At 36.2% G+C, this 57,671-nt stretch carries 51 protein-coding genes and 4 pseudogenes (1 of these 55 running past the window's edge); 36 read left to right on the plus strand and 19 right to left on the minus strand.

Going from position 1 to position 57,671, the window contains the following annotated elements:
- Positions 1-346: 346 nt before the first annotated feature.
- Positions 347-2,017, minus strand: a pseudogene (locus tag AC6HVZ_RS12065) (IS1634 family transposase).
- 149 nt (positions 2,018-2,166) lie between these two features.
- Here AC6HVZ_RS12065 and AC6HVZ_RS12070 point away from each other — a divergent pair.
- Positions 2,167-2,640, plus strand: coding sequence for a hypothetical protein (locus AC6HVZ_RS12070; RefSeq protein ID WP_497558419.1), 474 nt, complete (start codon positions 2,167-2,169; stop codon positions 2,638-2,640).
- A gap of 740 nt (positions 2,641-3,380) precedes the next feature.
- On the opposite strand, the gene AC6HVZ_RS12075 is transcribed toward AC6HVZ_RS12070, so the two are convergent.
- On the minus strand, positions 3,381-3,548 hold the full coding sequence (locus tag AC6HVZ_RS12075; RefSeq protein ID WP_497558420.1) for a hypothetical protein: 168 nt from the start codon (positions 3,546-3,548) through the stop codon (positions 3,381-3,383).
- Positions 3,549-4,102: 554 nt separating this feature from the next.
- Here AC6HVZ_RS12075 and AC6HVZ_RS12080 point away from each other — a divergent pair.
- The 11 genes from AC6HVZ_RS12080 (at position 4,103) to AC6HVZ_RS12130 (ending at position 16,758) form a co-directional block, all read left to right on the plus strand.
- Entirely contained in the window at positions 4,103-4,825 is a 723-nt protein-coding gene (locus tag AC6HVZ_RS12080; RefSeq protein WP_497558421.1) for a hypothetical protein, read from the plus strand.
- Between the two features lie 8 nt (positions 4,826-4,833).
- Entirely contained in the window at positions 4,834-5,157 is a 324-nt protein-coding gene (locus AC6HVZ_RS12085) for a hypothetical protein (protein WP_497558422.1), read from the plus strand.
- 63 nt (positions 5,158-5,220) lie between these two features.
- On the plus strand, positions 5,221-5,865 hold the full coding sequence (locus AC6HVZ_RS12090; RefSeq protein ID WP_497558423.1) for a transposase: 645 nt from the start codon (positions 5,221-5,223) through the stop codon (positions 5,863-5,865).
- 240 nt (positions 5,866-6,105) lie between these two features.
- The gene (locus AC6HVZ_RS12095) at positions 6,106-6,618 is read left to right on the plus strand and encodes a dihydrofolate reductase family protein (protein ID WP_497558424.1); all 513 of its coding nucleotides are present in this window, start codon (positions 6,106-6,108) and stop codon (positions 6,616-6,618) included.
- A 541-nt stretch (positions 6,619-7,159) separates the two neighbouring features.
- The gene (gene merA, locus AC6HVZ_RS12100; protein WP_497558425.1) at positions 7,160-8,800 is read left to right on the plus strand and encodes a mercury(II) reductase; all 1,641 of its coding nucleotides are present in this window, start codon (positions 7,160-7,162) and stop codon (positions 8,798-8,800) included.
- 105 nt (positions 8,801-8,905) lie between these two features.
- Entirely contained in the window at positions 8,906-9,484 is a 579-nt protein-coding gene (locus tag AC6HVZ_RS12105; RefSeq protein WP_497558426.1) for a hypothetical protein, read from the plus strand.
- 408 nt (positions 9,485-9,892) lie between these two features.
- Positions 9,893-10,144: a hypothetical protein gene (locus tag AC6HVZ_RS12110; protein ID WP_497558427.1), complete on the plus strand. Its 252-nt coding sequence runs from the start codon at positions 9,893-9,895 to the stop codon at positions 10,142-10,144.
- Complete coding sequence (locus tag AC6HVZ_RS12115) at positions 10,096-11,352, plus strand: polysaccharide deacetylase family protein (RefSeq protein WP_497558428.1); 1,257 nt, start codon at positions 10,096-10,098, stop codon at positions 11,350-11,352. The genes AC6HVZ_RS12110 and AC6HVZ_RS12115 overlap by 49 nt, the downstream gene beginning before the upstream one ends.
- A 643-nt stretch (positions 11,353-11,995) precedes the next feature.
- The gene (locus AC6HVZ_RS12120; protein ID WP_497558429.1) at positions 11,996-14,017 is read left to right on the plus strand and encodes a class I SAM-dependent methyltransferase; all 2,022 of its coding nucleotides are present in this window, start codon (positions 11,996-11,998) and stop codon (positions 14,015-14,017) included.
- 633 nt (positions 14,018-14,650) lie between these two features.
- Positions 14,651-16,048 carry a hypothetical protein gene (locus AC6HVZ_RS12125; RefSeq protein ID WP_497558430.1) on the plus strand — a complete coding sequence of 466 codons (1,398 nt, stop codon included), beginning with the start codon at positions 14,651-14,653 and terminating at the stop codon, positions 16,046-16,048.
- 248 nt (positions 16,049-16,296) lie between these two features.
- The gene (locus AC6HVZ_RS12130; protein WP_497558431.1) at positions 16,297-16,758 is read left to right on the plus strand and encodes a CBS domain-containing protein; all 462 of its coding nucleotides are present in this window, start codon (positions 16,297-16,299) and stop codon (positions 16,756-16,758) included.
- Between the two features lie 197 nt (positions 16,759-16,955).
- On the opposite strand, the gene AC6HVZ_RS12135 is transcribed toward AC6HVZ_RS12130, so the two are convergent.
- Entirely contained in the window at positions 16,956-18,146 is a 1,191-nt protein-coding gene (locus tag AC6HVZ_RS12135) for an MFS transporter (RefSeq protein WP_497558432.1), read from the minus strand.
- A gap of 1,426 nt (positions 18,147-19,572) precedes the next feature.
- Between AC6HVZ_RS12135 and AC6HVZ_RS12140 the strand changes: the two genes are divergently transcribed.
- From AC6HVZ_RS12140 to AC6HVZ_RS12180, 9 genes and pseudogenes are all read left to right on the plus strand, one after another.
- Entirely contained in the window at positions 19,573-20,535 is a 963-nt protein-coding gene (locus tag AC6HVZ_RS12140; RefSeq protein WP_497558433.1) for a tRNA dihydrouridine synthase, read from the plus strand.
- Between the two features lie 262 nt (positions 20,536-20,797).
- Positions 20,798-21,076 (plus strand): type II toxin-antitoxin system Phd/YefM family antitoxin, encoded by a 279-nt coding sequence (locus AC6HVZ_RS12145; RefSeq protein ID WP_497558434.1) that lies wholly within the window; start codon positions 20,798-20,800, stop codon positions 21,074-21,076.
- A complete protein-coding gene (locus tag AC6HVZ_RS12150; protein WP_497558435.1) occupies positions 21,073-21,384 on the plus strand; it encodes a type II toxin-antitoxin system RelE/ParE family toxin in 312 nt (103 codons plus the stop codon). The genes AC6HVZ_RS12145 and AC6HVZ_RS12150 overlap by 4 nt, the downstream gene beginning before the upstream one ends.
- Before the next feature lie 307 nt (positions 21,385-21,691).
- Entirely contained in the window at positions 21,692-22,132 is a 441-nt protein-coding gene (locus AC6HVZ_RS12155; protein ID WP_497558436.1) for a cell wall hydrolase, read from the plus strand.
- Between the two features lie 379 nt (positions 22,133-22,511).
- Positions 22,512-22,787 (plus strand): CD3324 family protein, encoded by a 276-nt coding sequence (locus tag AC6HVZ_RS12160; RefSeq protein ID WP_497558437.1) that lies wholly within the window; start codon positions 22,512-22,514, stop codon positions 22,785-22,787.
- 455 nt (positions 22,788-23,242) lie between these two features.
- On the plus strand, positions 23,243-23,416 hold the full coding sequence (locus tag AC6HVZ_RS12165; protein ID WP_497558438.1) for a hypothetical protein: 174 nt from the start codon (positions 23,243-23,245) through the stop codon (positions 23,414-23,416).
- Between the two features lie 268 nt (positions 23,417-23,684).
- Entirely contained in the window at positions 23,685-24,605 is a 921-nt protein-coding gene (locus AC6HVZ_RS12170; RefSeq protein WP_497558439.1) for a VOC family protein, read from the plus strand.
- Between the two features lie 367 nt (positions 24,606-24,972).
- Positions 24,973-25,646 (plus strand): annotated as a pseudogene (locus tag AC6HVZ_RS12175) (serine/threonine protein kinase).
- A gap of 227 nt (positions 25,647-25,873) precedes the next feature.
- Positions 25,874-26,074, plus strand: a complete 201-nt coding sequence (locus AC6HVZ_RS12180; protein ID WP_497558440.1) for a hypothetical protein — start codon at positions 25,874-25,876, stop codon at positions 26,072-26,074.
- Between the two features lie 21 nt (positions 26,075-26,095).
- Here the strand turns inward: AC6HVZ_RS12180 and AC6HVZ_RS12185 are convergent.
- Positions 26,096-27,143: pseudogene (locus AC6HVZ_RS12185) on the minus strand (IS4 family transposase); the annotation flags it as partial.
- Positions 27,144-27,389: 246 nt separating this feature from the next.
- On the opposite strand from AC6HVZ_RS12185, the gene AC6HVZ_RS12190 reads away from it, so the two are divergent.
- Complete coding sequence (locus AC6HVZ_RS12190; protein ID WP_497558441.1) at positions 27,390-28,541, plus strand: Rpn family recombination-promoting nuclease/putative transposase; 1,152 nt, start codon at positions 27,390-27,392, stop codon at positions 28,539-28,541.
- Between the two features lie 77 nt (positions 28,542-28,618).
- Positions 28,619-29,494 carry a spermine/spermidine synthase domain-containing protein gene (locus tag AC6HVZ_RS12195; RefSeq protein ID WP_497558442.1) on the plus strand — a complete coding sequence of 292 codons (876 nt, stop codon included), beginning with the start codon at positions 28,619-28,621 and terminating at the stop codon, positions 29,492-29,494.
- Between the two features lie 414 nt (positions 29,495-29,908).
- Here the strand turns inward: AC6HVZ_RS12195 and AC6HVZ_RS12200 are convergent.
- Positions 29,909-30,208, minus strand: a pseudogene (locus AC6HVZ_RS12200) (phosphosulfolactate synthase); the annotation flags it as partial.
- 129 nt (positions 30,209-30,337) lie between these two features.
- On the opposite strand from AC6HVZ_RS12200, the gene AC6HVZ_RS12205 reads away from it, so the two are divergent.
- The gene (locus tag AC6HVZ_RS12205) at positions 30,338-31,519 is read left to right on the plus strand and encodes a PQQ-dependent sugar dehydrogenase (RefSeq protein ID WP_497558443.1); all 1,182 of its coding nucleotides are present in this window, start codon (positions 30,338-30,340) and stop codon (positions 31,517-31,519) included.
- Positions 31,520-31,549: 30 nt separating this feature from the next.
- On the opposite strand, the gene AC6HVZ_RS12210 is transcribed toward AC6HVZ_RS12205, so the two are convergent.
- Both AC6HVZ_RS12210 and AC6HVZ_RS12215 read right to left on the minus strand, forming a co-directional pair.
- Positions 31,550-33,784 (minus strand): outer membrane protein assembly factor BamB family protein, encoded by a 2,235-nt coding sequence (locus AC6HVZ_RS12210; protein ID WP_497558444.1) that lies wholly within the window; start codon positions 33,782-33,784, stop codon positions 31,550-31,552.
- A gap of 206 nt (positions 33,785-33,990) precedes the next feature.
- The gene (locus tag AC6HVZ_RS12215) at positions 33,991-34,470 is read right to left on the minus strand and encodes a YusW family protein (RefSeq protein ID WP_497558445.1); all 480 of its coding nucleotides are present in this window, start codon (positions 34,468-34,470) and stop codon (positions 33,991-33,993) included.
- Positions 34,471-34,678: 208 nt separating this feature from the next.
- On the opposite strand from AC6HVZ_RS12215, the gene AC6HVZ_RS12220 reads away from it, so the two are divergent.
- From AC6HVZ_RS12220 to AC6HVZ_RS12245, 6 genes are all read left to right on the plus strand, one after another.
- Positions 34,679-35,059 (plus strand): VOC family protein, encoded by a 381-nt coding sequence (locus AC6HVZ_RS12220; RefSeq protein WP_497558446.1) that lies wholly within the window; start codon positions 34,679-34,681, stop codon positions 35,057-35,059.
- 425 nt (positions 35,060-35,484) lie between these two features.
- Positions 35,485-35,775, plus strand: a complete 291-nt coding sequence (locus AC6HVZ_RS12225) for a spermine/spermidine synthase domain-containing protein (RefSeq protein WP_497558447.1) — start codon at positions 35,485-35,487, stop codon at positions 35,773-35,775.
- A 475-nt stretch (positions 35,776-36,250) separates the two neighbouring features.
- Positions 36,251-36,802 carry a CueP family metal-binding protein gene (locus AC6HVZ_RS12230; protein ID WP_497558448.1) on the plus strand — a complete coding sequence of 184 codons (552 nt, stop codon included), beginning with the start codon at positions 36,251-36,253 and terminating at the stop codon, positions 36,800-36,802.
- A gap of 360 nt (positions 36,803-37,162) precedes the next feature.
- The gene (locus AC6HVZ_RS12235) at positions 37,163-38,116 is read left to right on the plus strand and encodes a WD40/YVTN/BNR-like repeat-containing protein (RefSeq protein ID WP_497558449.1); all 954 of its coding nucleotides are present in this window, start codon (positions 37,163-37,165) and stop codon (positions 38,114-38,116) included.
- Positions 38,103-38,966: a hypothetical protein gene (locus tag AC6HVZ_RS12240; protein WP_497558450.1), complete on the plus strand. Its 864-nt coding sequence runs from the start codon at positions 38,103-38,105 to the stop codon at positions 38,964-38,966. The genes AC6HVZ_RS12235 and AC6HVZ_RS12240 overlap by 14 nt, the downstream gene beginning before the upstream one ends.
- A 190-nt stretch (positions 38,967-39,156) precedes the next feature.
- A complete protein-coding gene (locus tag AC6HVZ_RS12245; protein WP_497558451.1) occupies positions 39,157-39,447 on the plus strand; it encodes a TIGR04104 family putative zinc finger protein in 291 nt (96 codons plus the stop codon).
- A 157-nt stretch (positions 39,448-39,604) separates the two neighbouring features.
- Here the strand turns inward: AC6HVZ_RS12245 and AC6HVZ_RS12250 are convergent, their stop codons facing one another.
- The 5 genes from AC6HVZ_RS12250 to ectA all read right to left on the minus strand — a co-directional run bounded on the left by AC6HVZ_RS12250 (position 39,605) and on the right by ectA (position 44,718).
- The gene (locus tag AC6HVZ_RS12250; protein ID WP_497558452.1) at positions 39,605-40,705 is read right to left on the minus strand and encodes a M24 family metallopeptidase; all 1,101 of its coding nucleotides are present in this window, start codon (positions 40,703-40,705) and stop codon (positions 39,605-39,607) included.
- Positions 40,706-40,725: 20 nt separating this feature from the next.
- On the minus strand, positions 40,726-42,114 hold the full coding sequence (locus AC6HVZ_RS12255; RefSeq protein ID WP_497558453.1) for a sodium:solute symporter family protein: 1,389 nt from the start codon (positions 42,112-42,114) through the stop codon (positions 40,726-40,728).
- A 313-nt stretch (positions 42,115-42,427) separates the two neighbouring features.
- Positions 42,428-42,814, minus strand: a complete 387-nt coding sequence (locus tag AC6HVZ_RS12260) for an ectoine synthase (protein WP_497558454.1) — start codon at positions 42,812-42,814, stop codon at positions 42,428-42,430.
- A 45-nt stretch (positions 42,815-42,859) separates the two neighbouring features.
- Positions 42,860-44,137, minus strand: coding sequence for a diaminobutyrate--2-oxoglutarate transaminase (gene ectB, locus AC6HVZ_RS12265; protein WP_497558455.1), 1,278 nt, complete (start codon positions 44,135-44,137; stop codon positions 42,860-42,862).
- 20 nt (positions 44,138-44,157) lie between these two features.
- Entirely contained in the window at positions 44,158-44,718 is a 561-nt protein-coding gene (ectA, locus tag AC6HVZ_RS12270; protein ID WP_497558456.1) for a diaminobutyrate acetyltransferase, read from the minus strand.
- 476 nt (positions 44,719-45,194) lie between these two features.
- Between ectA and AC6HVZ_RS12275 the strand changes: the two genes are divergently transcribed.
- From AC6HVZ_RS12275 to AC6HVZ_RS12285, 3 genes are all read left to right on the plus strand, one after another.
- Complete coding sequence (locus AC6HVZ_RS12275) at positions 45,195-46,133, plus strand: ring-cleaving dioxygenase (protein ID WP_497558457.1); 939 nt, start codon at positions 45,195-45,197, stop codon at positions 46,131-46,133.
- Between the two features lie 12 nt (positions 46,134-46,145).
- On the plus strand, positions 46,146-46,754 hold the full coding sequence (locus tag AC6HVZ_RS12280) for a flavin reductase family protein (protein WP_497558458.1): 609 nt from the start codon (positions 46,146-46,148) through the stop codon (positions 46,752-46,754).
- 367 nt (positions 46,755-47,121) lie between these two features.
- Positions 47,122-47,382: a hypothetical protein gene (locus AC6HVZ_RS12285; RefSeq protein ID WP_497558459.1), complete on the plus strand. Its 261-nt coding sequence runs from the start codon at positions 47,122-47,124 to the stop codon at positions 47,380-47,382.
- A 285-nt stretch (positions 47,383-47,667) separates the two neighbouring features.
- Here AC6HVZ_RS12285 and AC6HVZ_RS12290 read toward each other — a convergent pair whose 3' ends face one another.
- The 6 genes from AC6HVZ_RS12290 to AC6HVZ_RS12315 all read right to left on the minus strand — a co-directional run bounded on the left by AC6HVZ_RS12290 (position 47,668) and on the right by AC6HVZ_RS12315 (position 54,271).
- Positions 47,668-48,840 carry a mannitol-1-phosphate 5-dehydrogenase gene (locus AC6HVZ_RS12290; RefSeq protein WP_497558460.1) on the minus strand — a complete coding sequence of 391 codons (1,173 nt, stop codon included), beginning with the start codon at positions 48,838-48,840 and terminating at the stop codon, positions 47,668-47,670.
- 1 nt (position 48,841) lies between these two features.
- On the minus strand, positions 48,842-49,279 hold the full coding sequence (locus AC6HVZ_RS12295) for a PTS mannitol transporter subunit IIA (RefSeq protein WP_497558461.1): 438 nt from the start codon (positions 49,277-49,279) through the stop codon (positions 48,842-48,844).
- Positions 49,280-49,293: 14 nt separating this feature from the next.
- Complete coding sequence (locus tag AC6HVZ_RS12300) at positions 49,294-51,399, minus strand: BglG family transcription antiterminator (protein ID WP_497558462.1); 2,106 nt, start codon at positions 51,397-51,399, stop codon at positions 49,294-49,296.
- Positions 51,400-51,592: 193 nt separating this feature from the next.
- On the minus strand, positions 51,593-53,005 hold the full coding sequence (locus AC6HVZ_RS12305; protein ID WP_497558463.1) for a PTS mannitol transporter subunit IIBC: 1,413 nt from the start codon (positions 53,003-53,005) through the stop codon (positions 51,593-51,595).
- Between the two features lie 394 nt (positions 53,006-53,399).
- Positions 53,400-53,852 carry a YndM family protein gene (locus AC6HVZ_RS12310; RefSeq protein ID WP_497558464.1) on the minus strand — a complete coding sequence of 151 codons (453 nt, stop codon included), beginning with the start codon at positions 53,850-53,852 and terminating at the stop codon, positions 53,400-53,402.
- A gap of 149 nt (positions 53,853-54,001) precedes the next feature.
- Complete coding sequence (locus tag AC6HVZ_RS12315) at positions 54,002-54,271, minus strand: DUF1292 domain-containing protein (RefSeq protein ID WP_497558465.1); 270 nt, start codon at positions 54,269-54,271, stop codon at positions 54,002-54,004.
- Positions 54,272-55,364: 1,093 nt separating this feature from the next.
- On the opposite strand from AC6HVZ_RS12315, the gene AC6HVZ_RS12320 reads away from it, so the two are divergent.
- A complete protein-coding gene (locus AC6HVZ_RS12320; RefSeq protein WP_497558466.1) occupies positions 55,365-55,700 on the plus strand; it encodes a hypothetical protein in 336 nt (111 codons plus the stop codon).
- Here AC6HVZ_RS12320 and AC6HVZ_RS12325 read toward each other — a convergent pair.
- Positions 55,615-56,688, minus strand: a complete 1,074-nt coding sequence (locus AC6HVZ_RS12325; RefSeq protein WP_497558467.1) for an IS4 family transposase — start codon at positions 56,686-56,688, stop codon at positions 55,615-55,617. The genes AC6HVZ_RS12320 and AC6HVZ_RS12325 overlap by 86 nt on opposite strands.
- A gap of 152 nt (positions 56,689-56,840) precedes the next feature.
- Here AC6HVZ_RS12325 and AC6HVZ_RS12330 point away from each other — a divergent pair, with 152 nt between their 5' ends.
- Entirely contained in the window at positions 56,841-57,482 is a 642-nt protein-coding gene (locus tag AC6HVZ_RS12330) for a hypothetical protein (protein ID WP_497558468.1), read from the plus strand.
- Positions 57,483-57,590: 108 nt separating this feature from the next.
- Positions 57,591-57,671: the 5' end (the start) of a hypothetical protein gene (locus AC6HVZ_RS12335; RefSeq protein WP_497558469.1), read on the plus strand. It continues 333 nt past the right edge of the window; 81 of the gene's 414 nt are visible here — the first part of the coding sequence; its start codon is at positions 57,591-57,593; its stop codon lies off the right edge, out of view.

Below are 57,671 nucleotides of genomic sequence, written 5' to 3' on the forward strand. Positions count from 1 at the left end.
AAACCTTGATTTAATAGGGTTCTTGGGGTTTCTATACCTGAAGACTTTTAATTGTCCCGAGTCCTGTTTTAATATCCTTTTTTCTTATTTCTTGTTTCGAAGGTGTTCGCTTTTTCCAACTGTAATATCCCGATGTAGAAACGCCCAATATTTTGAGCACACTGTTAACAGAAATCTTGCGTTTCTTTGTCATTTCATTCGTTATTTTGTAGATTATTCCTGTTAATTACTCAGTATGCCCACAGCCTTTTTTAAGATTTCTAGCGTGAGTTTCCTACTTCAAACCCAAAAAATAGCCTATATCCCTTGATATAAAAGGAATCACAAGCACCCCGGCGTGTATAAACTAAGAGTCCTTTTTCGCCAGGGTATGATATAACGTTTCCAATTCTGAATCCATAACTTCCAGCTGCTCTTTTTTTTTCGGCTTTTCTTTTAAACCGTGAATCGTATAGATTTCGGCTAAGCGAACTTCACCCAACCGATCCAGTAATGTCTCCACGTTCATCCGGTATCCAGCTTCTTTTGCCTTCTTCCATAATAACTGGGAAAGTAATAGACCAACGAGACAAATAAAGGTATGTACTTTAATTTTCTGATCGGTCCAGTGAAACTGCGGAGTCACGGCATGATGAAAAGGATTCTTCAAATGTTTGAATACTTGTTCTACATGGTTCTGTCCTTGATATGCTGCTATGATTTCCGCATTCGACCATTCATGTCTACTGGTGGCAATGATGCGTTTACCAAAGTAAACTTCTGTTATCCATTCGTATGCTGATGTATCGATCGTCCAGTCAAGATCAAACTTTCCATTTCCTTTTTCATGCAGGATCACCTTCAAGATACGATTACATTGTTCTCCTTTTAGAATGCGCTCGATATCTCGTTCAAGTGTTTCTTTCTTTCGTTTGCGAGCCCGTGGATTGGTCAATTTATCCTTGAGTTCCTGTAATTGTCCTTGTTTTTTGATCAGCGCTTGATGTAGACCGCGAATCTGTCCCTCACGCAATCGATTACTAACATAAAGAACCAGAGATCGCTCTTTGCCCCACACTTCTTTTTGCGTACGATAACAGGTTACTTCCTTTCCTTCAACGTCAACCGGTTTATATTTCGAGAAAGGGATGTTTACCAAATCCTCATGATACGCTGGAGACAATGATGCCACATAAGGAACTTCAGAGGCATCCAGGTTTGCGAAGTTCTTTTTTGTATTGCTTCCCTTGTCAAAGACGACCGTAAACTCCTCCACAGCCAACTGCAATTCAGTCAGTTTATTTCGCAGTTTATTTAAAAACGGAATAAACAACTTACTGTCTGACTGATTTCCCTCATAGATATCTGACAGTACCGGAATAAGAAACTCCTTTGTGACCACCTGAGCCAACCCGAATTGCTTCAAATCATTGTGTTTTTGTTTATTCCTCCCCCTTTCGGCCAAATCCGATTTTTCATTTGTTGCGGCAATGTGAGTCGCAAAATTGGTCAAATCGTAAAATAATAAACGGGAAGACAACAATTCTTGGTCCACCATGTGACGTGTGAGAGCTTTTTCTACTTTGTCTAATTGTTCATCAGTGATCGTATCCATCTGATCCCAAAAATGACGACTGTCCAATTTTTCCGGATTGAACCCGGCCAAATCCGGTAATGTCGTTTGTTTGGCCCAACCTGAAAAACCCCTTTTGCTTCCAGGCTGCAGAGCTCGATAAACGGAAGCTAATAATAAAGATTGGCCAACCGTCTGTCCAGCCCGCTTTTGACTCGGAAAGTGCTGTTCGAAAATGTCAAGGATATTCAGCTCTTCAGCCATTTGCCATAAAAGTTCAACCGATCCTTAAGAGCGGGAACGAACCTTTTTAATCAGCGAACCATTTCTTAGTTTATACAGCAAATTTTCAGCTGTACCTAAATGCTTTAAAACGATTGGGCGAGGCTTCCCATTAACCCGCCTGGTTTCAATGATTTGCCAGTATGTGTTTTTGCCAACTTTTTGTTTTCTAATAGTAGCCATAATTAGTTTAAACAACATCTTTAAACAGTTGTCAATAAAGAAGTATCGAGTATATTTTTTAGTCTATATAATAAAATACCTATAAAGCCTGTCCTAGCAGCATATTGAGGGAGAGTGTAGGAAACTCATGCTAGTAGGAGGTTTCTATTATGAAAAATATGAAAAAGAGATTGTTTCCAGTTTTTGTCGTGTTCCTTTGTTTTGGGATGTTCTTTTCAACGGTTGGACCTGTATACGCAGAAACAGCGAGAAATTACGAAAATCTTCAAAACTCCAAAGTACATACATCAACGAGTAATACTTATAGTCTGCAACAACAAAGAGTTTTAACGAATCAAGCCCAGAATATCGAAATACAACCGCAAGGTATTAAGACCAAAGCTCTTTCATTTGCTATGAGACAAGGTGGCTTTGTCCTAAAGAATCTCATAAACAAAATACCTTTTAAGTGGGCTGACAAACTTGGAAATGTCATTGGCAAATGGGGAAATACTGCTGCAAACGTAGTTGATGATTTGACTGGTTTTGGAGAGACTGCTGTCACAGCTGCTCTTGTACAAGCGGGAATTCCACCATCTGATGCACTTTTAATTGCTAAATTTATAGTCTTCTTTTTAGGGTGACAAACTGTTTTTTATATCTTACAATAAAGACCTAAAAGCACTCATGGTTCTGTTAACGAGTTCATTAGGAGAAATACATATATTGTATCGGTTGTTTAAAACTACTTGGTTTCTTTTATTCCAGATTGATAAAAATCATAATCAATTTGATAGGTTTAGGCAATTAATTTCTACGCATAATTTTATAATTCAAAAAGTCATTATAAAATTATGCTACAATGTTAGAAAAGATTGTGAAAGGTTATTCTTTTACACGGTATCCAATTATAGGAGGGGTTTGCGATTAAAAATGACAAAGACAACAAAGATAGTAGCTCGTTAAAAATTATTTCGTATTGGTTTTCTATCCCAAGAGTTTTTCGTCAAAGTCTGTTTTGGCTAATATTGTTAACAATTGCGATAATTGGGTGGATGAAATTAGTAAAAGGTTTTTTATAAGTTTAAATGATCACGCTATAAAAAGTTAAATCTAAAATGCATATTGCAATTTCATATTTATATTAAGGGATGGATAGTGTATGACTCGGTTTAAACAAATGTAAACTTTTAGGCTCGTGTTTTCTCTAAAGGGAAGAACGAGTGTTTCTCTTATTGCTCGTCAAGAGCAAAACAAGTGGCTGGATACTTTCTTATAAGTGTCTGGTCTTTTATTTTTTGTAGGTCTATCAAGAAAACCATATTGAAAGTTATTGGCTGGTTCTTCGGTCATTATCCACTTGTTATTTTAAAACCAAATCATTTTACTTATTTTGTAATAATCGTCCCATTTCAGCCTGAACGTGCTGGTAATCTATCTCTCTTTTATTACGATAGAAACTCGCTAGATTTTCTTGGAATTTTTGTTGCAGTGCAGCACTTGCTTCAGAGTTCTTTTTTAACTTTATTATCATCTGTTCTCCGACTGGCATTTATCTTCCTCCTAGAGTTTTTCTTTATTCTTTTTTCACCAGTTATATGCGAATGATTCAGGGGGGCTTGGCGAAGAGCCAATTAAGACTTTCCAATTTCACATTCAGATCTTTGTATATTCTGTTTTATTGATTCTTTATTATCATCCTTTTAGTAATAGTATACACGAATTAATATGTCTGAAGAAGGTAGAAGTCTCATATGAGACACCCTCTTTAACGCATAGGACCAACACTTTTTCAAAAGGTGTTGGATCCTTTTTCGAAATAATGACTACCTATATTGTTATGGAATCGACAAATGAAGTTATAGGGGGAAAAATGAACAAGCCTAATTTACGAGGAGGTAAAAGTGTGAAATTATGAAAAGGCATTCGGATACTTTGGTATACGTTGGCTAGCTAGAAAGATAATTTAAAGAGAAAAAACTTCCACCAAAACGCTCAACCAAAAGCTAGAAGTAATCACCTCTTTTTCATTAAATGGGTTTCAAGAGTTATCTTTTGCAGTATAATTATTAAATAGGGTTTACAGATGATAAAGGGAGTAGCTTAATGGATATTGAAAAAGATACTAAGCGGGATATTGAGCAAACAAAAAAACGGACAAAATGGGGTTGTCTTACTTGGGCAGTTATATTATTATTCGGGCCCATTATTATTTTCGTTGGTATATTCTCCTTTGAAATGTTTTTTAAAGAGAAAACCCTTGTAATTAGTAATTATCCAAACGATATTAATACTATTGAAGTTGTTGAGAAAGGGCAACCTGCTTGGTTTGGACCATCCCTGGTAAAAGTTAAGTACGATAGAAAACATATTGAGCGAAGTGTTAAAAATGATGGGAAAATACTTCGGGAATCAAATTTTGCAATCCACTGGGAAAATGATAGCGAAGCTACGATTACTATATATGGCGAGGAACAATATTCAGATGTAATTAAATTTAATGCTAAAGAATCTCCCCCTTTCAAGGGAAGTGAAGGCTCGGAAAGGGAACTAGGTTCTTTTACATTTATGACAAGTGAATCACCAAACCTTATAAATATTATCGAACTCAGAGAGGTAAGTAAATCTAAAAACACATTTAGATACTCAACGGTCCAAATATTTTATGGAGAACGAGGGAGTGTTTTAGAAAGGTATAAAGAACATATCCCAAGTGATACGTATACAACTGATAACTTTAGGGTTTATTGGAAAAACGACGAACAAGTGAAAGTTGAAGTCATTAGAGAAAAAGATAGCGGAGAAACCTATATAGAAGATACCTGTTAGACATAGAAATGTTAGAGGAGATCCCGCATTATGATACGATAAATGATTTTTTAGCTCGTTTAAATCCGGAGGAAATTGAAAAAATTAGAACCTATATGATCAAAGAGCTGATTAACAAGAAATGCTTTTATGATTATCGAATAAACTGGAAATACTGGGGAATTATCATTGATGGAACCGGACTTTTTACGTTTCATGAAAAGCACTGTGAACATTGTCTAAGACGAGAATATAAAGACAGGAAAACAGGCGAGAAAAAGATTGTTTATATGCATCATGTTTTAGAAGCGAAACTAGTGGTTGGAGACATGGTTTTCAGTATTGCAACGTAATTTATTGAAAATGAGTCAGAGGATGCGGAAAAGTAAGATTGTGAACTCAACGCATATTACCGTATGGCACCGAAACTTAAAGACATGTTCAAACGATTACCTATTTGTATTATTGCAGATAGCCTTTATGCATGCGAAGGCGTATTCAATATATGTAAAAAAAATAACTGGAAATACCTACTTCGATTGAAGGAAGGTCGGATTAAAACAGTGATGGAGGAATTTCAAAAGATTAAAAAAATGGAAAAAGATAATACATCCGCTGGCGTTTCATGGGTAAATGAAATAGATTACAAGCAGCATACGCTGAATGTCTTGGAATTCATAGAAGAAACGGAAGAAGCAAGACGGGAGTTTACCTTTGTGACTAATATTCATATTACAAAAAAGAATGCTCAGGAGCTTGTAGCGTTTGGCAGAAGACGTTGGAAAATCGAAAATGAAGGTTTTAATAACCAGAAAAATATTCGTTACTTTATTCAACACGCCAATAGTCACGATTATACGGCGATGAAGAATCACTATCTTCTCACTCAAATAGCAGATATATTAGTACAACTATTTGAAAACGGATCGAAAGTCATGAAGAAGGTGAAAAAGAAAGCAAAGAAAATATCCTCAGATCTGTTAAGAGCATTTCAGACTCAAATCATAACAGACGAGGATATGACTAAGCTAGCAAAACCAATTCAAGTTAGGTTTACCTAGTAAAAAAGTATAGCAAAGGATGTGATAAAAAGCAAAAACAACATTTGTGTATAATTTTCAAAAAATTAACTTCAAAAAATTGGTTTTCTCTTTGTCGCAAAAATGGCGAGAGAATATATTCATAATATTCAGTGATTTACTTATTGAAATTTAACGAACCAGTGAGAAGTGAAAAAATTTACTCCTCAGAGCTGTAAGCCGTTCGATAAATTTGACTTTATCAAAGGAGATTTATTAAAAATGAGTGTATTTTTTTACGGTTGCATTACTATGGATGGCTATCTTGCTGACAAAAATCATAACTTGGACTGGCTTTATCAAACTGGTTCAATAGAAGAAACTGGTTATGAAAGCTTCTATAAAAACATGGATATTACTATAATGGGCAAAAGAACATTTAATGAAATTGAAAACATAGAGAATATCGGCAGTCTTTACTCGACTACCAAAAATTATGTTTTTACACATGCTGAAAGCTTATCAGTTAGGGAATTTATTCCTATGAATTGTGATGTTGTTGAATTTGTGAAACAAATAGAGAGGGAAAAAAACGTTTGGATTGTTGGAGGTAACACAATATTAGCCCCTCTGTTAGATAATGATATGGTTGATAATATGATAATACAGATTGCTCCAGTGTTATTGGGGATGGGAATACCGTTATTTTCACAAAAAGAAGTGTTGAAGCGATTTTGCTTGAAAGAAGTAAAAAAATACGGACAATTTGCAGAATTAATTTATAGTAAAATATAGTTATTTCAGCTTTTCAGAATTCTTTATCTTTACCATTGTTAGGTCATACAAATTCCAATCTGTCAAGGAATCTGGGAATCTGTAATTACGGAGGTTTTGTCGTGGCTGAAAATAAAAAAAATGAATATATTCCAGCAAAACCACAAAAGAGAGATAAACGAGTTGGCATTTACTGCCGTGTGAGTACAATCAAGTGATGTTTATGTATAACGAGCAGAGCATGTTGCAGTTGCTTCTATGTTTATAGCTTTTTAAGCAAGTTTTGTTAAATTAGCTCAGCGATTTTAATACGGATCTCAATCAAAAACTCCTGAAACGGTCTCATTTCATATAGATGGTTTTACTTGAGCATCTTGTATTTTTTAGTAAAATCCACCTTTTCTAATATAGAGGTGTTCAACGAATTGGGTTGAAGAAATAGGAGGAACAGTACTTACTTATGATCCATCTATAATTAGTTTAGAAGAAGCGAAAGAAGTCATTACAGATTTGGGTTATAAAATAAGAAGTGAGGAAAAATAAAATAAGAGGAGGCTACGACGTGAGAAAATTCAAACTAAACATTGAGGGAATGACTTGTACAGGGTGTGAAGAACATGTGTCTGTTGCTTTAGAAAAGGCAGGCGCAAAAAATATTGAGGCAAGTTTTCGCCGAGGCGAAGCCGTATTTCAGCTTCCGGATAACGTAGGTGTTGAAACAGCCAAAAAGGCAGTTGATGAAGCAAAATATCAGCCCGGAGAAATTAAAGAAGTTTCATCGCAAGAAGAGGTAATATTAGGGGGTGAGGGAGATTATGATTTGCTTATTATTGGTTCAGGAGGAGCAGCTTTCTCTGCTGCAATTAAAGCAATCGAATACGGGGCCAAAGTTGGAATGATTGAACGTGACACAGTTGGAGGAACATGTGTAAATATCGGTTGTGTTCCATCAAAAACCCTCCTTCGAGCAGGGGAAATCAATCATGTGGCAAAAGTTAACCCATTTACAGGATTGCAAACATCTGTAGGAGAAGTGGCCTTAGCGCCATTAATTAAACAAAAAAATGAATTGGTTAGCGAGTTGAGGAATAATAAATATGTGGATTTAATTGATGAATACGGATTTGATTTAATTGAGGGTGAAGCGAAGTTTGTTGATGAAAATACGCTTGAAGTAAATAGTCAAAAGTTATCAGCAAAACGCTATTTAATAGCAACGGGTGCATCTCCCTCCTTACCAGCGATTTCAGGTCTTGAAGAAGTGGACTATTTAACTAGCACCACATTACTTGAATTAAAGAAAGTTCCTAAACGGTTAACGGTGATTGGTTCCGGATATATTGGAATGGAGCTTGGGCAATTGTTTCACAACTTAGGCTCGGAAGTGACGTTGATGCAAAGAAGCGAGCGTCTTTTAAAAGAATACGATCCCGAGATTTCAGAAGCAGTAGAAAAAGCGTTATTAGAGCAGGGAATTAACCTTGTAAAAGGAGCAACTTTTGATTATGTGGAACAAGATGGGGATGTTAAGAAGGTTCATGTCACGGTAGCTGGTAAGAAAAAAGTGATTGAGTCTGAACAGTTACTTGTTGCTACTGGTAGAAAACCAAATACAGAATCCCTGGATTTAAATGCTGCTGGTGTGGAAGTAGGCAAACGGAAAGAAGTGCTAATCAATGATTTTGCTCAAACAAGTAATGAAAGGATTTATGCAGCAGGAGATGTGACCTTAGGCCCTCAATTTGTATATGTTGCAGCGTATGAAGGTGGTATTGTTGCAGATAACGCAATTGGCGGTTTAAATAAAAAGTTAGATTTATCTGTGGTACCAGGAGTTATATTTACGAATCCAGCTATTGCCACAGTTGGTTTAACAGAAGCCCAAGCAAAAGAAAAAGGATATGAAGTTAAAACATCTGTATTGCCTTTAGATGCCGTTCCAAGAGCGATTGTGAACCGGGAAACAACGGGAGTCTTTAAGCTTGTTGCTGAAGCGAAAACTATGAAAGTACTAGGCGTACACATCGTTTCTGAAAATGCTGGAGATGTTATCTATGCAGCAACATTAGCTGTTAAATTTGGGTTGACTGTTGAAGATTTAAAAGAAAGTATTGTCCCTTACTTAACGATGGCAGAAGGTTTAAAGTTAGCTGCACTAACGTTTGATAAAGACGTTTCGAAATTATCTTGTTGCGCAGGGTAAGGTTAGTCTGAAAAAAACTGATCATTATAGCTTCACTTCTTATTAATAAAATTACATAAATTAATCATTTATCCATAAGATAAGACTAAAATTGGAGGCTATCTTATGGGTATCAGCGAATATTGGGATGAAATTTATGTGAAGACAGAAGAATTTAATGAGCTTATATCGTCCTACTGGAACGCTTATTCCAATCTTGGTACATGGCAGTTCTGGGTAAGTTTGCTGTTTTTTCTTCTTCCATTGGTTTTACTTTTCTTTAAAGTTGACCGAGAGAGAATTTTTGAAGTCCTTTTCTTCGGTTATACGGTCCATATTTTATGGACTTATGCCAGTTTAATTCTTGAAAGAAAGAATTTCATGATTCATACATACTTTCTTTCACCTGATCTGCCATATTCTTTGAATATAACGGCATCTATTCTTCCTGTAGGTTTTCTACTTTTATATCAGTATACAACAAAACGTAGGAAGAATTTTTACTTATATTCCCTTCTATTAAGTGCTGTATTTGCGTTTGGTTTTGCAACAATAGAAGAATGGATGGGATTAATAAAGTTTTATAAGGGTACAAATAACTTTCATATATTCCTTATTGACCTTGTAGTAGTGTTTATTTCCTACTGGTTTACATTGTTTGTCAAAAGATTTAAAGCTAATCACGCGAAAAGTAATCCCTCATAGGGTTACTTTTTTTATTGCTAATAAAACCATGGATCACCTAAGCAATTTCTCTCGCAGAAGTTTCCGTTTTATTTCCTCCAGTAAATGCTTTTAGAAAATTCCTAATTTCTTCACTAATAGACTATTTTGGGAAACTTATCAAGAGGTTGACCACAAATATGAATGGTTGAAGGGTCATCTCAACTATCCGATAACCATTTGGAAGAAGAGTACGAGGGTAGACTTTCCAAAGTATTCGCAGAAACAGATGGAGTGAACGAAGGTATCTCTATTGTTTCATGAATTGCAGAAAATTCAAATAGACAAACGGAATTTTGGTACTTTTTGAGGTGTTCTGTTCTTTTTAGTTTTAAAGCTTTTTATGATATAATTACATTCTATTAAACTATTAAAAGGAAATGAGCCATCATGATCAAACGTATCAAATTACCTGGATGGATTGTTATTGTTTTTCTGCTTTTTGGAATTATTTTTGGAGTAAATAAAGCGGTTGCCAAGGTTTTGGAGGAATCATCTGAACCAAGTCAACCAAAAGAAAAGATTGTAGATTCTAGCGTTTATCCGGGTTTGAACATCAAAACAGAGACAAAAGAAACAGATATATATATACATTGTCGGTTAGTCAGCCGTATACAGAAAACAAACAGATTAATAAACTGATAGATCAGTGGATTAACCAACAGAAAAAGGAATTTACAACTGAGATTAAAGAATGGAAAAAAATGCTTAAGGAGAATGATTTCCGTGCACACTTAAATATACAAGCGAAGACGGAAAAAGTAGCCGATAAAATCTATGCGCTCGAATTTGAAGCGTATCAAATAACAGGTGGAGCTAACGGAATGACGAAAATGAAGTCATTCATCATTGATTTGAATCAAAACAAACTGTTACAATTGGATGATGTTTTTCAGTTGAATGAAACGTCGATGAAGGACATTCAAAAACTTATTTTGGATGAGTTACACAGCGATCAAGAGATCAGCATCTATATCTTTGATGATATGGTAGAAGAAGTTATAGAGCACCCTGAAAAATGGGAATGGTCAATCAGTCGTAAGGGCGTGACTTTTTATTTTGATGAATATGAAATTGCAGCAGGTGCAGCTGGTGCGATAAAAACAGAAATTCCAATGAAGAAAATCAAACCGTATCTCAATGAGAAATTCGCGAAAAAAATAGATGTGAAGATTCCTGATAAAGAAAAGAACAAAGAAGAAGAACAGAAAGAACAGCATTCTGAGGACACGGTGAAACTTGATCCGGAGGGAAAATATGTTGCCTTAACGTTCGATGATGGCCCCCATCGGGAAGTGACGCCGCAAATTTTGGATCTACTGAAAAAACATGATGCCAAAGCAACATTCTTTATGCTTGGAAGTCAGGTGGAATATTATCCATCCCTTGCCAATGAGGTAGCGAAAGCAGGACATGAAATTGGAAACCATACGATGAATCATCAGGATCTAACCACCTTGCATCCAAATAAAATTAGCGAGGAAATCCAGCAATCCAGTCGTATTATTCAGAAAGCAACTGGTAAGACTCCAACATTATTGCGTCCGCCGTATGGTGCGTCAAATGATAACGTGAAACAGATTGCAATAGATTTAGGACTCCCTATCGTTATGTGGTCAGTTGATTCACTTGACTGGAAAAGTCGTAATGCAACAGCGATAAACGAGGAAGTGACTTCCAATGTTGCTTCGGGATCAATTGTATTAATGCATGATATTCATGCTTCAACTGCTGAAGCCTTACCGCAACTATTAAGCTCATTGGATAAGCAGGGATATCAAATGGTAACTGTTTCACAGCTGCTTGAACTGTGGGATGAACAAGGTGTTGGACCACATTACGGTAACTAAATTAGAATAAGTATTATTGCCCGCGAGCTCCACTAGTGCACCATTAGGGTGAAATAGGATGAATCTGTTTGAAAGCTAAGAAAATGATATAAATTAGTTTTTTTGATAGGTATGCTATAAGATGAAATTTGAACCAATCAAGATTGGAATGAAAAGCAGTATCGAATAATACCTAACCCTTGTCGCAGCAGCGATTGTGGCAGGGATGTTTTTCTTTTTCAAAAAAAGTAAAAAATTAGGGAAGTCTAGATAATGAAATCGGTTTTTATACCAATTTCTACCTATCTAACCTCTGACCTCTAGAAAGATGCAGCAGCATTTTTCTCATACGACCCCGTTTTTGTACATACGGTGATAAACGTGTGCTTCTAAACTGTTGTAATCATTTGTTCCAATGTTGTCCATTCGATCACGTTTACTCAATTTGCACTAGTGGTTTTGATTGATGTAGTAATTTAATTAAAATAACACTGTATAATAAACAACAGGAACTTAAAATTAATATTAATGAATGGTGGAATTAATGATCTAATTAAAAAAGATTAATTCAGATTTTGCATCATTTTTGTAAGTATAAAAGGAATTTCATTTCAAGCTTATGTCAACAAAGATGTAACTATCACAATCTAAAAGGAGTACAGGAATGTATTTTAAAACACATCTGGATCATATTGAAGACTATTTAAGGACAGGAAATATAGAAAATTCACCAAAGTGGTTACAGTTTTTGGCTGAATCTGAGAATAATTCACTAAATTTGGAATTCTTCTATTCAGTTAATGACTGGGAGCCTAACGATTTAGTGTTATATGTCTATAGGACTTTAAAAACACTCGTACAATTAAATTTGGAGGAAGAAATCGAACATCTGATTGCTACCACGCTCGTTTATAGTGAAACGGCTAAAGGCGGGAGTTATGCTCGGCGCAAAGAATGGCTGAAAAAGGGCTATAATTTATTGGTTCATAATGAAGGTTCGATGTGTATATTTGCTGAGTACTACGAAGGAAATAATAAACGATTAATATACGAATTAATTAAAATACACGGTTTAATTGGTCAATTTCTTCGAGGTGAATCCATTTTGGAGTCCCCCTCTAAATTATTATCCATCTTAAAAGAAAAATATAGTATTGAAAAATCAAAAGAACTGATATTCTTATTGAATAAATGTGTTATAAGTGGTGTTTCTGATGAATTGTGGAGGAGATTAGAGAAAGATGTTGATAAAGTCGTTCATCAATTATTCGAAGGAGATTTAGTAGACCCTTTTGATCAAAGGATTTGTAAACTGACTGCTTCACTAAATGAACCGGATCAAGAAAAGAAGAAAGTTATGGCGGATGGTTATGATGAATTAGAATCTTTTTTTTGGAACAAAGAGTTTTGGTATGTGGAACCATCTATACATGACTTGAATTTTAAAGAAGTGTGGACAATTTTTAAATTAATTCATGCAAAAACGAAACATTACGATTATAAGCATCTACAATTTGAAAAAATGATGAAACAACTACATTATGAATCTGATGGTCAAACTAAAAGTAATATATACAAAATCCGAATTGTTGAGAAGTTTCTAAAAGACATCGAAGTCTATAGTGATGCAGGCTCTGTTCATTTGAAATTAGTTTGTAAACTGAATAAAAAGGCAAAAATGGTTGAAGTGTTTTTTGAGTTTTCCCCTGTTGGAGAAACACTGATCAATTTCTGTGTTGAAGCTGAAAAAGTTGATATGATGCATAATCGTGCCATATTAATGCTGTTTGATTTATTTGGTCTTAGAAGAGATTCTTATGACAGATTTTATAATGAAGAAGTTTATCTTAAAGATATGAATAGTGCAGCTGAAGACAAAAAAATAATTATTGATTACATTAAAGGCAATAGTATACTGGATATAGGGCCAGGCGGTGGTATATTGATGGATATGATTGAAAATGACATGCCATCAAAAAAAATTACAGGAATTGATATTTCAGAGAATGTGATTAACGAACTCAAAAGAAAAAAGAAAAATGAAAATAGAAATTGGAATGTTGTAAGAGGAAATGCACTAAATTTAACTGATAATTTTCCAAAATCATCATTTGATACCGTTATTTATTCTTCAATTATACATGAATTATATTCTTACATTGAATTTGAAGGAAAAAAATTTAATACACAAGTGGTGAGGGAAACTTTAGCAAGTGCTTATGAAGTATTAAAGCCAGAAGGAAGAATCATTATTCGAGATGGAGTCATGATGGAAAATGCACAAACTAAAAGAATTATTCGATTTAAAGATCCCTATGACATCAGGTTTTTGAAAGAATTCATTCAATTGTTCAAAGGAAGAGAGATTGAATGTGAGTTTCTAAATGACTCAGAAGCTAAATTACCTATTAACGATGCGATGGAGTTTCTATATACGTATACTTGGGGAAAGGAAAGCTTTTTATATGAAGTGCAGGAACAATTCGGCATATTGACACCTTCACAATATGTCACGTTAATCAAAGAATTATTTGGAGATAAAGTAAAAATTATTCATAAATATAATTATTTGCAGGGGGGTTATGTAACCTTCTTAAAAAGAAAAATAGATTTTTATGATGAAAGTTATAATGAAGTCACGTTACCAGACAGCACTATATTCTTAGTCATTGAAAAAGCAGATTGAAATAAAAAGACTTTCTTCAAATTGGTCATCAGTTGAACATGAATCTATCGCATTTGTCATTGTGCGTGTCAAATATTTATTGGGATACTGCAGGGCTCCGTATATACCAGCATCAGGGAATGACAGTTTTAATCAACTAGAACCATTGGTGGAAGAATAGCTAATAGTTCATAGTGTATCTCCACTGAATCATAGCTTGGTTCAATGACGGAATTTGATTCAGGCTAACAACATTAACGTGTGAAGTCACCAAAACGTGTGAATGGAAATGTGAAAAAAAAGCCTGTTAAGCCTTTTTATATCAAGGCGCAAGAAAGCATATATCAGTAAAAATGGATTATCGTGAAATAATATATTTTTACTGAAAAAGGTTAATTTAAAAGTGTGGTTTATAGCAAATTCCTGTCATCTCTAAAATGGTGAAACATGGGTTTGGGGGGAGGGATTTAACGAGATTTTATTGTTGCTTATGTATAACTTGATAAAAAATATTATTACACTTAAAATGAATGGTACAAGCGAATTGAAAAGTATATTCAGTAAATAATTGAATTAGTTAAAATAAATGAAGTACTGTTGCATCGTTTAATTAAACAGTTATATAATGTTAAAGATATAATAGGGGGTCTTCACATGAATCAAGAACAATTTTTACTATATGAACAACGAACTCCAATTCAGTTACAGGCAAAGCGAGTTTCTTTCTATCATCAAAGTCAAATCATAGAAGCAGTGAGTGAGGAAAAACAAACATATTATTTGATCTATTATAAATGTCAATTCCTGACTGGCCTTAAGACAACTAGTTTGCAACGACAATCATATATTGAAAGTGTTTTTAAAGAAGGATTGATATTTGACTGCCCTCATCCATTTTTAAATAGTCTACTTTCTTCCCATTCCCCGCTGCAAATAATTCATATAAAACCGCTACTAACCAATTTAGACAAGCATTACACTCCGCAAGAAAAGGCGTTAATCCTAACCTACTTAGAGTCGTTTATTCCGAAAAAACAATTGTTAGAAGAAATAATAGCCATATTTTATCAATATCGTCGTAATGGACAGATGTTTTTAAGTTATCGAATTATTCGTATTTTAATGGACTTTGCTCCGGAAGATAGTCTAGTAAAACAGCTGTCCAATGACTTCGCCTTTAATGATTTCGCTTATTTGTATAAGGAACACTCCGAGAAGCTCTACCAAAAAGATTCAATTTATGCAGAAAAAATTCTGTATTACCAGCAAGAAAATAACCATTCCTTTGAGCAATTAGTTGCTTACTTAAAAAAGGAATCTCGGTGGTTAGAATTAATGGTATTATATACGAACAAGGTATCACTGACACCTACAATTGATTCCTATACCTCACTAATGCAATTAGTAAAGGAACATTTTGATGATAGGGAAAATATGTTCATATTAGAACAGCTATCCATTCAATTATCATCCCCATTTCCACCTTTATTACAGGACTTATTTAATGAATATATAAAAACCTCTAACATTGACGGCGTATTTAAATTAATGGAGACACATGATTTTAGACTAAGTAGACCCCAGATTGAAAGTCTTGGTGATTTATTAGAACAGCTGAATGTAGAGAGCCATTCACTTCACCCTGATTTATTAAATCGATTGTTATTATCTGTTATTCATTTATTTCCAGCTAAAGCTGAAGAACTGCTTAATAAATACGTTTCTACATTATTAAATACAAACGAGCTGTCTTATGTAAAAGAATGGCTCGAACCTTTTAAGGAATATGATAAAGGTCTAAAAATATTTAGGAAAATAGATCGAATGAATGAGCTTTATGATGATCTTGATGAAATGCAGCCTCTTGGAGAATTGTATTATGAGTTTGGGCAATTTGCTAAAGCAATTGAATGTTTCAATTGGGAAATGGAACTGAAGCCGGATGAGACGAAACCCATTCAATGGCTAGCAAAGGCCTATAAACAAAAGGGAATGGATCATGAATCTGATGCTTATCGTCAGCTTTATATTAACATGCAAAAGGGTTTTTAACGAATCTCCGAAGCAAGTCTCCACTTGCAGAGTGTGCAAGGCTAAGCCTGATGAGCAGGAGGGAAATAAATTTCGGTTGGTGCAAGCCAAAGCTTATGATATAATCAGTCTTAGATAAATTGGGTTAGAATTTTTGACCAATAATATGCTTCGGCGAATGCCCGATAGTCTATCTATGCTAAAGGAGGTGTACCTGGCACTAACTGTCCATCCTATAATAAGTATTTACGTTAGTTACTAGGATCAATATGAAAGCATATATAATTATGAAAAAACCTGTAATCAAGGTGAAAGAAGACAGTAGCGTGCGTTCTGTTATTGAAAAGTTTATCGATAATGGGATAAGTGGTTTACCTATCGTAAACGATCGGAATGAAATCGTTGCCTATATAAGTGATGGGGATATTATGCGTTATATTGGTAAGCATAAAGAAAATGTCATCAATGCGCTTTATTTCGTCAACATATTGCAGGGAGATGATGATGGATTCGCAGAAAGAGTGCAAAAAATACTTGAATACAATGTGATGGATATCGCTCGAAAATCAGTATATAAAGTTAACTGGGATGATGATATTGAGAATATTGCCCATATTTTAGGGAAAAAACAAATTAAGAAACTGCCAGTAGAACGTGAAGGGGTACTTGTGGGGATTATCAGCCGTGGAGATGTGATTCGAAACGTGTTTAAATCATTGATGATAGAATAGAAGTTAAGCAGTGATAGATTATTAATTGACTATTTACAGCTTATATAAGTGGAAAAAGAATAAAAAAAAGAAGAAATTAATTGAAAAACCTTTACATTTCGGATAAAATATAGCATAATGATGTAAACGATTACAATAATAAATAAAAAAAGAGTTGAGAATGGTTTATCATCCTCAACACCTTTTAAGTTTTCTAGTTATAAAGATTTCTTTTCAGGAACTGGTACTTCTTCTGTAGTTTTGGCAAATTTCAATTCAAATAAAGTCTTAATGATTAGTAAGGCACCAACAATCAATAGAATTATAGCCATGACAGTGTAGGAATAATGTACACTACCGTCACCGAAAGAAACACTAACCATTCTATGGATGTGTGGGGAACTAAATTGGCCTAAGTAGATACAACTCTGTACAATAGCCATTGCAATCATTGCTTGTGTGCCTGTTGTAATTTTTGAGACACCATCAAAAATCACTGGCACTAGGCTACCGTAACCAAAACCTAGGATTACTACACCAACACCTATTGTTAATAGTGGTTGTGTGAAGACAATTAATGCGAAACCAATGCCAAGTAACATGACTTGAATTGGAACGTATGCTTTTTTAAGTTTTCTTTGGAAGGAGGCTAATGTTAGTCCACCAAGGAATCCACCTAACGAACATGCAGCTATAATAATTCCAGAAACAATTGTATTTGTAATGGAGTTTTCCCTTAAGAATAAAGCCATATTTGAAGGGATGGAGTAAAACACGATAAATATTAGAAACATTAAAACAGAGTAAACAGCAATTTTTGCTTTTGGTAATGGAGTTTTAGTAATTTCTTTTGTTTTAGATGAAGTATTGACTTTTTTTCTAGGCAGAAATGCAATAACAAAAATCAAAACAAGTGCGGCAAGTCCATAAACATAAAACGCTGATCGCCAACCTAACGTTGCTAATACTCCGGAGATAACTATGGCAATAATTGCTCCTAAATTGGTTGCGGCACTAACTAGTCCCATCATACTTGTCCGTTTTTCACCATCATAATAATCTGAAACCAGAGTAGTAGATAGCGGCATCATCAACCCTACAGCAACACCTAATAGGGCACGTGTACTTAATAAGATAAACATATTTGGTGCGAATCCACCACCAATTCCAGCTACTAAATAAAGAATTAAAGCAAAAATTAACACAGCTTTTTTTGAAAAATATTTACATAACCAGCCTGATACAAATGCAAAAGGAATCATAAAGGCTGCATGTAAACTAGTTAATAAGTTTATTTCGAATCTTGATGCATTTGGAAACGCAGCATCAATAGAAGCTATAGCAGGTGCTATAATAGCTCCAGCCATTACGGTAATAAGTGATACAGATAATATGGCATATTTTAACAAAGAACATCACCTCAGCAATTTATTTGAATTTATAATAAAAATTGCTCAAGTAATAATAAAATCATTGCGGAGATTGTCTCGAGTAATGATTGGATTAGTACGGAGAAATTTGAAAAATATATCGTTTTGTACCTCACTCTCTTAATCAATGAAACTCTACCCGGGTTTTGTTACAACTAACAGAGGACTTATCAATTTAACCATGAAACTATCGAATAGTCAATGAAGTTTGTGACAAAGATGTGAAGAATTGCTCCGGACCTGCTAATAGACGTAAATGACAGGGTACAACACTATAGGTGGTGCCTTCTTTTATTGTCAAAGAAGTGATACCAATGCAAATTCTTATTAGAGGTTGTTCAAAAAGTCCGGTGAAAATGACACATCACAGTGGATTTTCTACTCAAACTGCCCACATCCTTGAAAAAGAAAAACACTTTTCCTGCGTGCTAGAACGTGTACTCACGTAATAACTATATACGTTTCGCTCTTTAGAACGGAAAATCGCCTATCTTACGTGTCATGCAGATTCGGTAAAGCTTTCCTAGTACTCCAAGATGCGCCGCCTCGAACTTCTCGGTTCTTTTCACCCTTTTTTAAATGGACACCTGCCTAGATTTTCTTGCAAAAAAATATCCCTCCTATAAAAGTAATTTTATTTTTTTGGAATAAACAATATCTTGATTAAGCTAAAACGAATGCTTTTTTACCTTTCCTTTAATATTTGTTAGGATTTGTTTCAGTCATCGAGATAATGCGTCTATCGTAGGCAAAATATAACATATCATACTTGTTACCACTTAAGGTGCACGTCAAGCATCTTTCTAAAACGTGGGTTGTATGCTGAGTTGGATAAAGTCTCTACGGATTTCGTACAAGGAGATACAAAATCTGCTGCAAAAGCCATTGCGGTAATCCGTAGAGACTATGGAGTATGAGATACAAAGTAGTATTAGCGAAACAGGCGCTTATCGACTTTTTGAGGTTTTTTTTCGTTTAGACTATTTGAATCACTATTCTATTGTCAGTATAAATCTAACAATAATGATCAATCAATATTGTTAGGATCATCACAATTTAACTATCTGTTACCCGCCTGTAGTTACAGCCTAAAAATTTCTTTCCCTTAACTTATTATCTTCAGTACTTTTCTGCGGCGTTCCTATTTTTAAGTAACCGCAGTTTAATCATAAAGAATGTTTAGCAGTGCGGTTGCCTAATCTTGCAAAGAAACTCGCTAAAAGTGATAAATATATTCCGAATAAGATTCAAACTATATTTGTGGAGTATTTTATTATTGGATCTGTTTGATAATATCTACTTAAGCATGGTATAAATGTAAAAGAAGCAGAGACATTTTCTGCTTTTTAATTTTGAGATAAGCGTTTGAATTGATATAGAGTAATGAGAGGAATTGAATTTGCATATGATAGATAATTTTTGGCGTGATTTGCCACGGCCGTTTTTTGTACTAGCACCAATGGAAGATGTGACGGATGTTGTTTTTCGCCATGTAGTGAGTGCAGCAGCCGGACCTGATGTATTTTTTACAGAGTTTACAAACACGGAGAGTTATTGTCATCCAGAGGGAAAACAAAGTGTGCGTGGGCGTTTGACTTATACAGAGGATGAACAACCAATTGTAGCCCATATATGGGGGGACAAGCCTGAACATTTTCGGCAAATGAGCATTGGTATGGCAGAGCAAGGATTTAACGGTGTGGATATCAATATGGGCTGCCCTGTACCTAATGTGGCAGGGAAAGGGAAGGGTTGTGGACTGATCCGTCGTCCGGAAGTTGCAGCAGAGCTAATACAAGCAGCAAAAGCAGGGGGATTGCCCGTAAGTGTGAAGACAAGGCTTGGTTATTCGGAGGTAGACGAATGGCATGACTGGCTAACACATATATTGAAACAAGATATTACTAATCTTTCCATCCATCTACGTACGAAAAAGGAAATGAGCAAAGTAGGTGCTCATTGGGAATTAATCCCGGAGATTAAAAAACTTCGTGATCAGGTGGCACCAGATACACTTTTGACGATCAATGGGGATATCCCTGACCGTCAAACAGGCTTGGAGCTTGCGGAACGATACGGTGTTGATGGAATTATGATTGGGCGTGGTGTTTTTAAAAATCCATTTGCCTTTGAAAAAGAACCGAAAGATCATACTAGTGAGGAATTGCTTGATCTCTTAAGGTTGCAGCTGGATCTCTTTGATAAATATTCAGAACTAGAGCCACGATCGTTCAGACCTCTTCGCCGCTTTTTTAAGATATATGTCCGTGAGTTTCAAGGGGCGAGTGAATTAAGAAATCAATTAATGAGCACAGAATCAACAGAGGAAGTGCGTGCATTGCTCGATTACTTTTCGAGAAAGCGCTGATGATGCGGGGGAACAGTAAATCAATGTAAAGCGAAGTGGCACGCTAAACTGATATGCCTACCAAAAGTTACAGTTCATATTAAGCGGTTAATTGGCTGGTGTGAGAAACGGTATTGAACCGGACTCATTCCTGGCCAGAGGGCAGATCAATCTGAAAAACTGGAGCTGGAATAAAGTGCAGATTCACAATAATTTATTGTTAATATAGTCATATAAGGATATAATATGACTATAAAGTAATATATTAGAAAGAGGTGATACCATGGAAGCAGCGATCAGACCGTCAGCAGATTTAAGAAATCATTATAGTGAAATCTCCAAGCAATGCAAAGAATCAAGGGATGCAGTTATTATTACCGTAAATGGAAGAGGCGACACAGCAGTTCTTGGATTGCAGGATTATTATCAGATGAAATCTGAACTAGAACTTCTCAGAACACTTGCAGAAGCGGATGATGATGTAAAAAATGGACGTGTGGCACCAATGCAGGATTCGTTTGACGATCTTCGTGCATCTTTACAGGAAAGGAAAAATGGATGAAGTATAAAATCTTAAGAACGGATAAGGCAGAGGATCAGCTACGTGATATTATATTCTATATGGCTGATGATTCAGGTGATGTTGATATCGCACTAGGATATCTGAATAAGATTGAAGCCGCTATCAATCGTCTACAGGAGTATCCAGAGTCAGGAAGTATACCTAGATATTCTATTTTAAAAAAACAGGGTTATAGAGTAGTAATTGTTGAAAGGCATCTTGTGTTTTATAAGATAAATAAGATAGATAAGACAGTTATTATATACGCCATTGTGGACGGAAGAAGAGAATATCACAAGTTAATATAAAAAAATACAAAAAGCACTCAGGCCAAAACCTCGTATATTAGTTCTGCTTTATCAACATTACAAAAAACAAATTTCAATATGTTCTCATGGACTTTAGGTTTATAAATTCAACAAAGACATCAATCCTATCCTCCCCGAGCCATTTTAAAGTGCATTGCTCGATTACTTTTCGGGAAAGCGTGCTGATAGAGAGGATTCTGTATCGAAATAAGTGGAATTGGTTCTATCTAAATACTCAAATTATTAACCTTTATTTTTATGGCATGAACGTAAGCTTTTTTTCATACTCTATTCTGGAGGTGTAAAAATGGCAAGAGTGGCTTACCGAAGTGCTGACGTTGACTTGATGGCAAGGATGATGAGAGCAGAAGCTGTAGGTGAAGGAAAACAAGGAATGCTATATGTAGGAAATGTAATTGTTAATCGTGCTGTAGCAGATTGTATTGAATTTAATGAATTGAGAACAATTGAGGACGTCATTTTTCACGTGCAAGGTGGAAATTATTCTTTTGAAGCTGTTCAAAAAGGAAATGTATTTTATCAACGAGCAAGAGAATCTGAAAAAAGATTAGCCGAACAGAATTTGAAGTACTGGAGAGGACACCCAGCGAAATATGCTCTTTGGTACTTTAATCCATATGCTCCATGTCCCCCAACCTGGTACAACCAACCTTTTACAGGTCAATATAAACTACATTGTTTTTATGAACCAGCGGCTGGAACATGTGAAAGTGTATACATGGGGTGACCATTGTTAGCTCAGGGGCACTGGTATAAATTAATTATAATCAAATTTTCACTTGCAAGGGCAGGGGGTATATGAGTTAATAAAAGTGTCGGACCGACAGACTCTTTTGAAAGGAGGCTGATTATTATTTTCACGAAATCTGAGGTGATTTCCGCATAGGCGGGGATCAAAACGTTTGGGGCCGCATAGTGTGGCCCCATTTATCATGCTTATTTTTCAGAATATTGGTATCTTTACGTGTTTTGGAAAAGCCAATTATACTTTGATTTACAAAGGATTTTTGAAACTAAACTTAAAAGAAAGGAGATGTTGACGGTGAATGATATAAATATGTTTAAACAAATTATCCAGGTACACCTTGATAAGGAGGAAACAAATAGTGCAATACAAAAACGGAAAAGAGGTTTTTCCCCCTAGATTGCTGAAAGAGATGCAGAAGTATATCCAGGGTGAACTGATATATATACCTGTAGAAAAAAGTGAGCGGGCTCGGTGGGGAGAGGTAAACGGTTCCCGAGCGTTTATTGCCCAGAGAAATCAAGAGATTTTTCAGTTATACAGTGAAGGAAAGTCTCAGGAAGAATTAGAGCAAATGTATAATTTGTCTAACGATAGTATTCGTAAAATTATATATAAAACTCGCAGTATGTCATGATTCAAAACAGAATATCCAAAGGGTTTCCTAAGACCCTTTATAAAAATGAAGCGTGGCTAGATTGCCACGCTTTTGTATTTCACAATGAACAGTTCCCCTTCTGAGCACCCCAAGTTCTCCCAGTTCTGCACGGAAACTGGGTACAAAATAATTATAATTATTCTCTCTCTTGTTTGTAAAGCTTGTTTTGTGAGTTAATGGATATGTTGCAATAGATTCTGGTGAAAGGAGGCAAATGGATGATGACTTCACAAATTAAGGTGATTTTTGTATAAACGTAAATTTCAGGAAGAAGTAAAAAGAACAAGTATGTTCAAAAGCCTATTCAGACCTGAAGTGCAGATTCCCCCCGGAAAAGGGGATTATTTGCAGGTTGAATTTCCATTGAACGCTGAAAACCAGAAGCCTTCCCGGTTGTATTAAACGATTTAAACAACATTTAGGGAGGTATTAGTGTGCATTTTCATTTCGACATTTATAAAAGCATCGCAAACGACCGTATGGAACAATTATTAAAAGAAGCTAGTGAAAATAGAATGATTCATAAAACCAATGACGTTACCGATAGAAAGATAATGAGGAAAAACATGCTTTTCAGATCATTTTTTGGTCCGGGAAAGGCTGATTGAACAAAAGGCGAAAGATGGATGTATATCACTTCTTTTAGAAAAAGAAAAGTTTTAAGATGAATGGTTTTCCAAGAAAATACGAATATAAAAAAATCTAGAATAAGCAAAGAAAAGTCCATTTTGAGCAGATCAAAGTGGACTTTTCATACATATATTTGAATAATAAATAATAGAGGAATACCTCAGTAGCTGAATTCAGCAATATATTTAATAAGTCAGAACAGAGTATAAATGGTAAAATGATTAAAAAAGATTTGGAGGAATAGCAATGACAAAAACAAATCAAACCATCATTCCACATCTGTGGTATGACAAGGAAGTGAACGAAGCGGCAGCATTTTATGCTTCTGTATTTCCGGACTCCGCTGTTACGAGTACAACATCACTTAAAGGCACACCATCAGGCGATTCTGATTTAGTTTCCTTTGAAGTGTGGGGACAGAAATTCATGGCTATCAGTGCCGGTTCGTATTTCAAATTCAATCCATCTGTGTCTTTCATGGTAAATTTTGATCCATCACGAGAAAAAAATGCAAGAGAAAAACTAGATGAGGTATGGAACAAGTTGTCTGAAGATGGTACAGTGCTAATGCCGATTGGTGAATACCCATTCAGTGAGAGGTATGGCTGGATCCAAGATAAGTATGGATTGTCATGGCAGCTGATCCTTACCAATCCAGAAGGGGAAGAGCGTCCTGAAATCGTGCCTTCGCTGATGTTTGTCGGTGAAAATTTTGGCAAAGCGGAAGAAGCAATGCATTTTTATTTATCTGTATTTAAAAATGCACAGCAGGGACATATTGCCCGCTACCCCGGGGGAATGGAACCTGACAAAGAGGGAACGATTATGTTTTCTGATTTCATGCTCACAGATCAGTGGTTTGTTGCAATGGACAGTGCGCAGGATCATGAATTCAATTTCAATGAGGCAATCTCATTTATGGTATACTGCGACACACAAGAAGAGATTGATTACTACTGGGATAAGCTGTCTGCCGTTCCTGAATCCGAACAATGCGGCTGGCTGAAAGATAAATATGGAATATCCTGGCAGATTGTCCCACGGGAAATGGAAGAAATGATGAGCAACACTAGCACAGCAGAACAAATTGAGAGTGTTTGTCAGGCAACGCTTAAAATGAAGAAACTTGATATTGCAGAGTTACAACGAGCATATAAGGGTTTATAAAAAAGATCCCTTTGTCAGGCTGCATAGGACTGTCGGGTTAGTTTCCCTGATTTCGTATGATAATTATCATCGTTTAAGGGCTTATGACGTATCGTACACTAAAGTCTGTAAATGCATAAATAATTGCTCAACAAAATCTCAAAACTTTTGATTAATTATTTTGTGCCGAAAACTAGGCAATCCGAAGAATTAGATTTTTACCGTCTTTTCATGGGACAGCTTATAAGAAAGCTATAGATTGGGACAAGGTAGTTAGAAATGATGAACAAGGATTAGTTAACTTAATATAGGTAGCGTATGTAATCTGATTTTAATAATGTGTTTTCAAATTCCTGATAAATAAATCGGAATATAAGGGAGAGACCATATGGAAAATGACTGGGATACAGCGATAGATTCTCTTTCCAACATAACTGTTTTTTCAAATCCAAATAACGAGCCTGTGACGATCAGTGGTGAGGCTGATGATTTGAAGTGCATAGGTATGGGGACAGATGCGGCCGTTTTCCAATCGATACACGCCACGTCCTATGCGTTTAAATTATATGCAAAAGACAAAGCAGCCAAATTAGAAGCTGAAGCAAACGTTTATGAGGTTTTGGGAGATTCATCTTTTTTTCAACCTGTTTTGCTGTTTACGACGAATTCCTAGTCCTGAGCTATGAAGAAGGAAAAACCCTTTTTGACTGCGTTCTGCAGGGAATTCATATTCCGGAAAGAGTTATACAAGACGTAGAGGATGCTAGAGAATATGTTCGTAGGAAGGGACTTAACCCGCGTGATATCCATTTGAAAAATATTTTACTGCAAAACGGAGGAGCGAAAATACTTGATGTCTCTGAATATATATTGCCAGGCAATGATTTTAGGTGGGAGCATCTAAAAAAAGGATATGAACAATACTATCATTTGATTGACGGGAATGCTGTACCGTTTTGGTTGGTTGAAACGGTTCGAAAGTGGTATAACCAGCGAACCAAATACTTTTCTTCCTATGAGGAGTTTTTAAAAGTCATTTTAAATTTTCTGTCTAGGAAATAGGAGACCAGCTGCAAATATAATAATACATTAGAAGATGTTAAAACCTTATTTGAAAGAATTGATGTTACAACTATCGGTATTGAGATTGAAAAATTAAATAAACAATCTTCATTTTAAGAACATAAAAAATATTAATCTTATAACGCTAACGGGTGCAAGTGTTTAATAAGGTGGTAAACGCAAGTTGTTTTGATCTTTAGTCAAAAAAATTATTGGGGGATGAACAGTTGAAAGCATTATTTTTTCTATATGAAGGGTATGTTGATTGGGAGATCAGTCCTTTGTCCTACATGTTAAATATATCTGATATCGAAATTAAAACTGTGGCATTAAGTGATGAGGTCACGCACAAAGGAAATTTTAAAGTAAAGGCTGATTTGGATATTGAAGCCTGCCGACTACGATATTCTGATCATACCCGGCGGTGAACCGGATCCGTTTGATAAGACGATTTCCCAGCGCTTGCCATAGATTCTTACCGCATCTTCTTCTGTGTGTTCCAGATTGGTTGTCAAAAGTGCTAGCCACTTTTTGGAACGATTTCGATCGCGAACGAATACGATCCGCGCCTGGATTTCGTTGCCATTGTCATCATCATGGCCAAGGCCCACAACAATACTGGAAAGGATTTTGGCACGTCCGCGCTTTTTACGACCCTTCTTGTAAAGCTGGTTCAATGTATAAGACTCACCCTCATACGTATAATGAATCGTTGGTGTGCGCTTGATCATACAAACAACATTTAGCGAGTAATTCTTCACGATTTTTGATAGGATTGCCGGAAATGCGAACCAACTGTCAAAGAGAACGGTTTTTGTGCCCAGTTTTTTGGATTGACAGAGTCAAGGAGATTGAACATTGTTTCAGTTCCCTTTTGCATGGCTTCTTGGCGTCTGCGATAACCGACCGTTCGCTTGTCAATATCTGGATTAGCTTCCTGGTAACGGTTTTTCTTTTTCTTAGAGCTCAGCAATGAAAAGGCAAGTGGCATAAAAGATGCGCCGTCTGACCATCCAAGTGTGAGCATACGAAATCCCTTGAAATAACTTCCGGTGTTATGATCCCTCACATTGGCAAGCAGTTCGACTGCCTTACTACGATTGCGGCTGAACAGGGAATCATCATAGATGAGAACACGGTCACGATCTTTGGAAGTTAATGGAAGCATGAAATTCATAACAATATAAGACCCCACGCTAGCAAGGAATTTACGCCAGTTATATTGGGATTTTTCAAGAAATCATATACCGTATCCTTTTCAAAATCAGTTGGGATGCGGTCTGAGTCAAGCGCTCTAGAAAAACTCTTCCCATGAAGCACAAGGGCGAAAATAAATTGCATGATGACGTGCGGCGAGATACCTTTTACTTTATGAATATTGGCATCGTGTAGGAAAGTTCCAATTTTTGCTTGTGTAAAAAAATGTAGCATTCGGGTATTAGATTTTTCGTTTTCATTTTCAGTAGAATTTGGTAAAATAGTAGACACAGAAAACATCCTTTCTTGGTTTGGTTTGCTACCTATATTTCACCAAAAAAAGGGTGTTTTTTGTGTTTTTTATGATAAATATTTTAATCTAGGCTCAACTGCAACATGGAGTAAAGTGCTTTTTCTAACTCCGAAACTTGAGTTATATATTAAAAAAACATCGAAAGAACACTTGTTTGTGTTTAGAATTTCTGATATAATAGTACTAGATATACACCTCGAAAAGTCCACACATATCACAAAGGATGTGCTGAAATGATTCCAGCCAAATTAGTTAAAGAAAAACCCACAATTTATTCTACATCAAATGTTGTAAGAGAAGATCCCACAGATTATAATAAAACTAGACGGATTAAAAAAGAGGATAAGAGATTCAAACTGCTGAAAAACGTACCACTGGAAAAGTTGATGGATTTAAAAATTGATTATGCTTTCAAACAGTTTTTTGGCAATGAAAAGAATAAAGCGATAACGGTTGTATTCTTAAATGCAATTTTACAAAAAACGGGTCGAAATCGAATCCAAGATATCTCCTTTGAAAATACGGAGTCTGGTGGCGAATATGAAGATGATAAACAGTCAAGACTGGATTTATTAGTGTTAACGGATGCGGATGAATGGATCAATATCGAAATTCAGTTCACTAATAAATATGATATGATAAAACGCTCCATCTACTACTGGGCAGGTGCATACAGAGACCCTTTGCAAAAAAATATGACATACAAAGAATTGCGACCAGTAATTACCATTAACATCCTTAATTTTGACCTTTTCCCACAAACAGATCGTTTTCATACCATGTACCACCTCTATGAAGATGAGGAAAAGTTTAAACTGACCGATGTGATGGAATTCCACTTTATCGAAATGTCCAAGTTAATAAAGGATTGGCAAGAAAATAAACTTAATCCATGGGACGATGTTTTAGCCAGATGGTTGTTGTTGCTCGGAATGGTTGACAGGAGAAATGGGAAATACTATGAAGAAATTTATCATGAATTGGAGGAGATTGCCATGAAGGAGGATGAGACAATGCTAAACGCACTCCATAATTTAAAGGAACTTAGCTTGACTCACGAACATTATCTAGCATACGAGGCACGTTCAAAGCAAATCATGGATGAAGAGGCTGCCCAGCGTGAGGCAGAACTTCGCATAAAGGAAGGCATTCAAGAGGGAAGAGAAAAAGGCATTCAAGAAGGCATTCAAGAAGGCATTCAAAAAGGTATTCAAAAAGGTATTCAAAAAGGCAGAGAACAAGGCAGAGAACAAGGCAAAGAAGAAGAAAAAGAAATAATTGCCCGAAGACTTTTAACAAAAGGCGCTGAAATTGACTTTGTTGCTGAAATCACAGGCTTGACAAAAGAAGAGGCCCAGGAGATTAATGGGAATATGAAAAATTAAATTGGATCGGGTATTGTATCAACTGCCAGTCCCTATATACAGCTGTGGGGACTGTCGCTGGTTTTTGAGGTGAAAATGTGGAACCCACTAAAGCAATATTAGAAGATAATTACAACATATTTGCGTTGCTAAGCAATTATTTGAATCATGCACCTGACTTGATTGAGAAAGAAGAAATTGATGGGATCGCTAATTATAGTGTAACTTATGAATATGCCTTTTCTGTAATCTTGGCTGCGGCCTTTGGACTTGATATTATTGATAATGCGGATAATAAGGACTTGTTCAACAAATATTTTAACAGCATGATTCATCAGCTTGATACAAATGAATGTTATAACAATCCCTATTACAAGAATATCAAGATACCAACAATAAAAATCGGCAAAAGTGAATTGAAATATGAAAAGTATAAACCGTTTGAAGGCTTTGTTTGCAATGATATAGTTCAAACAAAAGAGGGCAGGCAAATTCCACAAATCGGATTTTTTGATAAAGAGTTCAGGTTTCCGGCAGTATTAGAAAATGGAAGAATCTGGATGACCATTACACCAAATGAAATAGAAACGATGAAAGAAGCTGTTGAAAGGGCTTCTGGTAATGTACTTACTTATGGGCTTGGACTTGGCTATTATGCCTATATGGTTTCTGAAAAAGATAATGTTGAAAGCATCACGGTTGTTGAGAGTAATGAGGATGTTATCCATTTATTTAATCAATATGTGTTACCTCAATTTAATCATGCGGAAAAAATTAAGATTATCAAAGCAGATGCCTTTGAATATGCAGAAAATCACATGTCCAAAGGGAACTATGATTTTGTGTTTACGGATTTATGGCACGATGTTTCTGATGGGATAGACATGTATCTAAAAATGAAAAAGTATGAGAGGCTTAGTTCCAATACTGTATTTATGTATTGGATTGAAAAGTCTATTTTGTGCTATTTGTAGAATTTGGCTTAGGGTGCATTTCCTGAAAATCTGGGTAGATAAAATATATAGTAGAATACTAAACAATATGGAGTTGATCTCATAATACGAAAAAACATCTCATATCTGATTACCTTTCTATGTCATGCAGCTTTTTTTATCTCCATAGATTATATAAAATATGACACATTTCAGTTTTGAAGTAATATTGCACAAGCGCTATTTATAACAGTTTTTATCCGTGTAGGTATGCGGATAAGTCGCAAAGCAGAAAATAGTGATAAAGAATAAAGTTTAAGTACATAGCTCTTATTCAATGCTTTTATAAAAAAGGGCATGATAGCCTTTGCGTAGGTACAAAACACACCCCACTGCAAAGAGCTCATGCCCGTTATGAATTTACTCCGGTGAATAACACTTTTACCCGACTGGAATTTATTTTTTACCGTCGTTAAATGTTAGTACACGACCCCAAAGGTCATTGTTGCCCCAAATTCCTCGACGTAATCCCTCCAGCTGAATGATTTGACTGTAATCGACAAAGAGATTGACTTCAGGGCCGTAATTTTTGATATACCATGCAAATACATCAGGATCTGCTGCTTCAAACATAACTTTCTCTGTACCTAATTCGGATGCAAATTGGGTGGCTATTTCGGTACGCCATGTGCTTACACTTTCTGTAATTCCTTCTGATTCTATCATTAACATATAGGCTCCGGCATCAAGGCAGCGACGTACATGGTTACTTCGTTTTTAGCAACATCTTCTTATATTTCCTACTAAAAAAATGCTAACCAGTGTTTAAATAGTCTAGTAAATGGCAAAGCTAGTGACTAATTAAAAGATTAAGAGGTGGTTTTGTTGAAAAAAGCGGTATATTTTAGTTTGCTAGGAGTTATATTTTTAGTAGGACTTGTGTTTTTTATAAATACAGAAACGGATGAAAAAGACAAAGCAATTGAAGATAACAGTGGTACGAAAAAGGAACAGGATCCGTTTGAAGAAGAGGCTGTTGAAGTAGTGCAGGATGCTGTGGAGGTTGTTGCAAATGATGACGGGAGTATCAATGCGAATAATTTATTTATACCATGGACGATTAATAAAAGTGGAGGCATGTTTTTCTTAAGTCAGCGGGATGGAACAGTGATTGAAATTGATGGAGACTTAGGTCTGGTTGAAGTGCAGGATGTCAATGTTTCAAAAGAAATTCTCCATGAGGGAGAGGGCGGTTTCCTGGGATTTACGCTGGCCCCTGATTTTGAGACCAATCATATGGCCTATGCGTATCATACGTATCAGGAGGATGGAGAAACATTGAATCGAATTGTTTCATTGACACTTAATAATAGTACTTGGAAAGAAGAGGAAATCTTGCTGGAAAATATTCCGGGTGGAGAAGTAAATACTGGTGGCAGAATTCAAATCGGACCGGATGGTATGCTATATGCTACAACAGGTGACACTGGTCAGCCAGATCAAGCACAGGATCTGGATAGTTTGGCAGGAAAAATTTTAAGAATAGATCCAAGTGGTGAGGTTCCAGTGGATAATCCACTGGAAGATTCCTATGTCTTTTCCTATGGTCATCGTAACCCACAGGGATTTGCCTGGGATGATGCTGGAACGCTTTACAGCTCGGAACATGGAGAAGATGGTCATGATGAAATCAATTTAATTGAAGCAGGAAAGAACTATGGCTGGCCCGTTATCCAGGGAGATGAAGAGGCAGAGAATATGGAAAAGCCAATCCATCATTCCGGTGAGGAAACCTGGGCACCATCGGGAATGGCGTACAGTGATGGTGAACTCTATGTCGCATCCTTAGCAGGTTCAAAAATCTTCACCTATGATATTGAAAGTGAATCTGTTGGTGAATTTTTCGGGGATGTCGGTAGACTAAGGGATGTTTTAATTGATGGGGATGCGCTATTTACGATTACCAATAACCATGATGATCGTGGGGAGCCAAACGAAGAGGATGATCAATTAATTCAGGTTCCATTAACGGAAAAAGCTTCATCAAATTTAAAAGATAAAGGATAGCTGTCCATTGATTTGGACAGCTATCTTTATTTAATCGCCGTCTTCGGTAAGGTTCCTGATATATTCAGTTACTGCTTCAATTTCTTCTTCGGTTAATTTCCCTTCAAATCCAGGCATGCTGCCACTACCATTGTTAATCTGTTCAATTAATTGTTCATTATCCATGCTGATATTTTGCAAATTTGGTCCATTATGACCGCCTGCACCTTCTGCACCATGGCATGATAAGCAATTATTTTCATACACTTTTAATCCTTCATCTACAGAGACTTCATCTTTGTCTTGTTCTTTACCTTGTTTAAAATCCATTTCGCCTCTCACTGGTGAAACATGAACGTCTGCGTCGGAAATGTCCTCCAGGGATTCATATTCCCCTTCCAATGAAAAGGTATATATTTTATCACCATGCTGTGTTCCCGCGAGTGAATTTCCTGCCGAGAAGATGGAAATGTATTGTTTTCCACCAACTTCATAAGTCATTGGCGGGGCATTTGCACCCGCGTCCGTCATAAATTCCCACACTTGCTCGCCATTCGTTGCATCATATGCAATAATTCTTCCGTCATTATGTCCGGTGAAGATCAAGTTCCCGGCTGTTGTTAAAATTCCGCTATATGCAATGGTGTCCCAATCATTTTGCCAAATGATTTTATTTGTTTTGATGTCAAGGGCAGTCACCGTGCCGCGACTTGGTGATTCTTCGACAGGCTGCCAGATGCTTCCAAGCCATTCTTTGCCCTCTTCAAATTTATTCTCCTCATCCTCTGCATAATGGGCATAGGAGAAATAATTGTCATTCCCCAACACATAAAAGAGCTCTGTATTTGGGTTATAGGCTGATGGTGGCCAGTTCGCACCACCCTGTGGGGATGGCTTCAACGTAACTGGTTCGTCCCAAAATGGTGTAAATATATTTCCGTATTCTCCGTCAAATTCCTCTGGTAAATCACGTTTGATATCTTCTTCGGTAATTTCCTGTGGTACAAAGGAATCCCCAATTGGAAACGGCTGTGTCGGGGATGTTTTTTGGTTTTCATTTTGAGGTACAGCTTTTTCCTCAATTCCAACAAGCGGTTCCCCATTTGTTCGATCCAAAATATACACCCATCCAGTTTTACCGGCTTGAGCAATCCCTTTTTTCATTTCCCCATCCATTTCGACATCAAATAAAACAACCGGATTTGCGAGGTCATAATCCCAAATATCATGGTGTACCTCCTGAAAATGCCATTCATATTCGCCTGTGTCGGCGTTTACAGCCATGACAGAATCAGCATACAAGTTATCTCCTTCACGATTACTTCCATCTAAATCCGGTGATGTATTTCCTGTGGCGAAATAAATAAGTCCGAGTTCAGGATCAACTGCAGGTGTCTGCCAAACTGGCGCACCACCTGTTAACCAGTCCCTACTACCCTCCGGCCAGGTTTCCGATCCTTCTTCACCAGGGGCAGGAAGTGTGTAGCTTCTCCAAATTTCTCTTCCAATGCCAGCATCATAGGCAGCTACGTACCCCCTAATTCCATATTCCCCACCAGCGACACCGGTATATACTTTTCCATCATAGAAAAGCGGGGCAGTTGTGATGGTATACCCTTTTTGCCATTCGTCAACCACTGTCTCCCATAATACCTCACCGGTTTTTTGGTCTAAAGCAACCAGTCTTGCATCAAGCAAACCAATAAATACTTTCCCGTCTCCGATTGCGACACCACGGTTTACCCATCCACAACAGAGCGTGTCCAGTTCATCTGCTAATTTGGGTTTATACTCCCAGATGATTTCCCCTGTTGTAGCATCAATCGCTGCAACATGATTTTCTCCCGTACTATTGAACATCACACCATCATACACAAGTGGGGTAGATTCTCCAGAATATTTAAATTCGAGGCCTGTCCCCATGCTTGTGACCCATTCAGCTTTTAACCCACTGACATTGGATGTGTCAATCTGATCCATGGGGGAATACCGGCCATTATAAACATTTCCACCATTCGTTATCCAATTCCCGGCTGGTGGCTCAATCAGTTCTTCAGCGGAAAAGTCTGGTGCAGCTTCGCCCGGATATTCCATGTGTTGAGCGGAAAAATGTTCTTTCCCGTTCGCATTGTTTTGCTGTTCAATATTCGGTTCTTCCTGTGTATCATCTTCTGTAGCAGGAGGATCTGCTGTATTATTGTCAGAACCCATGGATTGCACAAGGAATACGGCACCGATTACGAGTACTATTCCAATAGCTACGATCCAAACCGTTTTATTACGCATATAAAACTCCTTTCATCATGATGCTATATTCTTTTGTAATTTGCCCTTATTATTGGAAAATAGTCTTTTATCTATGGCTTGGGAAATATAGGAAGGTTGATAAAAAGGTGTCCTGGAAATAGAATAGTTAACAGAAGCATGGGGAATAATAATAAGGTATGAAAACATGATTCGTTTTCATACCTTCCATTCAATTATGCAGTTATTTACAATTCATCTTTTCTAATTTCATACGCTTTGTCGGTTCCGTCATCAAATGTTACTTGTAATTCAGCTTTTAAGTAATTATCTGGCAGATTAAATTTCTCAATGGCTAATGCAATAGCTTCTTCATCCGTCATATCCTGCTTCAGTTCCAAATCTTCCAAAATTGGATACATGGCATCAAAAGAAGCTGATCCACGAGCATCCACATCATTAAATGGATCATAAAACTCTGACTCCACTAAACCATCGTCATTATCAACTTCGCCTTCAAATTCATTATCTGCATATAAAACATCAAAGTCTAGCATTTGATAATCCAACTCTTCCATTTTAGCTGCCATATCATTCATGGTACTCATCGCTTCTTGACTTACAACATCTGTAGTTGAATCCTCTGTTGCATTTTCATCCTCATCGGCACAAGCGGTTAATACCATAGAGAAAATAATAAATACAGCTATTAACACTTTCTTTTTCAATTAATACACCTCCATATGATTGTTAGCATTATGTCCAAAATTCGAGATTCATATTCATGATTTAATGATATTTTCAAAGATTTGGAGGTACTTCAGTGGTTAGCGTGATAAGTGTGGGAAGCACTATGAAAAATATATTTTTTAAAAAAGGAATTACCCTTGGCAATAGCGAATTATTAAAAAGAATAGTAAGATGGAGGTTGATAAAATGGAAAATAACTTACCGATAAAAAATCAAATGAATGGCGTGTTTGTTCATGTGACAAATTTGAGGGCTTCAGTAAAATGGTATGCCGATTTGTTAGGGTTACAAGTGGATTTGGACAATGTAGTTTCACCGGTTTTTAATGTGCCAGTAACGGGGACAACATCTCTAACGCTAGATGACCACACGTTTGATTCGAATTTTAAACATATTGTAAGTCCAAGTCCAATTTTTAATCTTTTTGCGCCAAACATTGATGAAGCATATAACTATATAATAGAAAAAGGAATTGTCATTGTGAGGGAAATAGAAAGAGTTGGCGATACAGCTTGGTTTAATATTGAAGATCCAGATGGAAATGTTGTGATGATTTGTGATTGTTAGTGGTAAGGTTTTTAAATAAACCGGCAAATATAATTTAAGGTTAACTTGAATTTTTCAAGAGTTTGTAACTATTAATAAAAATAAGGGCAAAGTTCTTATTTTAAGAGGAGGTTAAAATTAACCAAATCCAATAAACGTGTAAAAGCTGCAACGGACCCGGAGTATCGTGATATTTTGATTCATTTAAATTTTGGTCAACATTAGGCAGCATTTGGATGTGTCTTATCAATCTGGTAGTCGGCATCAAAGAAGATTGTCAATTTTGAAAAGAGTAGCCTCAGTCTTCTCTCTTTTTGGCATGGAAAAAAAGAGTTATCAAGCCCCTGTCAACCATTCAGTAATTGAAAATGGAAAAATATAATTATAACTAATTATATTTTATAATTCCCAATAAAATAAATTGGGTTCATGAATTAGCCGTGAAGGTGGAAAACATCACCGTTGTTGAAATGAATGAAGATGTGATACAATTATTTGAAAAAAATATATTGCCACAATTCAAGCATGCTGAAAATATTAAGCTCATCAAAGCAGATGCTTTTGAGTATGCACAAAGGCATATGGCTAATGGTCATTTCGATTTTGTGTTTACCGATTTATGGCATGATGTTTCAGATGGAATAGACAAGTATTTAAAAATGAAAGCGTATGAGCGACGGAGTCCCAATACGGTATTTTCTTACTGGATTGAGAAGTCGATTTTGTGTTATTTATAACTAATAGGATAAAGCGTATTGATGGCAGGTGATTTTGGGAAAAATACGGAAAACCTTCGGGTCGGTACGTTTTTTGATGCTAATAAATAGTTCCGTCCATACAGAGATAATTATTTTTACTTTGATTACATTGCTTATTCCATATCAATTTCACTCTTATCCCGTTCTACTGCTCAGGGGAATAATATTTTATGCAAATTAATCCACCAAATACTATTAGAAAGAGCATTACACTTTAAGGCGAACGTATTATCTTTTCAATCCACTGCCTTGTCCCTCCTGTTGATTATTGATCCAAAATCATTTCTATCTATTTCATCATTATTTTGACAATCATGAGAATTTTGCTATAAAAAGAAGGAAGATCTGCTATAATTCAGGTGTGAGTTTTATTTTAGCAGTTGATTTAGAACAGTGTAACAGGTTATTTTTCAATAGCCAAAAATAATTAAAAGCGACAAGGAGTTGAAGTTTAATGAAAAGGAATATCTCTGTAATAACTGTATTGGTTATTGCTCTACTGGGCGTGTATATATTTTCGGTAAATGGTGAAAAATATACGATAGAAAAAAACGAATTAGAAAATATTAAGCAATTGGTGAGTGATTACAGTGTCGCTGAAAAAACATCTGAATCTGCCTCGATAACGTCCCATGATCTTATCGTGACTGAAAGTGATGGAAAAGAATTAGCTTATGATTTGCCTGAGGATGAATTCTTTGTTTCTATCGCACCTTACATTGAGCAAACACATCCTTGTGAAATACATAGTTTAACCGGCTGCCAGGGGGAAATGGTAGATGAAGCGTTCAGTGTATTTATTGAGGATACACAAGGCAATGTAATCATGGATGAAATGATTAGTTCTCTACAAAACGGATTTATTGATCTGTGGCTTCCGCGCGACAAGACATTCCATGTAGAAATTTCGCACGATGGAAAAACAGCTGAGTCAGAGCTTTCCACATTTGAGGGTGACAACACATGCATTACAACCATACAATTAAAAGACGGCACTAGCGTATAAATGGATTGAATTCCAATAGTGAAAGAAAATACTACTAATAATAAAAGACCATTTATTTAATGTTATACTAATTTAATGGTCTTTTTTTGTTGGAATAGCATTTTTGATTTACTATAAGTGATGAATAAACAGTACTTAGAGCAAGTATATTTTTTTGTATACAATAGCAGCCATCTTTTGGTTCTTGGGCTTCTTTTTTATGATAATACCCAGAATATTTGTGTTAGAATGAATATAAAGATTGGTAAATGATGTACTTTAACGAGCAAATAGAAAAAAGTGAGGTCAAAGAACGAGAATTTTAACCGAAACATGAGCATGTTAGTGGGAAAAATGAAATACCAAAAAGGAGTAATCCAGGTGAAGAAAATTATCCTAGCTGTATCAAGTGTTATCATGATCTCCTTAATCATTGTAACAGTAGCCTATTATCAAAACTCAAATAAAATTACACATCCACAACTAGGTCAGCTAAATAATATGCAGGAGAACCCTGCGACACAAAATGAAGCGGAACAACCTCTGATCGAAGAATTACAACCAATAAATATAGATGATACGATTACTTACACGTTGCAAAATGACGAATTAAACATCACATTCAACAAAGGAAATGACTGGATTACCGTTCCGGTTGATAAGGATCAATTATTTGATGGGGAATACAATGGGAATAAGCAGGCACTGATAGAAAATAGCTACATTCTTACGGAAAATCGGGCTGCGTTCTTATATGCAGATGGGACGGATTGGGATAATAAAAGAGTTTTATTAACTTATTCGCTTGATCAAGGTAAAACGTGGCAGGAATCCGTGGTTACGGACCCCTTTACGGCAATGCGATTTAGAAAAGTAGATTTTCTAAATGATACTTTTGGATATATCATTATTTCCGGTGGGCGAACCATGTCACAGGAGTCATCACATGTCTTTCTAACATATGATGCTGGCAGGAACTGGAAGGAAACAACTAATTCCGGGGTAACGAGATTAATTGCGGATGGCGGATTCATTGATGAAGCGACAGGGTTTTTGTCCTTTGGAACGATTAATCCTGAAGAACCGGATCTTTATGTTACGCAAGATGGGGGAGATACTTGGGGTGAAGCAAAAGTTACCATTCCAGCGAAGTATAATAAAGTTTTTGTTCAGGCTGAAGTTCCAGTAAAAGAGGATGATCATTTGGCGATTTTGGTTAATCAAGGACCTAATGGCGACTATGAAGGAGGAAAAGTGAAGGGGAAATTTATATCAGAAGACAACGGGAAAACATGGGAATTTCAGATGGAGGTAAAGCCAAATGTTGCAAAATAGGGATAAACGGATGAAGCTAGCTGGCTGGATTTTATTTCTTATCGCAACTGGGTTCTTCTGTTTGCAAATAGGATACATATTCATTTCTGCAAGATTCCACGTAGAGTATATTGATAACCGGTTATTTTACCTTATCAATATTCTTTGTGTTATATGTTTAGCCTTAGCCATTTTACTTTTGCTTACACTTACTAAAAAGTGGAAGTGGATTGGCGTCAGTGTAGTGAGTGTTTTTATTATTGTTAATGGGGTACTGCTTGCATTTAGTAACCAGGAGATAAAAAATATAACAAGCATATCACCTGATTTTAACCATGTATTGTCGATTAAAGAAAATATAGAAAGTGGAGATGCCGTTTACTATCGATCCTATTATGGAATTTTGGCCCGTCCGCAAGAAAGATTACCCTATCAAACGAACGGAGAATTTAACGTGGAGTGGTTAGCGAATGACGTGGCGGCTGTTACATACAAAGCAGCTGATGATACAATTCACCAATTTATCGGGACTTACGGTGACCGGGGCAGTGGCGGAACCTATTATTATGTAGGTGCTGAAATTCATGGCAGATGGCAAAGCAATAACACAGAGGTTATCAGCAATACAGAAGGAATTACTGTGATACAAAATGGCGAAACACAATTGTTTGAATGGGATTCTATTGTTCAGTTTGGCACACTTGCTATTGTTTTATTGAAAGATGATGAAGCGGTCTGGACGATTGCATTAGATGAGAATTTCCAAATGCACTCTGATGCATCCATTCCACCATCTGGTGAAATAAGTTTGTATAAAGCAACTATGGAAAGAAATGAGCCAGTAATATTACAAGCTAATACTGCCAATTGAATATAAATTTTTAACGCAATAGTGCTATTTTCAAGTCGAATTAGTCAGTGTTCTTCATGAGAAACTGAGAATATCCTGGTTAATAAAGAGGGCAGGAGAATGGAAAAGCTTAGCGAATAAGTTAACTAAACTGGGAAATTCATTCATTTCCCAGAAAGAAGCTAGATGAAAAAGAAGGGGGATTGTTTGTATGCCGATTTGCCAAAGCTGTGGAAAAAAATGGACTTGGAAACAAACAATTAAAACGTTATTCAGATTGAAGTGTCCACATTGTGAAAAAAAGCAATATGAGTCTGCATTATCAAGAATAAGCAGTGGTATATTTATGATTATTCCATTAATAGTATTATTCCCTCTGAATGCCTGGTTAGATTTTTCAGTTGGTATGGCATTCATTGTTGCTATTATTTTTATAGTTATAATGCTTGGATTTTATCCTTTAATCTTAAAATTATCTGATCATGAGGAGCCTTTTTGGTAAAACTACCCATGATAGGATTTGGTCAGTACGAGATGAAATTAATATCAATAAATGAACACTAGTTAATTCTAAGGAATACTGGTCTTATTGGAAGAGCCAGGATAGTGCCATTATGAATCTTATCACAGATTCACAATGGCACATTTTCTTGGCTATATTATTCAATTATTTGCAGTTCTTTTGGAAATGTTGTCAGTGTTTCATAGCCATCTGCCGTAATAAGTATATCATCTTCTATTCTTACACCACCAACTCCTGGTAGATAAATGCCTGGTTCTATCGTATATACCATTCCTTCTTTTACGATTCCATCATTTAGGTGGCTCATGGAAGGAAATTCATGGACGTTTATTCCCATCCCATGCCCGATGCGATGTGGGAAGTTGTCACCATATCCTGCTTCGGTAATCAGATCCCGTGCAACTTTGTCTAAATCGCCAATGCGGGTGCCCGGTTTACTTAATGCTAAGGAAGCTAGCTCGGCTTTTAGTACCGTATGATAGATTTCCTTTTGTTTTTCTGTGACTGATTTAAAAGCAACTGTACGTGTGATATCAGAACAATATCCGTCAAGCACAACCCCTAAATCGAATAAAACCATGTCACCGGCTTTCAACTTTCGATCGCCCGGATTGCCGTGCGGATCACCGGATTTTTCTCCAAATAGAACCATGGTCGAAAAAGACATTTCACGGATCCCTTTTTTCTTCAGTTCAAATTCAATTTTTGCTAAAACTTCCATTTCACTAATTCCTTCTTTAAGGGTATCCACGCCTACCTGAACTCCAAAGTCAGCCAGCTTTGCTGCCCGTCGAATAATAGCAATTTCCTTTTCATCTTTTACTACACGCATTTCATTTAGTTTATCCTCCACTGAAACCACCTTCGCTTCTGGGAAAAAAGCAAGGAAGGCTTCACTTCGTCCGTAGGATAGAGTTTCTTTTTCAATGGCAACCGATTCCTCATTGGTAAGATTTCTTGTTTCAAGGGAGGATTTAATTAGCGCCCATGGATCTTCGTGGTCTGAATACCCGATGATTTCGTCATCCCATCCAGCAGCTTTTAATTGGCCTGCTTCCATCGCTGGTAGGACAAACAATGGTTGTGCTTGTTTGAATACGAAAATACCCATAAGACGTTCATGTGGATCGGTATAGAAATTAGATAAATAGAATACATTCTCGGTTGAATTCAAAAACGCTGCTGCTATATTATTTTTGCTCATCCAAGCTGTTACAGATGTTAAACGTTCTCGCATATTTGACACTCCTATCGAAATTATATTTTTTTCTTTTGTGTTGCTAATGTAACTATTATTAACACGATAAATGCAGCGGGAACGGAAATGACTGCACTGTTTATTTCAAAAGGTTTATCAAGCATAATTTCCCATACTAATGTTGTTACAACACCTGTAATCATGGAAGATATACCTCCAGACGCATTTACACGTTTCCAGAAAAATACAGCTAATATAGCTGGTGTAATTCCTGCCCCATAAACGGTATATGCATACATTTGGACCTCTAATACAGTTGGGAAAAAGCGGATCAATAAATACGCAAATGCACCAAGGATCACGATAAACACTTTTGTCATTCGTAATTGTTTTTTATCTGACGCATTCCTATTAATATACTTTCCATATATATCATACGTCAAATTTGTCGCAGCAGAAAGTAAATAGGAGTTACCAGTTGTAATGATAAATGCAGCAGCTGCTGCGAGTAAAATACCACCTATCCATAACGGCAGTGCAAGGGTTGTTGCCATTAGTGCCATTCCAGGTTCTATATCAGGAAAGAGAGACCGAGAGGCAAATGCTATCAGTGAAATAGATGGAGAAATAATTATCATTAGTATTAACCAACCGATTTGAGCCCTTTTCGCTGAAACATCTCCCTTTGAGGATGCTAAACGTTGATACATGTTTTGATCACCAAGTAAAAGAAATAGGGATGGAAGTAGATAACCCATCAGCTGGATGGTTGTTAATCCTCCGGTTGCTGTTAGATGAGAAGTCGGTACATTTTCGACGATAGAATCCCACCCTCCGGCAATTGCGAATATGGTTGGTACAGTAATCAATAACCCGCCAACCATCAAAAAACCACTCAGTGCATCTGTTTGAGAGACAGATTTAAGTCCTCCAATCATCGCAAGAAATATGATTAAGACTGCAGCTATTATCGTTCCGATTTCTACACTCATTCCTGTTGTCAAGTTTAGAATGAATCCAAACCCTTTCAACTGGTAAGAAACGATACCAACATAAGCTAAAAGTACAATGATACTTGCAAGATTACGGGCTGTAACACCATATTTTTCTTCAAGAATACCTGAAATTGTATATTTTCCAAATGCTCTTATTTTCGGTGCCGCTACATAAAGTACAAAAATACCAATCAAAGTGGGTATCATTAACATGAGGGATGGGATTATACCAAAACTATAGGAAACAGACGTTTCTCCGCCTGAAATGCTTCCACTTCCTGTCCAAGTTGCTAGCAAGGTCCCCATTAATACAAAGGGTCCTAAGCTTTTCCCCGCTAGAATAAAGTCTTTACTGTTCGATATCTTCTTTGACATATAAAACCCTAATCCAACCATAATTAAGGCGTAGATCCCAATAAACCATAGTAATTGGGGATTTGATTGAAGTTCCATTATTATCAGCTCCTGTAACTTGATCCTGTTGACCTATAAGGATACTATTTGTCGGGTACTTACTTATTATGTACCGGTGCATATAATTTCACCCTAATTAATGTCATCTAACCACTAATGGTAAGAGATAAACTTTCGCAATTTAGGTGTGACTATTTAACGCAAAAAGAGACTCTAGGGTCAATGATTCTAGAGACGGAAGAAATATTAATAAATATAGTTGTTAGTCAAACTTATCCAGAAGAATTCGAAAGCAATGCAGAATTACAATATAAGAACCAGGTTGTTTTCACCTGGTTCTAATTAGTATCTGCTATTCAGTTAATAATGGATAGAATCCTTTTTCGTTATGTGTTTCGGTTCCAACTAATGCGGGGTTAAATACACAAACCATTCGCATTTGTGTTTTTGCAGTTAAATTATGTTTATCATTTTCATTTAATAGATACATAGTACCAGCTTTAATTGGCCAAACTTCTCCAGTTTCAACCTTTTCAATTTCGCCTTCACCTTCAATACAATAAACCGCTTCGATATGGTTTTTGTACCAGAAGTAGCTTTTCGTACCAGCTTTGATGATCGTATCATTTAAGCTGAAGCCCACGCCCTCTTTATTTAAAATAAACCGGCGGCTTTCCCAAGTTTCTCCCTTCGTTTCATCTTCTGTTCCAATAATGTCATCCAGTGATTTTACGATCATAATGTGATTCTCCTTTATAGCTGTGTTTTAGTATATATGCTGTAGTTATTTTGAAAGAACTTGTACCATACTATCTTCAAGAATCGCCAACCCTTTGGTAAGCCCTTCTTCATCTATAACTAGTGGTGGAAGGAATTTTACAACTTCATCACTCGGTCCTGACGTTTCCACGATAAGTCCGCGATCGAAGGCTTCTGCGCATATTTTACTTGCAAGACCATCTGCATGTACTGCGATTCCTTGCATAAGACCTCTGCCACGTGCTTTTCCTTTAAGCTCTGGATACTTGGCAATAATGGTATCTATTTTATTTTTCAATAGATTTGCTTTTTGCTTGATCCCGTTAGAAAACGCATCTGTTTCCCAGAAACTTAGCGCCTCTTTTGCCGTGATAAATGCTAAATTATTACCACGGAACGTCCCATTATGCTCACCAGGACCCCACTGATCATACGCTGGTTTGATCAATGTAATGGCCATTGGAAGACCAGAACCACCAATAGATTTAGAAAGACAAACAATGTCTGGATTAATTCCTGCAGGTTCAAAGCTGAAGAATGTACCTGTTCTTCCACAGCCAGCTTGAACGTCATCGACAATCAATAGAATATCCCAACGTCTGCAGATGTTTTCGATTTTCCTCAACCAATCCATTCGGGCTGCATTGATACCGCCTTCGCCTTGAACGGTTTCTAAAATAATTGCTGCAGGTAAGGCAACACCACTCCCGCTATCCTCTAGAACTTTTTCAAGATAAGCAGTAGAGTCTTGGTCTTCTACATAATCATCAAACGGCATTGCAACTGTGTGATGAAGAGGTACACCTGCACCATGTCGTTTAAATGAGTTGCCAGTAACAGATAATGAACCAATCGTCATTCCGTGAAATGCATTTGTAAAGCTGATAACCGAATCACGACCGGTTACTTTTCTAGCAATCTTTAATGCGCTCTCAACTGAATTTGTTCCAGTTGGTCCGGGAAACATTACTTTATAGTCGAGGTTACGAGGTGTTAGTATGACTTCTTGGAATGTTTCAAGAAATTCCTTTCTCGGTGTCGTTCCCATGTCGAGGCTATGAAGAATTCCATCATCTTGTATATATTCAATTAGTTTCTCTTGCATCTTGGCGTCATTATGTCCATAATTCAATGCGCCTGCCCCTGCAAAGAAATCAATATATTCTTTATTGTCTACATCCCATAGTTTATATCCTTTTGCTTTTGTAAAAATAGTTGGCCAACCACGGCTGTAGCTTCTAACTGCGGATTCTAATTCTTCAAATGTTTTCATTCTATCATTACTAATTACAGCAGTTGTCATTCTCTCATCCTTTAATTAAATTATTTTTCAAGCGGTCCAATTTTAAACAACATTTCATCTTCGTGTCCAGTTCCAGGGAAATCATCAGTTGAAAAATAGTCACTGATTTTCCAGTTTGTATTAAACTTCCTAGCAAGCCCTAAAAACAGACGTTTGGACGGTGAATTTGACGGTGAAACAGTTGCTTCTATATAGTGAACAGCTTCACATGCATCACGATCCAATAGTTGAAGCAACATTTTAGTTGCCAGTCCATTTCCTCTTTCAGACGAATGAACAGCTACTTGCCAAATAAACAAAGTATCAGGTTGATCTGGATGAATAAATCCAGAAATAAAACCAATTATTTTTTGTGTTTCCTTCCTTACAACTATAATCGATGTATCTGAAAATATTTCACACCACATGATATAGCTGTACGAAGAATTCAGGTCAAGATTTCCCGTATGTTTAACAAGCTCCCAAGCAGAAGCTCCATCTTCTTTATTAGGCTTACGGAAATGATAATTTGTTGTTGTTATGTTTAACTTATCAGCTACTTCTGAAATATTAATGCTTTCACCTCCTGAGCGCTTTCGCATTATTAATTACGCTAATTAGCTTATATCCAATATTTGGTTTCGTCAAAGTGGATTAACCATGATTTAACTTGTTTAACCATGATTAAATACGATTGAATATAAATATGTGCCTTAGCCTATAAAATATTAGCAAATGGTATCGTATAGTATGATTTCCAAAGGATTCAATAAAATGAAAACTTAAAAACCCTTCTCTATCAAGGGATACAAGTTTTTTATAAAAAGGAATACTGTGAGGGAATTTTGTACATTTCCATCTATTCATGGAAATCTGTTTGGTTTCGTTAAACGCATAGAATTACACCATCTCATAATAGAATGAACAAAATGCTAGTCGGTAAAAGAAAGTTTTCATTAAGAATAAACGTTGACAGGGTGAAACTAAAATGCAATGATATATTTAATTAAATATATATTAATTAAATATATTTGAATTTTAGATTTAAACATAAATGGATTTGAAGGAGAGATATCAAATGAAGAAAACAGAAGGTATTCACCATATTACTGCAATTGTAGGTCATCCACAGGAAAATGTAGATTTCTACGGGAGTGTCTTAGGATTAAGACTAGTAAAAAAAACAGTTAACTTCGATGATCCTGGTACGTATCATCTTTACTTTGGTAATGATGGGGGAAAACCTGGTACAATTATTACCTTTTTTCCATGGGCTAATGCGTATCAAGGAAAGATTGGCGGTGGCCAGGTAGGTGTGACCACTTATGTTATTCCAATGGGTTCCATGATATTCTGGGAAAACAGGTTATCTAAATTTAAGATTGAGTTTAATAAAACAAAACGATTTGGAGAAACCTATTTGGAATTTGCTGATGTCCATGGTTTGCAACTGGAACTTGTGGAACGGGAAGAAGGGGAACAAAATAATTGGACACATGGTGATGTAACTCCGGAAGTAGCGATTAAAGGTTTTGGCGGAGCTATTTTACTATCAACGAATCCAGAGAAAACGAAAGAAACACTTCAAGACGTGATGGGTCTGGAAAAAGTCGGAGAAGAAGATGATTTGATCCGTTTTAAATCCTATGGTGACATCGGGAATATCATTGATGTAAAACGAACATCGATTGGAGGGGGACAAATGGGGGTAGGAACCGTTCATCATATCGCATGGCGTGCAAAAGACGAAGAGGACCAATTAGATTGGCAAAAAAGGGTTAGTGAGCATGGCTATGGCGTAACACCAGTTCAAGATAGAAATTATTTTAATGCTATTTATTTTAGAGAACATGGCGAAATCCTCTTTGAAATTGCAACAGATCCACCAGGATTTACGCATGATGAGTCCTGTGAAACAATGGGGCAAGGTTTAAAGCTGCCAATCCAATATGAACAGTATCGGGAACAACTGAACAAATCTTTGATTCCAATTAAATTAAAAAATCTGGATAAATAAGGAGGAATTTCGTTGCTTTCATTTAGCCCAAGTGAAAATACAGAACGAGAGAATTATAAACTGCTGATTGGCAGTATTGTACCAAGACCAATCGCATTTGTAACAAGTGTTTCCGTGGATGGAACAATAAATGGTGCACCATTTAGTTACTTTAATGTTGTTTCATCTAATCCACCTATGATTTCCATTTCAATTCAACGAAAAAATGGCATTCAAAAGGATACGGCACGAAACATTATGGAGAAGAAGGAATTCGTTGTACACATCGTTGACAAGCTAAATGTGGAAAAGATAAACAGTACAGCTGCATCTTTACCACCTCAGATAAGTGAAATTGAAAGGGCTGGCTTAACACTTGTAGAAAGTGAAAAAGTTACTGTTCCTGGAATAACAGAATCCAAGGTTCGATTCGAATGCACATTGGAGCATTCCATACAATTAGGTGAAAGTAATTTGATTGGTACCGACCATTTAATTGGAAAGGTAGTTAGATTTCATATGGATGAGGCAATCTATAAAGAAGGCAGAATAAATCATGAGAAACTTGGTGCCATGAGCCGATTAGCCGGTTCAAACTACGCTGGCATCGGAGAAGTAGTTTCCTTAGAGAGACCGAAATAGACTGGAGGGGAATGTATGCTTAGAACATCCGGAATTCATCATATAACAGCAATCGTAAATGATCTGGAATTAAATTATGACTTTTATATTTTGCAGATTTGTTTTTTTGCTGGCTCATTGTGGGATGATCACTAGTTATCTTGTTGGTTACACATGTATTGTTGCAGACTCCTTATCCTGCTATCTATGAATTAATTAATGAAAGGAATATTTGTTTTGCGTTTTTGCTAACTGATATAATGATACTAGCTATGCGAGTTATCAATAGCAAAAATAGTCCTATTCCCTTGATGAAAGTTTTCTTTTATGAATAGAAAAACAATGGATGGAAATCCTCATAGTTTGACAGTGAAAAGTGGTGATTTGTTTGAAGTTGATTTTGGATATATTATTTTTAATCATTATTGGTTATTTAGGCTATACGTTTATTCAGGTTTTAATGAAAATGAAACAAAAAATAATCTTGCCGAAAACAAATGAAGACGTTGCAGTCATTAGAAAAAATCCTGAAAAAACAGTGGATTTCCCGACATATACAAAGCAAAGGACTGGTATCATTATTTATTCGCTAATGCTTCTATTTGTTATTGTTATCTTGTTTTTGGGAATGTTTACACAACTAGCTTAGATATGATGTAGAGCATAGAATGACATAGCAATGAAAGCCGGAAAGCCCAAACCATATAATGGTTTGGGCTTTCATTTTAATAAGAATGTCTTGATTATTAGATAGCTGTAGTGGCGACGAGTTAAATTCTCAAGGTCACACTCTAGCCCAAGTGGAAAGAAAACCATTTTTAAAGCCGAAATGTAGAACTATAGTACCTCCTGGTCTGAGGGAAATTATAGTTTAACTAAAATGAGCTCTCCCGAATCCGAGTCCTGCAAGAACGGGCTTATTTCCAAAATGAAACTAACTGTGATAACTATTTTTTTCCTTTTTGATTTGTTTTAATTGCTCCATCACTAGTTCCGTTAACGGGTTATCTGCTGAAAGATCAGAGACAATCTGCAATGTTTTCTGATGTCCATTTTCAGCAATAATCTGTTGTAAGGAGACAGCTTCCTCGTCTTGATCATACGTATAATTTAGTGCAGCAGCTATTGTTTTTGCCAAATAAACAGGCGGCTTGTCAAACAGTTCTAAATATAATACAGCCGGTTTGATCAGGCGATCATTCTTACCTAATTTACGAATTGGTCCACGTCCTACTCTCAATAGCTCATCAGATATATATGGATTTAAGAAACGTTTTAAAATTACGTTTATATAGTTTTGATGTGCTTCTTTTTCAAAATGATATTTTTCTATTAATACGCTGCCTGATTCATGTAAAACATGCTGAACAATTTGATTTACTTGTTCTGTTTCCATCGCCTGTTTAACAGTATCTAAACCCAGATAATGGCCCATATATGCACATGCAGCATGGCCGGTATTTACTGTGAACAGCTTTCTTTCAATATATGGTGCTAAATCTTCCACATACGTTATGCCTTCTACAGGAGGATTGCCTCCCATTATATCTTTTGTTTCCACCACCCATTCATAATAGGGTTCAACAGAAATTGTTAGCATATCTTCATTTGACTGATTAGGTACAATCCGGTCAACAGCTGCATTAGGAAAGGCATAACGTTTAGCAAATGCTGTTTGTTCTTCCTCAGTAAGCTGTTCAAACACTTTTTCTTTTAATAAAGTGCCTGCACCAATCATATTTTCACAGGCAATAAAGTTTAATGGCGCATCGGTCACTTTCATTCTTTGTTTTAAGCCTTTGGCAATTATTTCTGCCAGTGCAGGTAAAATGCTCGGGCCAACTGCTATCGTTACCACGTCAGCCTTTGCTATAGTTTCTGTAACCTGTTCAGGATTAGTTATACTATTGATCCCTGATATGTTCTCAACTCGTAATGTTTCTTTATTTTCATCTGCTAGAACGACTTGATATGCCTTTTTCTGATTGATTTCGTCGATTAAATTTTTATTTACGTCTACAAAAACTGTATGGTAGCCAGATTTATATAATAAAGCACCCATAAATCCCCGACCAATATTTCCTGCTCCAAAATGAACAGCCAGCATATTAGTTCACCTCATTAAATAGATTTAAAATTTCATCTGTAGAATTTGCTTCTACAAGCTTCTTCACATTTGCTTCTTCTGAACAAACAATTGCAATTTTGGATAAAATGTCCAAATGCTCATTTCCTTTGCCTGCAATCCCGATAATAACTTTGGCGATATTGCCATTGCCGAAATCTACGCCATCTGGTGCGATTACTATAGATAGACCCGTTTCTTTAACTGCATTTTTTGCATCTTCTGTTCCATGCGGGATAGCAACATTGTTGCCAATATACGTCGAAGTAACCTGTTCACGCTCTAACATCTTATCAATATATGCTTCTTCCACATAGCCATTTTTCACAAGAATACCACCAGTATATCGAATTGCTTCTTCTTTATCTGATAAAGCAGTATTTAACAAAATATTATCTGCTGTTAAAATTTCCTTTTGCACAGTTGATCACTCCTCTATGATAACTTTTCATCGATAAATTTATTAAAATGTATGGATAAAAAACGGCTGATTTCATTTTCATTCTTGGAACTGAAAATTTTTATACTTTCATCATCCCGGATAATTAAACCGCTTATAAAACTCAATACTTCCAAATCATACTGATTATAATTAACCGGGGACAGCATCAACAGAATAATATCAATTATTTGCTTATCTCCATTCATCCCGGTTACTTCAATTGGATGATCTAGAGTAAAAATGGTAAAAGTCGATTTGATGACCCCGTCACTTCGCGCATGAAATAGTGCCATAGAAGTATTAGGGATTCCAAGCCCCCCTAATTTCTCCCGGTGCATCAAATCGTCAACTACGAGATCTTGATTTACTATTCCCTTTTTTTGCTTCAATTGTTCACATGCAAGATAAATTATTTCTTCCATTTTGTGCTGACCTTTAATGTTTGTGACGTGGAATTCGTCCAATAAACTTGCCACAACGGATGAATAGGTTTGCATGGCATTCAGTCGCAAGATTAATTCTGTTCTATTTCCCTGCTTCGTATTCTTTTCCTCTTTATTGCTTGATTGCTGTGCTTTATGATTAATTTTAAGACTTCTGATGCAGCGCTTTATTTTAGTTATTTCCGAATTTGATAAAATGGGTGTAACTAATATATAGTCATCAGTTAGATTGGTTAATGGAATAGTGGATATAACCAAATCATAATTCGCTAAATCAATGCTTTCAAGGTCAAATAGCGATTTATTATCCACTTCTTTAATTTCCTCCACTTGTTGAAGTAGTCTCGAAGCAAGCATTTTAGAAGTGCCAATTCCGCTTGAACATACAACTAATACGTTCACATTTAATTTTTCTTCTACATTTATTGCAGCTGCTGCAAAGTGCATCACAAGATAGGCAATTTCCTCATCAGGGAAAGTAATATCATTAAAAACCTGATGTAGTCCTTCTTCAATTACCGTAAATAAATAATAATAATCTTCTCTAATTTCCTTTAGCAGCGGATTTCTAATATTCATTCCCTGTTTGATTCGGTAAATTGTTGGATTTAGATGCGCAACTAGATCATTTAATAATTGTTTATTTTCATTTAAATTTTTGGTTAGTTGATTACTGACAAATCGTATTAATGCTGCTACTTTATAGGCGATGTCTATAGACGATTCCTCAATTAAATAATCATGATCATAACGCAGCTTTGCTCCTATTAAATGCATGGTAATATAACCGATCTCATCTTTAGGTATATCGATTTGAAAAGTTCTTTGAAGAACTTCTATGATATTGTTTGCTATTTCAAATTCCTTCGTATCATTTAAATCACGTAAATAATCGGGATCGAATTCAATTCTTTCCCCTCGTTGAAGTCTTTCAATTGCAAGAGCCAGATGAACAACCAGTCCTATATACGCACTGTCCGCTAAACCATAAGGGAGCTCTTTTCGAAATTGTTCAACCGATTTTTCTATGATTTTCAGTTTCCCGTGATCAACCAGATCTAATAACCGACTGGAAATTGTATCAAACTGCTGTCTTGATTTCTTCTCAATGGTTTCCCGTAGAATGGTAATAAAATCATATTCATCTATATGTTTAGAAATTAAATAGCTTAATATAGCACGCTTATTAGCTTCCTCTCCGACGATTTTAATACCATAGCCCCGCTTGCGAATGATCTCTAAATGATATGCCGCTAATTGTTCCTTTATCCTGTCCAAATCATTACTTACTGTAGCTATTGTCACACGCAATTCATTTGCTAATGTGAATAATTTAATTGGCTCTTCTGCTTCTACTAAGGTGGAAATAATAATGGCATGTCGTTCTTCAGGCGTGAAATCTATATGTTTCATACTGTTTAATGAATACTTCAACTTCCTTTTATTATTAGCATCCCCTACAATATAAATTCCTGACCCAGCCTTTTTACTTAAATGTAGCGCATTTTTATCTAAAATATCCTCAATACTTTTCAAATCACGATGAATGGTGCGTGCACTCACATTCAAGCTGTCAGCTAGAAACTGAATAGTAACATCCTCGTTCTGTATCAATAATAACTCTATTATACTTCTTTCCCTACCAGTAATATACAAACGGGATCACCCCCCAGAATATTTTACACATCATGGCTGACAATCATTAAATACTACTTAGTTATTATAATAAACCCCTAACAGAACACGATTCAATAAATAATTATCACCATTTCGTCAGAGAAGCTGTTGACATTATTTAATAAGCTCCCAAATGGTCAACCGTCCAATTGGGAGCATATCTTATACGTATTTATTTTTTTAATTGATTCATCAGCTCTTCGTATTTAGGACTGTTCAAAAAGTTTTCAACAGATATATGCTCAGCTGATGGAAGCTTATCCTTAGCCCTATTTGTCAAATCTTTATGCGTGATCACAATATCAGCATCATCTGGAAGCTGATTAATAGATGTATTTGTAACTTCAATATTAATACCGGATTTCTTGAATTTATCTCTTAATAAGCTTGCCCCCATTGCGCTTGATCCCATTCCAGCATCACAGGCAAACACCACTTTATTTACGTTATCTGCTGTTAAACCTAATTTGGTTTGATTTTTATTAAGTGCATCTGACACAGAACTTTTCTTTCCTTTTAAATCTTCCATTTTTTCGGTTGCTGCTGTTAGATTTTCATCTGCTTTCTGATTGCTAGTTTTTAAAATGAATGCTGCAATCAAAAATGAAACAGCTGTAGAAATTAATATTCCTAACAGAACACCTGTATAGTTTCCTTTTGGTGTCATAGCAAGATATGCAAAGATACTTCCGGGTGATGGCGTGGCAACTAATCCAGCATCAAAAATTCCAAAAGTGAATACACCTGCAATGCCCCCACCAATAGCCGCCAAAATTAAAACAGGCTTCATTAAAATATATGGGAAGTAGATTTCATGAATTCCGCCTAAAAAATGAATGATCGATGCACCATAAGCTGAACTTTTAGACATTCCTTTACCAAATATCATAAATGCTAAAAGAATTCCAAAACCAGGTCCAGGGTTGGTCTCCAGCATAAATAAAATGGACTTTCCGGTTTCTGCTGCCTGCTCGACCCCCAATGGACTTAAAATACCATGATTAATTACATTATTTAAGAATAGTACTTTTGCCGGCTCAATAATAATGTTAGCTAGTGGTAATAAACCAGCGTTGATTATTACTTCAACCCCATTAGCCAATGCATTATTAAGTCCGCCAACAATTGGACCAATTATTTTGTATGCCACACTGGCTAAAATCGCAGCCAATATACCAGCTGAGAAGTTATTGTAGAGCATTTCAAATCCAGACCGTATTTTTGATTGGAATACATTATCAACTTTCTTAATAAGATAACCACCGAGAGGCCCCATCAGCATTGCTCCCAGGAACATTGGGATATCAGTTCCAACGATAACCCCCATCGTAACAGTCGCACCTACAACACCACCACGTAAATCATATACAATTCGTCCACCAGTAAACCCAATAAGTAGAGGCAATAAATACGTGATCATTGGACCTACCAATGATGCTAAATCCTCATTTGGTATCCAGCCTGTAGGAATAAATAATGCCGTGATAAGACCCCAAGCTATAAATGCTGCAATATTTGGCATAATCATACCACTTAAATAACTGCCGAATTTTTGTACTTTTTTTCGAAAATCCCTTTCTGCCATGTTAATTCCCCTTTCCATTTAATAAAATTTCTTATTATTATAATAAAGCGTTTTCAGTACATGTTACAATCTAATCTTAATCCCCTTTTGTCAAATACATTGCTGACAAAATTTTCTTTCATAGTAAGAATTATAGTATCACAGGGAAATATCAGCCTTACGAATGGGGTTATTCCTATAGTAGTCAGTTTTAGTGAACACATTTGGATGGAGGGTCAGCGTCTGTTTTTTAGGTTTTTTGCTTATCTGTTGTAATGGATGCCTTGTCACCACAAGTGGCTGTTTTATTGGATTGATTAAATAAATTTTCTGAAAAAAGGTCCACCAAACACATGCGCACATAAACTGCGAACAGGCTAGATCCCATCCGCAGTTCTTCATACAGCAAAACCAGTTATTCCTTTTTATTTTTCCCATTGCCGCCATCCAATTCTTCACTATGCTCGGTTTGGTAACGCCGGGTGAGTGCTTTTCTTTCAGGTGATTGGATTACTTCTTCTCCACTTAATACTTCGTCTGCCATATATTTGTGAAAAAGAAATTCTCCTAGGGCGATGATCAGTGCTGATATGATAGCTGCATTTCCAAGTACAATATTTCCCTCGATCAGAAAGGAACCAAGGAACCAGATTCCGATATATGCCAAACCAAGATCTGCCAGTGTAGCACCCCAATTTTCAAAACGTGGTAGGAGGAATAGATCTCCAACTACATAGGAAATACCAGTGAGTAGAACACTAATCATAAGGATATTTGCAAATGATACATTATAGAAGACCCCTAAAACAACCCATAATATAGCAGTAAACATAATAAATTTGATGATTAATGCTTTTACATGCTCCATTAATTTCCACCTCCTTTTCTTTCATTAGATTGTCCAGTTATTATGTTTTTATTTAATGGGCAGATCCTTGTTCTTGTTTGCTGCTTAAACAGAGTGCTCCAAAAATAAATAAGCGATAATCTCCCAATCAAGAGATTATCGCTTGTTATTTATTCTTCCAGTTCCAATATTTCATCAAATGCCTCAGATACATGATTAAATTCTTCATCTGTTTCAATTACTGAGAAGTCCCCATCATCATCGATTTTGAGGAAATAGAGATCGATGTCATCTTCCCCTTCATCCTGCACATCCTCCACGAAGCTAACAGCTACATAATCAGTATCTTCTAATGTAACCTTTGCTAGCACTTCGACTTCCTGATCTTCTCCTGTTTCATCACTAATTGTAAAAACTTCGCCAACTTCAATTTTGTCCATAAACATGACCCTCCGCTTCCTCTTTATAATGTATTGGTAATTACCATCATTAGTATTACTTGAAGTAGGATAATAATGCAAGATTTTTGGAATATCACAAAACGAAAAACAGGGGACATATAGAATAAATGCTACTCAAAGAATAATGTACAGCATGCACATAGAATGCTTCTCTATGCCCGAAACGTCGTCTTATATTGACAACGGGGATTTTATAACAACAAGTCTTTTTGGTGGGACGAGTAATCGCAGTCCCAAGTCTTTTTGGTGGGACGAGTAATCGCAGTCCCAAGTCTTTTTGGTGGGACGAGTAATCGCAGTCCCAAGTCTTTTTGGTGGGACGAGTAATCGCAGTCCCAAGTCTTTTTGGTGGGATGAGTAATCGCAGTCCCAAGTCTTTTTGGTGGGACGAGTAATCGCAGTCCCAAGTCTTTTTGGTGGGACGAGTAATCGCAGTCCCAAGTCTTTTTGGTGGGACGAGTAATCGCAGTCCCAAGTCTTTTTGGTGGGATGAGTAATCGCAGTCCCAGCACCGCCACCGGAATCAGCTCATCCTTACAGAACTTTTTGCGGAACGTGACCTCTGAGGAACCAGAGGGAGAGGTTGAAGCAGCTGATAAAAGCTGCCATATTTTAAGGGAATGGAAATTTAGAGAAAGTCGGTAAAAGTTGAGAGATAATAAGCAAAACTTGAGAGAAGTATCTGGTAAGTTGAGAGAAAGAGTTTGAAATTTGAGAGAAGCAGCGGGTAAGTTAAGAGATAATTGGTAATCCACATCTTATCTTTCAACTACTTACCATTATCTCTCAACTTTAAGAAAAAAGCTGATTCTTTAAGAAAAAACAAGGCATTTTTAATATTTAAAATGAACAAACAAAACAGGCGAAAACCAACTTCACCTGTTTGTTAGTATGGTCATATTAGTTTCACTTTTAATGGATTAGCTGCAGCAGAATTACCCTCATGATTCCAGCTCAAAGGAATCCATAGATTTTTGGGTACAGAATCAGGAGAAGGAAAAACTGCACAACTAGTTGTTGGCGGGTTTTCAGTCGTTGATTTTTTTAAAAGATATAGAAGGGGTATGAAGACATGAACTATATTAAGGAATTAAATGCATTTAGGGAATATTTACTTGTAAATAAACTATCCGCAGGTGCAGTCGCATTATGGTACACATTGATGAGCATTAATAATGCTGCAAAGTGGAAGCGTAGATTTAATGCACCAAATCTCGTTGTTGGGCAATTATCCGGTGACCATAGCTTGAACATACATAAACTAAAGAAAGAAGAAGAGATGAAGGAAGAAGCTGAGCCCATCACAATCTATGAAAAAAATTTTAAACGAATGGGAAGCTGTACATATTACAACAAAAGTAGCTTGTCTCGCCTATCAAGAACGAAAGAACAATACCATCCCATTTAAGAAAAAGCCAGGTAATCATAGCTAAATAGATTGGATTGTATACAGCGTTTTCGCTTTTTCCATACAGCTTTTTGATAACCATATGCTGCTTTACCCATTTGAAAAATAATTCAATTTGCCAACGGTTCCGGTAAAGATCACTAATTTCCTGTGCACTAACGTTTGCGTCATTACACACGATTCGAATCTTGTTTCCTTCGCTGTCCAGTGTTTCCACTAATTGCAACGGATTCTTCATGTTTCCAATCTTCACAACCGCATGCCGCGTGATGGGAGAAGAGTCGTCGACGGCTAATTCCTCGATGACATGTACAACTGTATTGGTTTTAATTCGTGTAACAAACCGAATACCATCTGCACAGTAGGCATCAAACTTTTCAAAGTTGAAATAGCCTCGGTCAAATACATGAAGAACGTCTTTATCCGGTACGATTAATGCATCCAACTGCGTTTTGTCTGCCGGTCTAGCAGGCGTAAGAATCACTTCATTTGGGTAAGAAATGCCATCGCAAAAGGCAATGGAGGTATGCATCTTTACTCCCGATTTTGTATCCCGAAAATCTGCCCACTCATATTGGCTAAGACACATCGAAATCGTTGATGAATCAATCAAATGAAGCTTTCCAAGTGCTTTGTCTGCCATTGTCGGTCCAAGTATATGGTGTAGTTTTTGAATTAAATGATGCAGGATAACTTGGAAAATCTCGGAAGGTATATCCCCATTTTTTCGGGAAAGCTGTGATTTACTAATGCTTTCTATGCCGACCAGTCGTTGGACCGTTTTCTTGCGTTTGATCGTATCACTTATCCGCTGAAGGTTATCCAGTTGCTTCAGCTGTGCATAAATAAACGTGTTCATAAACGTAAGTACATCAAACTTTTTGACATATTTATCAAGTTGAGCGTGATCAATCATTTTTTGTATTACTTTTGAATCTAATGGATGGATGTATTCCTTGAATACAGTTTTTATGGTATTATTGTCCATGTTTACTCCTTATAGTTAGGGATTTGGACAGGACTACCATACCCTAATTATAAGGCTTTTTTATACATTTTTGTAGTGAACATTACGATTGTTCATAATCTTGGCATAAATATATTTGCTTGACTTTTTCTAGGAAATTTAATGCAACGCTAGTGAAAGCAAGCCAAGACGTAATAGGATTATTATTTAATCGACTGAATATTAGTCCGGCCGAGTCAAACGATATGTTACAGGAATCTGCAATTAGAAAAGAATTATCCATAATATATCAAAAAATTACGGTTGAAAGGAATAAAGAATTTGCAGCAAAGAAACTAGTAGAACTAGAAAGTAAAAATATCGCTGAAGCTTCAACAGTATTTTTTGATCACCATTTGATTATTCTACGGCTATATATTTCTACTGGAAATAAAAAGGTTTGTAATTTCTATATTGATTTTTTAGCCAGTGAATATCATTGCATGACTGATTCTCAAAAATATTTATTTAAGAAGCTTCAACGAATTTATTACTATCAACTCCACATGCTTGAACTGTCACTCTTTGCATTTATTGACGCTTTACATATTAGTTATGATATCCATATGGAGGATTGGGAAAAGGCAGATTTTAACTATATGTTAAGTATTTCCTATTCTGCGAATGGCAATATACTGGAATCCGTTGAATATGCTAAGAAGGCTCTGCATTTCTTCAAAGATTCTTTTCAATTTCAACGTATGATAGACACCTACATCTTATTAGGCGTTGCTTATAAAAGAGGAAACCAATTAGAACAAGCACACCAGACCTAACAGCTTGCTTTAGAAAGTATTGAAAAATTAAACATCGATTACAGCAAAGGAATTATTTACCATAATATTGGAACACTTTACTCCCTCGATAATTCTGAAAAGGCTATTTTGTTTTATGAAAAAAGTTTAAATTATAAGACCGAACCAAATGATAAACTCATTACTATCTTTAGCTTAGTTAAAGAATAC

The organism is Oceanobacillus sp. NCCP-135 (assembly GCF_059698015.1).

Excerpts from the sequence above, each read along its gene's own strand:
- AC6HVZ_RS12210 (WP_497558444.1), bottom strand. The coding sequence starts at position 33,784 with ATGCGTAATAAAACGGTTTGGATCGTAGCTATTGGAATAGTACTCGTA.
- AC6HVZ_RS12240 (WP_497558450.1), top strand. The coding sequence starts at position 38,103 with ATGTTGCAAAATAGGGATAAACGGATGAAGCTAGCTGGCTGGATTTTA.
- AC6HVZ_RS12310 (WP_497558464.1), bottom strand. The coding sequence starts at position 53,852 with ATGGAGCATGTAAAAGCATTAATCATCAAATTTATTATGTTTACTGCT.
- AC6HVZ_RS12110 (WP_497558427.1), top strand. The coding sequence starts at position 9,893 with ATGATCAAACGTATCAAATTACCTGGATGGATTGTTATTGTTTTTCTG.
- AC6HVZ_RS12120 (WP_497558429.1), top strand. The coding sequence starts at position 11,996 with ATGTATTTTAAAACACATCTGGATCATATTGAAGACTATTTAAGGACA.
- AC6HVZ_RS12145 (WP_497558434.1), top strand. The coding sequence starts at position 20,798 with ATGGAAGCAGCGATCAGACCGTCAGCAGATTTAAGAAATCATTATAGT.
- AC6HVZ_RS12070 (WP_497558419.1), top strand. The coding sequence starts at position 2,167 with ATGAAAAATATGAAAAAGAGATTGTTTCCAGTTTTTGTCGTGTTCCTT.
- AC6HVZ_RS12080 (WP_497558421.1), top strand. The coding sequence starts at position 4,103 with ATGGATATTGAAAAAGATACTAAGCGGGATATTGAGCAAACAAAAAAA.
- AC6HVZ_RS12305 (WP_497558463.1), bottom strand. The coding sequence starts at position 53,005 with ATGGCAGAAAGGGATTTTCGAAAAAAAGTACAAAAATTCGGCAGTTAT.
- AC6HVZ_RS12170 (WP_497558439.1), top strand. The coding sequence starts at position 23,685 with ATGACAAAAACAAATCAAACCATCATTCCACATCTGTGGTATGACAAG.
- AC6HVZ_RS12275 (WP_497558457.1), top strand. The coding sequence starts at position 45,195 with ATGAAGAAAACAGAAGGTATTCACCATATTACTGCAATTGTAGGTCAT.
- AC6HVZ_RS12245 (WP_497558451.1), top strand. The coding sequence starts at position 39,157 with ATGCCGATTTGCCAAAGCTGTGGAAAAAAATGGACTTGGAAACAAACA.
- AC6HVZ_RS12125 (WP_497558430.1), top strand. The coding sequence starts at position 14,651 with ATGAATCAAGAACAATTTTTACTATATGAACAACGAACTCCAATTCAG.
- AC6HVZ_RS12260 (WP_497558454.1), bottom strand. The coding sequence starts at position 42,814 with ATGATCGTAAAATCACTGGATGACATTATTGGAACAGAAGATGAAACG.
- AC6HVZ_RS12155 (WP_497558436.1), top strand. The coding sequence starts at position 21,692 with ATGGCAAGAGTGGCTTACCGAAGTGCTGACGTTGACTTGATGGCAAGG.
- AC6HVZ_RS12220 (WP_497558446.1), top strand. The coding sequence starts at position 34,679 with ATGGAAAATAACTTACCGATAAAAAATCAAATGAATGGCGTGTTTGTT.
- AC6HVZ_RS12130 (WP_497558431.1), top strand. The coding sequence starts at position 16,297 with ATGAAAGCATATATAATTATGAAAAAACCTGTAATCAAGGTGAAAGAA.
- AC6HVZ_RS12190 (WP_497558441.1), top strand. The coding sequence starts at position 27,390 with ATGATTCCAGCCAAATTAGTTAAAGAAAAACCCACAATTTATTCTACA.
- AC6HVZ_RS12290 (WP_497558460.1), bottom strand. The coding sequence starts at position 48,840 with ATGCTGGCTGTTCATTTTGGAGCAGGAAATATTGGTCGGGGATTTATG.
- AC6HVZ_RS12105 (WP_497558426.1), top strand. The coding sequence starts at position 8,906 with ATGGGTATCAGCGAATATTGGGATGAAATTTATGTGAAGACAGAAGAA.
- AC6HVZ_RS12140 (WP_497558433.1), top strand. The coding sequence starts at position 19,573 with ATGATAGATAATTTTTGGCGTGATTTGCCACGGCCGTTTTTTGTACTA.
- AC6HVZ_RS12325 (WP_497558467.1), bottom strand. The coding sequence starts at position 56,688 with ATGGACAATAATACCATAAAAACTGTATTCAAGGAATACATCCATCCA.
- ectB (WP_497558455.1), bottom strand. The coding sequence starts at position 44,137 with ATGACAACTGCTGTAATTAGTAATGATAGAATGAAAACATTTGAAGAA.
- AC6HVZ_RS12230 (WP_497558448.1), top strand. The coding sequence starts at position 36,251 with ATGAAAAGGAATATCTCTGTAATAACTGTATTGGTTATTGCTCTACTG.
- AC6HVZ_RS12085 (WP_497558422.1), top strand. The coding sequence starts at position 4,834 with ATGTTAGAGGAGATCCCGCATTATGATACGATAAATGATTTTTTAGCT.
- AC6HVZ_RS12320 (WP_497558466.1), top strand. The coding sequence starts at position 55,365 with ATGAACTATATTAAGGAATTAAATGCATTTAGGGAATATTTACTTGTA.
- ectA (WP_497558456.1), bottom strand. The coding sequence starts at position 44,718 with ATGCGAAAGCGCTCAGGAGGTGAAAGCATTAATATTTCAGAAGTAGCT.
- AC6HVZ_RS12095 (WP_497558424.1), top strand. The coding sequence starts at position 6,106 with ATGAGTGTATTTTTTTACGGTTGCATTACTATGGATGGCTATCTTGCT.
- AC6HVZ_RS12075 (WP_497558420.1), bottom strand. The coding sequence starts at position 3,548 with ATGCCAGTCGGAGAACAGATGATAATAAAGTTAAAAAAGAACTCTGAA.
- AC6HVZ_RS12315 (WP_497558465.1), bottom strand. The coding sequence starts at position 54,271 with ATGGACAAAATTGAAGTTGGCGAAGTTTTTACAATTAGTGATGAAACA.
- AC6HVZ_RS12250 (WP_497558452.1), bottom strand. The coding sequence starts at position 40,705 with ATGCGAGAACGTTTAACATCTGTAACAGCTTGGATGAGCAAAAATAAT.
- AC6HVZ_RS12255 (WP_497558453.1), bottom strand. The coding sequence starts at position 42,114 with ATGGAACTTCAATCAAATCCCCAATTACTATGGTTTATTGGGATCTAC.
- AC6HVZ_RS12090 (WP_497558423.1), top strand. The coding sequence starts at position 5,221 with ATGGCACCGAAACTTAAAGACATGTTCAAACGATTACCTATTTGTATT.
- AC6HVZ_RS12150 (WP_497558435.1), top strand. The coding sequence starts at position 21,073 with ATGAAGTATAAAATCTTAAGAACGGATAAGGCAGAGGATCAGCTACGT.